We start from the raw sequence: 54276 nt of genomic DNA, 5'->3' as shown, positions 1-54276 counted from the left end.
GTGACCGGGTCACCGAAGACGACGGTCTGGCGCGCACGGCGGACGGCTCCGACGGTCTCGGCGATGGTCACGGCGCCGGCGTCGACCAGGATCACGGTGTCGAACGGCATCGTGTCGGCGATCTGGGAGACCTCGTACGGGCTCGCGAGCCACACGGGCGCGATCGACCGGGACAGGTGCGGTGCGGAGTCCTGGAGCAGCCGCGAGGTGATCGCACCCTCGCGCAGCTGGGTCTTCAGCGCCGTGGCCTCTTCCGGCCAGTCGACGAGTCCGACCTTCCAGTTCTCGGCGAGCTGCCACGCCAGGCCCTGGGAGACGCCGGCCGCGTGGGCGTCGTCGACGAGGCGGAAGTCGGCCTCGACCCGGTCGAGCATGTCGGTGTTCGCGCCGAGCAGGGCCCGGTCGGACTCGAGCATCGTCTCGAGGGCGGACTGCCACCAGGCCAGCTCGAGCTCGGCCGGCACCTGCAGGTCCGGCACGTGCCGGTTCGCCAGGTCGGTGATGAGCGGCTCGAGCTGCAGGTCGCGCAGGGTCTGCATGAGCTCGGTGCGCTCCTGCAGGTTGTGCAGGACGTCGGACTCGGCCGCGAGCTCGGCGATGGTGGGGACGAGCTGGTCGACCGGGGTGTTCGCGAGCTGACGGTCGCGCTCGGTCCGGCCGAGCGGCTCGTCGAGGCGCGCGAGGTCCTCGGCGACGTTCGAGAACAGCACCTGCACGTCCGCGATGCCCGTGGGCACCTCGGGGTTCACGCCGGCGGCGACGTAGCGCTGCCAGAGCACGCGCTGCTGCTGCACCCGGGTCAGGGCCTCGTGCAGGTCGGAGACGTGCACGCCGGGGCGGACGTACTCACGAGCGAGCTTCTTCAGGCGACGACGGTTCGTCGACGACATCGGAGCGCCCTCGCCTCGCGGGGCGGTGGCGGCGACGAGCTCGGACACCGACCGGTCGAAGACCACCGGCAGGAAGCGGTCGAGGGTGTCACGGATCTCGGTCAGCAGGCGCAGGTAGATGCCGAGCTCGTTGATCGTCGTGAACTGGCGCATGTGCGTCGAGCTCACCAGGTCGTGCGCGCGGCGGAGCAACGTCGGCAGCCCGTCGGAGTCGAGGTCCTTCGCGATGCGGTGGGCGCGCTGGGCGCCGTCGCTGGTGGAGAACTTCGCGCCGTACCAGGGCGAGTCGTCGGGGCCGTAGCGGAACTCACCGAGGTTGGCCGCGCTGACCATCGTCTCGGCGACGCGCGAGCGCCCCTCGACCATGGACGCCACGGACTGCTTCGACAGCCGCGCGGTCGTCGACGGCGGGACCGGCAGGAGCGACAGGCGCGAGAGCTCGACCAGGCAGTCGAGCACCGAGACGCCGAAGTCGGCGTCCTTGCGCGTGAGCGAACCGCGGTAGTCCTTCAGCACCTTGCGGAGCCGGACCAGGGCGTCGTCGACCTCGCGCAGGTTCGGACGGGCCGCCTTCTCGTTCCGGGCGATGGCACGGACGACGTCACGGCGCAGGGTCGACGGTGTGACCGCGACGCCGGGCAGCTGGACCTCGCCGAAGCGCGCCGCGATGCCCCGCAGGGTCGCACGGCGCGGGCTCACCACGAGGACGCGCTTGTTCGCGGCGACCAGGCCGCCCAGGGCGTTCACGATCGTCTGGGTGCCGCCGGTGCCGGGCAGGGTCTTGACGACGATGGAGTTGCCGGCCGCGATCTGCGCGATCACGTTCTCCTGCTCGTCGTCGGCGTCGAGCAGCAGCGTGTCGGTCTCCGGGCTGCGCTCGTCCGACGGGGTCTGCTCGACCGGGTGGTACGACTGCTCGACCTGCCACTTGGCGCTCGGGTTGCCGGCCAGGGCGTCGAGCACAGGGTGGGACAGGTCGCCGGTGTCCTCGACCAGACCGGTCGCGACCTCGGCGAACGTGGAGACCACGAGCCGGGCGTGCACGGAGAAGCCGGGGATGTGCGCGGTCAGGCCACGCAGGCGGTCGATGACGGGGTTCGGGGTGAACGAGCCGTCCTGCTGCGCGAGCGCCACGAAGGACTGCGCGTCGAGGATGACGCCGAACTGCTCGTGCAGGGCGTCGGCGAGACCCGGGTTGAGCACGGGTTCGCCGAGGAGCCGGACCTCGAAGTCACGGCCGTGGCGGCGGATCGCCAGCGGGCGCAGGAGCACCGGGCCGCGGAACTGCTCGTCGCCGTGCTTCCAGTCGGCCATGCCGATGCCGAGCTTCACGGCGTCGATCCCGCGCACGGTGGCGAGCTCGGTGCCCTTCGCCTCGACCTGGCCGGCGGCGACGCGGGCCGCACGGAGCGCCACCTCGTCGCGGATCAGGCTGGACAGCAGGGTGGTCTTGCCGGTGATGAACTGCGCGAGGCCGCCCGGGTGCGTCGTCGACAGTTCGATGCGCGCGCGGGGGTGGTCGCTGAAGTGGGTCAGCGGGCTCGTTCCGCCGACGCCGGTGAGCTGGCCACGCCAGCCGTCCCACGTCGGTTCGGCCGCGTTGCCCGCCTGCAGCCGGGGATCGCCGAGGCTGATCGCCTGCGGGCTGGTCAGCTGCAGTTCCGGGCGGAGCGTGCGGTCCGGCTCGTCGTCGGTCCGGTCCTCGTCCACGTCCTGCTGCTCGTCTCGGTCGTCTCGCTCGTCGCGGTGGTCTCGCTGACCGCGGTCGTCTCGCTCGTCATCGGGGCGCTCGTGGGCACCCTCGACGGGGACGTCGTCGTTCACGTCGTCCTCACCGTCGGTCACCCTGTCCGCTCGCCACACATCCGACACTGTAGGCGGGAACGAGCGCCCTCTCTGGCAATGAACCGAGGTTTCGGGGTTTCCGGTGCACGGTGAAGCGCTCAGGGTCCGCGCCCGACCCGCCCGATGTGGTACCAACGGGGCATGGCCATCGACGACCGCACCACCCCGTCCGCCCCCACGCCGAACCGGCGTCGATCGGTCCCTGCCGAGATCTCCCGCTCGTGGCTGCTCGTCTCCGGCACCGCGACCGACCGGTTCGAGAAGTCCCAGCGGTCCCGCGCCGACCAGATCATCCTGGACATCGAGGACGCCGTCGACCCCGCCGCCAAGCCCTCGGCACGGCAGGGCGTCGCCGCGTGGCTGGCCGGAGGCGGCGAGGCCTGGGTCCGGATCAACGACGTCACGACCGACTTCTGGGCCGACGACGTCGAAGAACTCCGCGGCCTGCCCGGACTGCAGGGCGTGATGCTCGCGAAGACCGAGTCCCCGGCCCAGGTCACCGACACGTGGCACCGGCTCGGCGGCCAGACCCCGGTGATCGCCCTGGTCGAGTCGGCGCTCGGCATCGAGGAGTCCGTCTCGATCGCGCGGGCCCAGGGCGCGTTCCGGCTGGCGTTCGGCTCCGGCGACTACCGCCGCGACACCGGCACGAGCGCCGACACCCTGGCGATGGCGTACCCGCGGTCGAAGCTCGTCGTCGCCTCGCGCGTCGGCGACCTGCCCGGCCCGATCGACGGCCCGACGGTGGGGTCGTCGCACCCGATCTTGCGCGAGCAGTCCCAGGTCGCGGTGTCACTCGGCCTGACCGGCAAGCTCTGCCTGGACACCGAGCAGCTGCCCGTCATCAACGAGGTCATCTCCCCCACGCCGACCGACGTCGCCTGGGCGCAGGACTTCCTCGACGACTTCGAGGCCCGCGGCAAGGTCATCCGCGACGGTTCCGACCTGCCCCGCCTGGGTCGGGCGCAGAAGATCCAGCGGCTCGCACAGGCGTTCGGCGTGGAAGCGCGGTAGGACTGCTCCCATGACCTGGTCCAACGTCCCCGGCGGTCCGCCGCAGTCCTCGCCCGGCCCCCAGGACCCGCAGCGCGCGGCCTGGGAGCGCAGCGGCACCACGTTGTTCCCGCCGGCGAAGCTCGCCGACCGGATCTCCACCGTGCTGCTGCTGGCCTTCGGCGCCGTGATGACCATCGTCACCGCCGTCGTCGGCATCATCGCGGTCATCTCGGCGACCGCGACCTGCGATGCCTCCGCCGGGTGCTCACCCGGCGGGTACATCGGCGGCACGGCCATCGCCGTCGGCGGCGCGTTCGTGATCGGCGTCGCCACGATCGTGCTCGCGATCGGCGCGTGGATCCGTCGGAAGTCGTCGTGGTGGATCGCCGCGGTCGGCTTCGTGCTCGCGATCGCCGTCATCACGTGGGGCGGGGTCGTCTTCGCGAACGCCGCCGACGACGAGACCGCGTCGTCCTCGGTGTCCGCGAGCGCCTAGCGCCGTCGCGCACCACTTCTCCGACAGGACACGAGGTGATCACCTCGTGTCCTGTCGCGTCGTGCGTGCGCACAGTGCGCGGGTCCGACAGGGCGTAGCGTCCACGGCATGGTGACGGTGTCGCGGACGACGGTCGCGGTGGTCGGTGGTGGCCCCGCCGGGGTCGTCCTCGGTCTGCTGCTCGCCCGGGCCGGCATCGCGGTGCGCGTCATCGAGCAGCACGACGACTTCAACCGGGACTTCCGCGGCGACACCGTGCACGCCTCGACGATCCGGCTGCTCGACGAGCTCGGCCTCGGCGAGCGCTTCCGGGCCCTGCCGCAGTCACGGCTCGACGACTTCTCCCTGCCCATGCCCGACGGGTCACGGCTGCTGCTCGGCGACTTCTCGCGGCTCGCTCCTCCGTACGACCACGTGGCGATGGTGCCGCAGTGGGACCTGCTCGACCTGCTCGTGACCGCTGCCCGGCAGGAACCGTCGTTCGACATCGCGATGGGCCGCGCGGCGACCGGGCTCATCGAGGAGAACGGTGCGGTCACCGGGGTCCACCTCCGCCGGCGCGACGGCAGCGGCGAACCCGAGGAGCTCCGCGCCGACGTCGTGATCGCGTGCGACGGACGGAACTCGGTCCTGCGCCGGGCAGCAGGGCTCGTGCCACGGGCGTTCCCGGTGCCGTTCGACACCTGGTGGTTCCGGCTCCCCCGTCGGTCGGGCGACGCGGCGAGCGCCCTGACCCCCGCGTTCTCGGGCAACGACGTGCTGCTGAGCTTCCCGCGGCCCGACTACCACCAGGTCGCGTACTTCGCTCCGAAGGGCTCGGACGCGGCGCTGCGGGCTGAGGGGATCGACGCCTTCCGGGAGCGGGTGGCGCGGCTCCGTCCGGACTTCGCCGACCGGGTCGACGCGATCGGGTCGATGGACGACGTGCACGTGCTCGACGTCCGGATGGACCGGTTGCGGCGGTGGTGGCGGCCGGGGCTGCTGTGCATCGGCGACGCGGCGCACGCGATGTCGCCCGCGGGCGGGGTGGGGATCAACCTGGCGGTGCAGGACGCCGTGGCGACCGCGGGGATCCTGGTCCCGTCGTTGCGGCACGAGCTCCGAGGTGCAGGGCTGGACGGTGCGTTGGCCGCGGTGCAACGCCGCCGGAGGCCGCCGGCAGTGATCGTCCAGTCGGCGCAGGCCGTGCTGCACCGCGTCGTGTTCGAGCGGGCCTTCGCCGGACGACTGCAGGACGGGCCACCCCTGCTGCCCGTGCTGCTCGCCCGGTACGTGCCGCCGTCGCGGGGTCTCTACGCCCGGGGCATCGCGTTCGGGCCGCTGCCGGAGCACGCGCCGAGCTGGGCGCGGCGCTGAGCTGGGGACGTGCAGTGGACGGGACCGGACGGCGGACGGGAGGCGCGGGGCGGGGCCACCACGGGCCTCCCGGTCGGCGGGCGGTCACCGCCACTGCGCGACGCACCCTGTGCGCGACCGCGCACCCCCGGCGCATGCTGGGGCCATGAAGCAACGAGTCATCGGAGACGTGTCGGTCAGCGCCATCGGTCTGGGCGGGATGCCCATGTCGATCGAAGGGCGCCCCGACGAACGACAGTCCATCGCGACCATCCACGCCGCGCTCGAGAACGGTGTCACGCTCATCGACACCGCGGACGCGTACCACCTGGCCGCCCACGACGAGGTGGGGCACAACGAGGAGCTCATCACCCGGGCGGTCCGCGAGTTCCACGGCGACACCGAGTCGATCCTCATCGCCACGAAGGGCGGACACCTGCGACCGGAGGCCGGCGCCTGGGCGCAGAACGGCCACCCGGAGTACCTGAAGCAGGCGGCGAAAGCGTCGGCGAAGCGCCTCGGCGTCGAGGCGATCGGCCTGTACCAGTTCCACCGTCCGGACCCCGCGGTGCCCTACGCCGAGTCGGTCGGCGCGCTCGGCGAGCTGCTCGACGAGGGCGTCATCCGGATGGCCGGCATCTCGAACGCAGACCCCGACCAGATCCGGACGGCGAACGAGGTCCTCGACGGACGACTCGCCTCGGTGCAGAACCAGTTCTCGCCGAAGTTCCGGTCGAGCGAGCCGGAACTCGAGCTCTGCGACGAGCTCGGGATCGCGTTCCTGCCGTGGAGCCCGCTCGGTGGCATCGCGAACGCCGCCGACCTCGGCACCGCCTACGAGGACTTCGCGTACATCGCACGCGACCGTGGCGTGACCCCGCAGGTCATCGCGCTCGCGTGGGAGCTGCAGAAGAGCGACGTGGTCGTCCCGATCCCCGGGGCGTCGCGGCCGCAGTCGATCCTCAACTCGCTGACCGCACCGACCGTGAAGCTGCGGCCGGAGGACGTCGCCCGTCTGGACGCGTCGCAGCCGGCGGCCGTCTGAGTCGCCTTCGTCCTGCCGCTCCACGACGCGCGACGACGCCCCGCAGTTCCGGTCGGAGCTGCGGGGCGTCGTGGTGTCGGGGCCGGGTGTGGCGACTAGTTGCTCGGGCAGACCGCCGAGACCTCGTTGAGCGAGGACTGCACGTCGGTCTGGGCGTCCTTCGCCTCGGCGGAGTCGCTCGAGCCGCTGGAGGTGAGCGCCGAGGCGTACGCCTTCGCGTCCTCGGTGAAGTCCTCGAAGGCGTCGTGGACGTCGTCGTTGGTGACCTTCGGCAGTGCCGCGTCGAGACGGTCGGTGAACTCGCCGACGAGCTTCGCCCGCGCAGCGGGGTCCGCCGGTGCCGAGGAAGACGTCTGCTCGGCGATGAACGACTTGAGCTCGTTCTCGACCAGGGCGCACGCCTCGGCCTTCGTCTGCGCGGGAGCGGCGGCCGAGGTCTTCGACGGGGCGGACGTCTTCGACGTCTCCGTCGAGGCGCCGTCGTCGGACGAGCCGCCGTCGCTGGACGAGCCGCCGGAGCAGCCCGCCAGCAGCGCCACGGCGACGAGCGCCGTGGTCACCGCGGTGAGGGTGCGGCGCATCAGGAGTTGCACTCCTTCTGGAAGGCATTGCCGGCGTCCTGCACCTTGGTGCTGGACTTCGTGAGCGCCGAGACGTCCGCCGACTGCGGGTCCTTCGCGATGTCCTCGATCTGGTCGACGAGGTCGCCGTAGGCGTCCTCGAACGCCTCGCCCTTGTCCTGCAGGGCGTCGTCGGACAGGTCGTCGACGCCGTCGGAGATCTTCTCGTCGAGCTCCTTGAGCTTCGTGACGGCGGCGTCCGGGTCGGACTGCAGGTTCGCGGCTTCGGACTGCACGCCCTCGGCGGCGGACTTGACCGTCTTCTCGAACTGGGTGCACTGGTCGGCCTTCGACGGCCCGGTCGAGCAACCGGCGAGCAGGGTGAGCGCGAGGCCAGCGGTGGCGAGCGCGATGAACTTGTTCTTCGGCATGGTGGAGAGTCCCCCTCGATCGGTCCGCACTCCCCCGGATGAGGTGCAGATCCGTCATCGAGCGTACATGGGGCACTCACAGGATGACCGGCCGCCCGGCGTACCGTCGAGGGCATGCGCGCCATCACGTTCGACGACACCACCATGTCCGTGACCGACCTGCCCGACCCGGTGCCCGCCGCGGGCGAGGTGCTCATCGAGGTCGCCGCCGCCGGGGTGAACAACGCCGACCTGCAGCAGCGCGCGGGGAACTACCCGCCGCCGCCCGGAGCCTCGGAGATCCTCGGGCTCGAGGTCTCCGGCACCGTCCGGGCACTCGGCGACGGCGTGACCTCGGTGGCCGTCGGCGACCGCGTGTGCGCCCTGCTGTCCGGCGGCGGCTACGCCTCGCTCGTCGTGGCTCCCGCGACGCAGGTGCTGCCGGTCCCCGACGCGGTCGACCTGGTCGAGGCTGCCGGCCTGCCCGAAGCCGCCTGCACCGTGTACTCGAACATCGGCACGCTCGCCGGACTCCGCCCCGGGCAGACCCTGCTCGTGCACGGTGGCACCGGCGGCATGGGCTCGCACGCCGTCCTGTGGGCGAAGGCCCTCGGTGCCACGGTGATCGCGACGAGCGGCGGTGACCGCAAGGTCCAGGCGTCGCGTGACCTGGGTGCCGATCTGGTGGTCGACCACCGCACCGAGGACTTCGTCGAGCGCGTCCTCGCGTTCACGGACGGCGTCGGGGTCGACGTGGTGCTCGACGTCGTCGGACCGTCGTACCTGGCGCGGAACCTGCAGGCCCTCGCACCCAACGGGCACATCGCCGTCATCGCCTCGGGCAGCGGCAGCACCGCCGAGCTCGACCTCGGTGCGCTGATGCGGAAGCGGGCGTCGATCAGCGGGACGACCCTGCGCGCCCGGCCGCTCGCCGAGAAGGCCGCGATCGTCGCCGCCGTCCGTGAGCACGTCTGGCCCTTCGTCGCCGACGGCAGCGTCCGCCCGGTCATCGACACTGTCCTTCCGCTCGCCGAGGTCGAAGAGGCGCACCGGAAGGTCCGCGACGGCGAGGTCGTCGGGAAGGTGCTGCTGACGCTCTAGGCGCGTGGGCGGGCTGCGCCCGGGTGCCCTGCGCCCGGGTGCGCTGCGCCCGGGTCTGCCGCGCTCGGCCGCACCAGGTCGAGTACCTGCCCGCACTTCGCGCCGAACGTCGCACGGAGCAGGTCCGCCGCGTCGCGGTCCTCGTCGAACCGTGCGGGCATGTCGATCGCGAGCATGATCGCGAAGATCATCCCGCTGCCGAGGAAGCCCTGCACCTGGTCGTCCGGGATCCCCGCCTCGTCCCGCAGGAACCGGTAGATCTCGAGGAAGCCGTCGCGTGCGGCCGCACCGATCGCGGGCTCGGCACCGGAGACGAACCCCTGCAGCAGCACGGTGTGCAGGCCCTGCTCGGCAGCGAGGTCGACGAACTGCTCACCGATGACGTGCGCCGGCACGTCGTCCGGGCCGAGGGTCGTCAGGGTCTCGCGCCAGGCGTCGAGCAGGATGCCGAGGGTGTCGCGGAAGACCTCGAGGAACAGCGCTTCCTTCGACCCGAACATCCGGACGACGTACGGCTGGCTGATGCCCGCCGCCGAGGCGATCTGGTCGGTGGTGGTGCCGTGGTAGCCCTGGCGGCCGAACACCCCGCGTGCGGCTTCGAGGATCATCGCGCGACGCTGCGCTGCCGGCATCCGGACCGCTGTCTCCGTGCTCATGGTTGACAGGTTATCAGTCGATTACTACAGTCCGTCGAGACAAGTAATCATCGGATTACCAACGACTGGAGACACCATGTCCCGACGCATCCCCGTGTGGCTCGCGATCGCCGCCGCGTCCCTCCCGATGTTCATGGCGACGCTCGACAACCTCGTCGTCACCAGCGCACTCCCCGCCGTGCACGCCGACCTCGGCGCCTCGGTCGAGGAGCTGCAGTGGATCACCAACGCCTACACGCTCGCCTTCGCCGCCCTGATGCTGCTGGCCGTCGGCCTCGGCGACCGCATCGGCCGCCGCCACCTGTTCATCGCCGGCATCGGCGTCTTCACCGTCTCATCGGCCTTCGCCGCGATGAGCACCGACCCGACCGCCCTCATCGTCTGGCGCGCGGTCGAGGGGGCCGGCGCCGCGGCGATCATGCCCCTGTCGCTGACCCTGCTCGTCGGCAGCGTCCCGGACCGCCTGCGGACCGTGGGCATCGGCGTCTGGGGCGGCATCTCCGGCCTCGGCGTCGCGCTCGGCCCGCTCATCGGCGGAGCCGTCGTCGAGAGCTGGAGCTGGGAGGCGATCTTCTGGCTCAACGTTCCCGTCGGCGTGATCGCGATCCCGCTCGCCCTCTTCGCCCTGCCGAACACCCGTGGCGCCCGGGTCCGGACCGACGTCCTCGGCGTCGTGTTCGCGGGTCTCGGGGTGCTCGGCGTCGTGTTCGGCATCGTCCGCGGCAACGACGCGGGCTGGACGAGCACCGAGGTGCTGGTCGGCCTCATCGGTGGCGGCGCACTGCTCGTCGCGTTCGTCGTCCGCCAGGCCACGACGGCCGCACCGCTCCTGCCACTCCGGTTCTTCCGCGACCGCAGCTTCACCCTCGCCAACCTCGTCGCCATGACGTTCTCGTTCGGCGCGTTCGGGTCGGTCTTCATCCTGATCCAGTTCCTGCAGGTGGTGCAGGGCCGGTCACCGCTCGAGGCCGGCGTCTGGACGATGCCGTGGACGCTCGCGCCGATGGTCGTCGCGCCGCTCGCCGGGATCATCGCACCACGGGTCGGCACCCGGGTGCTCATCGCCGGCGGCATGGCGTTCCTGTCCGCCGGACTGTTCTGGATCGCCGCCACGATGTCCGCCGACGTCACCTTCACCGGCCTCCTGCCCGGCTTCCTGCTCGCCGGCATCGGTATGGGCGCCGTGTTCGGGCCGATCTCGACCGCCGTGCTCGCGCGGATGCCGCAGGACGACCACGCGAAGGCCTCCGGCGCGAACTCCACCCTGCGCGAGATCGGCGTCGCACTCGGCATCGCGGTGCTCACCGCCGTGTTCACCGGTGCCGGCGGCCAGCTCACGCCCACCGGCTACGTCGACGCGGCACAGCCCGCCGTGCTGGTCGGAGCGGCCGTCGTCGCGGCCTCGGCACTCGTCGCCGTGTTCCTGCCGGCAGGTCGCGGATCCCACGTCCCCGACGTGGTCGCCGATGACGACCTGGGCCCACGCCGCCGGTTCCGGGTCGACGCGCCAGCGGCGAGCCGGCCGTGACGGTGGGGAGAGGCCCGGCCCACGCCCGCCGTCCCGGCTCCCGTCGCGTAGTCGCCCGGTCTGGTCCTAGGCGTGGACGCGGGAGAGGAACTCGACCAGCGCCGGGTGCTGCGGGGCGTCGAGGACCTCGGCGGGGACGCCCTGCTCGACGACCTCGCCCCGGTGCAGGAACACGATCCGGTCGGCCACGTTCCGCGCGAAGTGCATCTCGTGCGTGGTCATCAGGATCGTCGACCCCTGCCGCTTCAGCTCGGTGACCAGGTCGAGCACCTCGCCGACGAGCTGGGGGTCGAGGGCGCTCGTGACCTCGTCGAGCAGCAGGAGCTCGGGGTCGGACGCGATCGCCCGGACGATGGCCACACGCTGCTGCTGGCCGCCGGAGAGCCGGTCCGGGTAGGCGTCGGCGAACTCCGCGAGCCCGATCCGTTCGAGCAGCCGACGCGCGGTCGCCTCGGCCTCGGCCCGGCCGACGCCGTGCACCTGCCGCGAAGCGAGTGTCACGTTGTCGAGCACGCGCATGTGCGGGAACAGGTTGAACTGCTGGAAGACCACGCCGATCCGCGCCCGGACGCCGTCGACCGCGACGCGGGGATCGGCGATGTCGGTACCCTGCAGCAGGATCTCGCCGTCGTCGATGCCCTCGAGCAGGTTCACCGTCTTGAGCAGGGTCGACTTGCCCGAGCCGGACGCCCCGATGACGCAGATGACCTCGTGGCGGTGCAGCGTCAGGTCGATGCCGCGCAGGACCTCGTGCTCGCCGAAGGCCTTGCGCAACCCGCGCAGCTCGAGGACCGCAGCGTCCGCACCCGACGCACCACGGGCCTCCTGGCCGACCTCGCTCATACGGTCCCTCCGATCTGCTCGCGCCGCTGCTGGCGGCGCGCGATCGCGTCCGTGACGCGGATCAGCGGCAGGCTGATCACCACGAACAGCAGCCCCGCGACGAAGTACGGCGTGAAGTTGTAGGTCTCCGCCTGCGCGATCTGCGCCGAACGGACCGCGTCGACCGCGCCGAGGATCGACACCAGGCCGACGTCCTTCTGCATCGAGACGAAGTCGTTCATCAGTGCCGGCGTGACCTTGCGGATCGCCTGCGGCAGCACCACGAGCCGCAGGGTCTTGGCGTGCGAGAGCCCGAGCGACCGGGCGGCCAGACGTTGCGAGGGGTGCACGGCCTCCATGCCGGCGCGCAGGACCTCGGCGATGTACGACGAGTACGTCAGGACGATCGCGATGGTGCCCCAGACCTCGGCGGGCAACCGCGGGAACACCCCGAGACCGGGGATCCCGTAGCCGACCAGGTAGAGCACGATGATGAGCGGCAGGCCGCGGAACAGGTCCGTGTAGCCGGTCGCGAGCATCCGCAGCGGGAAGAAGACCGGGTTCCGCAGCCCCCGCACCACTGCGAGCAGGGTGCCGAACACGGCGACGCCGATGGCGCTGAAGAACAGGATCCGGACGTTCAGCCAGAGGCCCAGCAGGATGTCCGGGAACGTGTCGATCGCTGTCTGCGGGTCGAAGAACGACTGCTGGACCGCTGCCCAGCCGGGGGTGTTCACGACGCCGAAGTAGGCGATCGCGATCACCACGAGCGTCGACACCACCGACACCACGATCGACCGGCGTCCGCGCTGCCGGCGGTAGAGCCGACGTTCGAGCTCGACCTGGCTCGGCGCGGCTGCGGCGACCGGGGTCCCGGCGCCTGCTGGCACGGTCATGCGGTTACTTCAGGACCGGGGTGTTGGTCTCCGAGGAGAGCCACTTGGTCTGCAGGTCCTCGAGCGTGCCGTCGTCCGTCAGCGACTTGAGTGCCTTGTCCACCTTGCTCGTGAGCTCCGAGCCCTTCGGCAGGACGAAACCGAACTGGTCGCCCTTGCCGTCCGACGGGAACTGCGCCGACACCGTGCCGTCGTCGAGCTGCGCTGCCGCCATGTAGAACGCCGTCGGCAGGTCGGTGACGATCGCGTCGATCTGGCCCGACTTCAGTGCGAGGACGGCGTCGTCGTTCGAGTTGAAGACCTGCGGGGTGATCCCGAGCACGCTCTTCACGCTCGCGATCGACGTGGACCCGGTGGCGACGCCGATGGCGTCCTTCTTGAGCGCGGCGATGCTCGTGTCGTCGACGGCCTTCGAGGTGCTGGTCGTCACCACGGCCTGCGTGGTCGTGTAGTACGCGCTCGACATGTCGACGGCCTTCTTGCGCTTCGCGTCGATCGAGAACTGCTGGACGTTGAGGTCCCAGTCCTTCGGGCCCGGTGCGATCGCGCTGTCGAAGGTGCTGCGCTTCCACACGACGTCGGACTTGGCGTAGCCCATCTCCTTCGCGACCGCGTAGGCGACGGCGGACTCGAAGCCCTTGCCGGACTCCGGCTTGTTGTCCTCGATCCACGGCGAGTACGCCGGCTCACCGGTGGCGACCGTCAGCTTGCCGTCGGTGACGGTGCCGTCTTCGTTGCTGCCGCTGCCGGCGGCGCACGACGTCAGGGCGAGGGCGGCGACCGCGGCTGTTGCGACGGCGAGGGTGAGGCGGAGGGATCGGGTCACGGTCGGGCCTTCGTGCGAGGGGGGTGGGGGCAGGTCGAAGTGTACTTCGCGGTGGGATACCAACGCGACTCCGGGCGCTCCTCGTGACCCGGTCTCGTGTCACACACCAGTCGACGGGTCGACGTCTGGCTGGTAATCTGGCGACGCGGGCTGAACCGAGCGCATGCTCGGCTGAGGTCTGAGATCAAGGGGCGTCCCAGCACGGGGCGCCCCCTTTCTGCGCTCTGGACCTCCTCCGCTCTGTCCCGCAGAACGACGGCGTCGTGCCGAGCGCACCAGGCGATCAGCCGAGATCTGCAGTCACAGCCGGTCGCGCATCAGCCTCCGATGCCAACCCAACGTCGACGACGCGGGAGGTCACGGCAACGACTTCCCGTCCGGCCAAGAGACGGGTTGCCTAGATCGCTGTCGCCGTGCAGTATGTGTGCATCCGGTAACACTTCACCGGCTACTCAAGGGTGAGAGATGACCAAGAAGAACACATTTTGTGCTGTACTCGTGTCGACCGCGGTCGCGGCTTCAGTGCTGGCACCCGCCGTCCCGGCACATGCAAGCGATGAACTCCTACGGGCCGCGATCCCGCCGCACGTCGTGGTCGATGGGAGCTTTGATCCCGACAGTGAGGTCGTAATGGTCGGCGACGGCCCCACGACCCAGTCCGGTAACTGTAAGGACCGCGCCTTCACGGTGCTACCGGTCATGGGCCAGTCCGTCAACGGCTGCAACGTGATCGGCTGGAACGCCGCAGCGCGGGCCCCGTACAAGTGGTACAAGCACATGGGTACCACCAACCCCTGCATCTGGGGCAAGGGGTTCAACTCCAAGCACGCACCCACCTGGACGGCGATCGGCTGTGGCTCGGGGCAGACGAAGACCGTTCCGTGGGGCAATGTTGCCGGCACCAAGAAGATGAAGGGGCTCACCGCGGTCGGCTGGGCCGGCGTGCAGTGGCAGTGACACGGCACAGCATGCGGCGACGCGGGCTCGGGGTCATCGCCTCGAGCTGCGTCGCCGCAGCTCTTCTGTCGGGTTGCGCATCCGGCGAACTTCGAGCGGCTCCTTCCGGCCCGGCGCCCCGGCCCGACGAGCCTGCGCTCGACGTGGCTTCGATGCAGTCGATCGCTGATCAGCTCCGCGATTCCGTGCCGTGCGACGACGCCGACGCGTTGCTCGATGACCTTGCCTTCTGGGACGCGATGCGGGGATTCGATTGCTTCAACGGTGGTGATGCAACGTTCGTCCGCGCCTACGCTCACACCGCGTCCGTTCCGCAGACGCTTGAGGACTGGGCCGACACGTTCAACGGGGAACGTGCCGTCGCTCGCGGTGAGAACTGGTACGTGATCGGACCACCTGCCATCGTCGCGGCGTTGGACGCTCCTCCAGACGCGCCGAAGATCGCCGGGGATGCCGGGTCCCCCACGAAGCTGACAGCGGAGCAGGACTACCTCACCACCTGCACGCAGTTCGTCGCGAGCGAGGGAGAGCGGTACGTGAACCATCCGAGTGGGCGCAACGAGACAGCGGCCCAGTACGACAGGTTGTTCCCGGCCGTCACTGCCGAAGTGCACGCAGCAGTCGACAGCCTCGGCAGGGACCGCATCCGCAAGGTCCCGGACACGGAGCGATGGGTAGCAGCGCTCTCACCGATCGGTCCTCGCCTCAAGGCGAAGTGCGCGACCGCGTACGAGAAGGTGGCCGCCACCGTGAGTCCAGTCGAGGGAAGCCCATGACGAGCACGTCCAGGCCTGCTTCGGAGCGCACCGCGGTCGCGACCACCGGAACGATCGCATCACTCAGCAGCACCGTCCTGTCCGTCGACAACCTGCTCGGCTTCGGTGGCTCCCACCTGTTCGGCTTCGGCGCGGCGGCGTTCTTCGTCGCGTTGGCCGTGCTCGGTGGATCGGCCTGCATGGTGTTCGCAGTGCGTGGACGTGATCTCGCACCCGGCGTCGCCGCCGCATCCGTGGCGGGGTTCGTCGTGACACAGTCGCCAGCTCTCGGCACCGATCTGTGGCTCCCGCTGTCGACCGCGTTGCACGCGCTCGTGCCGCTGGCGTTCGCGGCCTCCGCGCTCGTCACATGGAGCAGATCTCCGATGAAGGTGCTGCGCGTGGGGTCGTCGCTCACGGCGATCCTGGCGGTGTCGTGGGCGGTGGGCGGGTTCGTGCCGCTGTGGCTCGAGTTGTTCCTGGCCCTGCAGGCGGCAACGCTGCTCGCAACCACGGCCCTCATGGCCGGCCCGTTGCTTCCACGTGTTGCTGGCTTCGTGCGCAACATCTGGGACAACGCAGCAATCCGCTGACCAACCTTCACCACTCGACGCCGCGGTCACGCAAGTGATAGGTCAGTCGGCCATCGTGAAGTCCTCGAACGAGAAGCCCGGCGACACCAGGCAGCTCAGCAGCACCTCGCCGTCGTTCGGGATCGTCCGCTGCCACACGCCGCCGCGCACGAACGCCTGTGCGTCGTTCACCCGGTCACGTCCGGCGTCGGGCCCGAGGGTGATCCGCGCGCCGGGCTCGGGAGCATCGCCGGAGCCGCCGAGTTCGAGCTCCACGGTGTCCGGACCGTGCCACATCCAGATCTCGTCGCTCGTCACCCGGTGCCAGGCCGAGGCCTCGCCCGGGGGCAGCAGGAAGTGGATCAGGGTCGCGGCGGGGCGGTCCCCCGCGGGCGTCGTCACCGTGGCCGGCGAGGTCCAGGTGCGGACGTACCAACCGCCCTCGGGGTGCGGTTCCATGCCGAGGGCGATGGCGCGCTTCGGCACGTCGAGCCACTCGATCAGTTCGCCGTCGACGGTGCGACGGGCGGCCATGCCGGGGCGGGGTGCGGTCTCGGTCATGATTCCTCCACAGGGATGACAGGGCGAGCGGGGCGGTCGGGCGACGACGTGGGCACGCCGGTCAGTGCTCCGTCGACGGCGCGGACGACCCCACGGATGACGGTCGCGGACGCACGCCCGGCCCCGTCCTCGACGAGCTCGGCGAGTGCGTCGGGCACGGTGCGGGCATCGACGTCGAAGGCGGCCAGGTCGGCGCGGGCCCCCACGGCGAGGTGGCCGATGCGGTCCGGCCCGACGGCGAGTCCCATGGCGTGCGCACCACCGAGCGTCGCCGCCGACAGGAGCCGCTCGTGCAGGTCGCGGTGGCCGTACCCCTGAGCACGGGCGATCCGGTGCAACGCCGTGACGTCGGCCATCAGGTCGAGGGACGGTGACGACGACAGCGAGTCGGTGCCGATGGCGATCGGGCTGCCCTCGCGCAGGTAGTCGGCGACCGGTGGCGGATCGAGGCCGATGACGGCGTTCGAACGCGGGCACAGTGCGACTGCGGTGCCGCGAGCGCGCAGGAGCGCCCGGTCGGCAGCGGTCATGTAGACGCCGTGCGCGATGTGGCAGTCCGGGCCGAGCACCCCGAGCCGGTCGACGAACGCGGTGGCGCTCGCCCCGAACCCGAGTGCCCGGAGCGCCCGGAACGAGGGCACGTTCGCCAGGTGCCAGTCGTTGCCGTGGCCGACGCCGTCGACGCCGTCGAGTCCGGGGACCGGTCCGAGGGCGATGCGCTCACCTTCGAAGGCGGCCTCGCCGAGGTGCAGGTGCAGGCGGAGCCCACGCTGCCGGACGATGTCGGGGAGTTCGAGGAGGGGCGCGACCTCGAGCGAGTACGGCGCATGCGGCGACAGACCGGCGCCGGGGTTCGTCGGGATCCGGGCGAGTTCGTCGAGCACCTGGTCGCGGCCGTGCGACTGCCAGGCGTCGTTCTCCCAGTCCATCACCTCCCAGTAGGCGATGCCGCCGAGCCCGGCATCCTCGAGCGCGGTGGAGGCCTCGATGTCGGTGACGATGTCCGCCATGCTCGTGACGCCCCCGCGGATCGAGGCGGCGGCACCAGCGGCTGCTTCGGCCCGCCAGTCGTGCGGTTCGGCGTAGTCCTGGTTGAACGCGGACGCCCAGTCCTCGAAACCGTTGTACTGGCCTCGGCCGACACTGGCCATGCCGGTGTACTGCAGGTGCGAGTGCGCGTTGACGAGGCCCGGCAGGAGGGCTCCGCGCCACTGCCGTTCGGTGAACGTCGCACCCGAGCCGGCGAGCTGGTCGACGACCCAGGACCGGTCGCCGACGTGCAGGATGCGGCCGTCCTGCACGGCGACGGCACCGTCGGCGATCGGGGGCGCGGTCATCGGCACGACGACGCGCGCCGAGTGCACGACGACGGAGTGGTCGGCACGCGGGTGCGTGGCGCTCGGGGGCGCGGTGCTCGGGCGCGACTCGCTCATGCGGGGTCTCCGAAACGGCGCGTCCGGACGTCCGGCTCGCGGTCCGCAGGGTGTTCGGCTGGAAGGCCGGGAGGAACGGGGCGCGCTCCGAACGCGGCGAGCGCCGTGCGGGCGGTCGCGTCGTCGACCGCGGGATCGATGGGCACGACGGCTCGCTCCAGTTCGTCGCCGCGCTCCAGCAGCATGCGGACGGCCCCGAGCTGCGCGGCGAAGGACAGGTCCATGATCTCGATCGGGTTGCCCTCGGCCGCCGTGATGTTGATGCAGCCGCCGCGGTCGAGCACGATGGGTCCGCCCTCGGCGTCGGGGAACACGAGGCGCTCGGCCTTCGGACCCACCGGCCGCAGTTCGGCACCGGCGGCGCGGGCGTCGTCGAGCGCGACCTCGTGGTCGACCCCGCCCGCGACGGCGACGACGGCCCCGTCCGCGCACGAGCGCAGCACGCGCAGGTCGATGGTGTCGGCGACCCCGGTGGCGCTCACCACGAGGTCGGCGTCCTGCACCGCCTCGGCGAGCGGTGCGACGGTGTGGCCGGCGAACAGCGCCTGCAGGGCGCGCACCGGGTCGGTCTCGGCGACCGTGACCCGGAACCCGAGGGCGGAGAGCACCAACGCGACCCCCTCGCCGACGTGCCCGAACCCGGCGACGACCGCCGCGCCTCCCGAGATCGCTCGGTGCGTACCGGACGGGAGCCCGTCGACCAGGTCGAGCATCGCGAACACCGTCGACTGCCCGGTGCCGTACCGGTTGTCGAAGAACGTCTTGGTGCGGGCGTCGTTGACGGCGACCACGGGGATGCCGAGCTCGCCCCGCGACGCCATCACGCGCAGGGGTCGGAGGCCGCTCGTGGTCTCCTCGGCCGCGCCGAGCATCGTCGGCAGCAGGTCCGGACGCTCCTGGTGGGCGAGCCGGATGACGTGGGAACCGTCGTCGAGCAGGATGTGCGGCCGGGTGTCGAGCATCGCGAGGGCGAGCGCCTTCTGCTCCGGCAGCGAGGCCGTGCTGCTCGCGTGCACCGTGAGCCCCGCTGCCCGGAGCGACGCGGCCACGGCGTCGTCGGTCTCGTCGGCGTGCGCGTAGACGACGACCTCGGCACCGGCGTCGCGGAGGAGCAGGCTCAGCACCGCCGTCTTCGGCTCGAGGAACATCGCGACGCCGATGCGGGTGCCGCGCAGGAGTCCGCCGTCGCGGAGTTCGGCGGCGACCGCGCGCGAGACGGGCATCGAGCGCCGTGCCCAGCGCAGCCGGGCGTCGGCGGCCGGGTCGTCCTCGGGGTCGCGGCCGGTGGAGACCAGGAAGACGTCGTCGGAGAGCATGGGGACGCCGAGCACGCCGGGGCGGGCGGTGACGACGGGGCCGAAGGCGTCCTCGTCGACCGCGGGCAGGTGCCGGCCGGCGTCGATCACGATGAGCGTGGCGCCGCGGGGGCGGTCCGCCTCGCGCTCGATGACGGGGGTGGAGTCCTCGGGGGAACCGAGGCACCAGAGCTGGTCGATCGGTTCGTGCTCCGCGGCCGGGCGCGCACCGAGGCCGGTCAGCAGGCCGTCCAGCGCCGACGCGTCGCGGGGGTCGCCACCGACGATGCGGAACCGACGGGCTGCGACGAGCAGGTTCGTGACCGCGGCGAAGCGCCGGACGTCCGCCGACGCCCAGGATCGCGTCTCGGGGTCGGGTCCTGGCGGCATGCCCCAATCGTAGGGAATGCGCGGGGGTCCGCCGACGTACTCTCTGGGCATGAGCGATGCATCCACGACCGAAGTGTTCGACAAGGTGACGATGTTCGGCGCGGACTGGTGCCGCGACTGCCGCCGGTCCAAGGCGCTGCTCGACACCCTCGGCGTCGACTACGAGTACGTCGACGTCGAGCAGGACCTGTCGGCGGCCGACCGTGCCGAGGCGATCAGCGGGCGGAAGAACATCCCCGTCGTGGTGCTGCCGAACGGCAAGCACTTCGTCGAGCCGTCCGACGCCGAGCTGCGCGCCGAGCTCGAGGCCTCCGGCGCCGTCTGAGCCGCGGGCGGCTCGGCCGGCCGGCCGCTTCCGCGAAAGCGACAGTCTGTCGCCGAACATCGGCGGCAGCCTGTCGCGCTGGCGGCACCGACCGTGCGACGGGACGAGATCTGTCGCCTTCGCGGGATGCTCTGGGATCAACCCGGCCGGGAGGCGCGGTGCGCGCCCGACGCGCACCGTGCCTCCCGGCCGTGGTCGTGTCCAGAGCCCACCTGTCGCCGTCGGGCGCGGGTGACGCTTTCGCGAAAGCGACAGTGTGCCGCCGAACATCGGCGGCACACTGTCGCTCTGGCGGACCGGACCGGCAGGTGCGGCGACTTCTGTCGCTTTCGCACCAAGCACATCGAGCACCGGGCGGACATCGGATGAATCGGGCATCATGAGGGCGTGATCATCGACGCTCACCACCACCTCTGGGACCCCGCCGACCGGCCGTACCCCTGGATGGACGACTCCGTCGCCCCGATCCGCCGCCGGTTCGACGTGGACGACCTCCGCGCAGCGACGCAGGACACCGGCGTGACGCGGACCATCGTCGTGCAGGCCGTGCACGATTCCGACGAGACGGCCTGGCTCCTCGAGCAGCCCCGACCGGTCGCGGGCGTCGTCGGCTGGGTGGACCTGACCGCGCCGGACGTGGCGGACCGGATCGCCGCCGTCCGTGCGCTCCCCGGCGGTGATCGCCTCGTCGGCATCCGGCACCTGGCACAGGACGAACCGGACCCCGGCTGGCTCGGCCGCCCCGACGTCGCCCGCGGGGTACGAGCCCTCGCCGGTTCAGGCCTGGTGTTCGACTTGCTCGTCCGCGCCCGAGAGCACTCGGCCGCACTGGCCCTGGTCGACGCCGTCCCCGACGCATCGTTCGTGCTGGACCACGCCGGCAAACCATCGATCGACACGGGTGACCCGGCCTGGCTCGGACGGATGGCCGAGTTCGCCGCACGCCCGAACGTCACGTGCAAGGTCTCCGGCCTGCTCACCGAGGCCGGATCGGACTGGCGCGACCGCCCGGTCGACCGGTACGCCCGCGAGGTCGTGGAGCAGTTCGGCCCCGAGCGGTCGTTGTTCGGCTCGGACTGGCCGGTGTCGACCCTGGCAACCGAGTACGCGGCGGTCGTGCAGCGGACGACGGACGCACTCGCCGACCTGTCGACGACCGAGCACGACGCCGTCTTCGGCGGCACCGCGGAGCGCATCTACCTTGTCCCGAGGACCACGCAGACATAGGATGTTTCTGGCTGCACTGGCGCAGCCGGAGAGCGAGGAACGATGCAGTTCGCACGACTCGGCCCGGCGGGGAGCGAGATCCCCGTGGCCATCGACACCGACGGCGAGGTCTTCGACCTCCGCTCGATCACCAGTGACATCAGCGGGTCCTTCCTGGCCTCGGACCCGGTCGGCCGCGTCGACCACGCCCGCAGCGCCGGCGACCTGACGATCATCGGCCGGGACCGGGCCGACGGCATGCGGCGCGGGGCACCGATCGCCCGCCCCGGCAAGGTCGTCTGCATCGGCCTGAACTACCGCGACCACGCCGCCGAGACCGGCGCCGACATCCCCACCGAACCGATCGTGTTCATGAAGGACCCGATGACGGTGATCGGCCCCGACGACGAGGTCCTGATCCCCCGGAACAGCAGGAAGACCGACTGGGAGATCGAGCTCGCGATCGTCATCGGCCGCACGGCCCGGTACTGCGAGACCGATGCGGAGGCCGAGGCGTCCATCGCGGGCTACGCCATCGCGAACGACGTGTCCGAGCGGGAGTTCCAGCTCGAACGCGGCGGGCAGTGGGACAAGGGGAAGTCCTGCGAGACCTTCAACCCGCTCGGACCGTGGCTGGTGACGCCCGGGTCGCTCGCCGCCGGCGGCCTCGACCCCGCGGCACTCGCGCTCCGGCTGACCGTCAACGGCGAGGTCCGGCAGGACGGCACCACCGCCGACATGATCTTCCGTCCTGTGGAGATCGTCCGGTACCTGTCGCAGTTCATGGTGCTGTACCCCGGCGACGTCATCAGCACGGGGACCCCGGCGGGCGTCGCGCTGGCCGGACACGCGCCCTACCTGCAGCCCGGCGACGTCGTCGAGCTCACCGCCGACGGGCTCGGCTCGCAGCGCCAGACGGTCGGAGCAGCCTGATGGCGGACGCAACCGGCAGCGCCGGCGGCGCTCGCAGCGCCGGCAGCCACGACGGCGTCCGGGCCATCGTCACCGGGGGCGCGTCCGGCATCGGCGCGGCGATCGCCGCCGCCCTGCGGGACCGCGGTGCCACGGTCGCCGTGCTCGACCTCCAGCCGTCGACCGCCGAGGGGTTCCTCTCGGTCACGTGCGACGTCAGCGACGACGCCTCGGTCCGCACCGCCGTCGCCACCGCCGTCGAGCAGCTCGGCGGCCTCGACGTCCTGGTCAACAACGCCGGCATCGGCGCCCAGGGCACGGTCGAGGGCAACGACGACGACGAGTGGCGCCGCGTGTACGAGGTCAACGTCCTCGGCGCCGTCCGGCTGTCGCGCGCTGCGCTCCCCCACCTGCGGGCGTCGGGCAACGCGAGCATCGTGAACACCTGCTCGATCGCCGCCACCGCAGGGCTGCCCCAGCGGGCGCTCTACTCGGCGACCAAGGGTGCGATCGCCGCCCTGACCCGCGCGATGGCCGCCGATCACATCCGCGAGGGCGTCCGCGTCAACGCCGTCAACCCCGGTACGGCTGACACCCCGTGGGTCGCGCGGTTGCTGTCCACCGCGGGCGACCCGGCCGCCGAACGCGCTGCCCTCGAGGCCCGGCAGCCGCACGGTCGGCTCGTGCAGGCCGAGGAGGTCGCCGAGGCGGTCGCCTACCTGACGAGCCCGCTCGCCCGGTCCACGACGGGCGTCGACCTGGCCGTCGACGGCGGGATGCAGGCCCTCCGGCTGCGGCCCGCCTGATGGTCCGGCCGTGACGACCGGGAGGCCCGGCTATCGTCGACCTGTCGGCTCGCGTCCGCGAGCGGGCCGGGATCAGGAGGTGGTGACGTGGCGTCACTGACCGACGATGCGATCGCACGCATCCAGCAGATGATCGTGAGCGGTGAGCTCCAACCCGGGCAGCGCCTCCCGCCCGAGAAGGAACTGAGCGAGTCGCTCGGCCTGTCCCGGAACAGCCTGCGCGAAGCGGTGAAGGCCCTCGAACTCATCCGCGTGCTCGACGTCCGCCGCGGCGACGGCACCTACGTGACGTCGCTGGAACCCGGCGTGCTGCTCGAGGCGGTGTCGTTCGTCGTCGACATGCACCACGACCGGTCCCTCGTCGACCTGCTCGAGGTCCGCCGCATCCTCGAGCCCGCGTCCGCCGTCCTGGCGACCGCGCGGGCCTCGGAGCAGCAGATCGACGAGCTCGCCACGCTGATGCAGTCCGTCGGCGAGGACACCGGCGTCGAGGACCTCGTCGCGCACGACCTGCTGTTCCACTCGACCATCGCGGGCATCGGCGGCAACCAGTACCTGTCCGGACTGCTCGACGCCCTGTCGAGCAAGACCGTGCGGGTGCGGGTCTGGCGGGGACTGACGCAGAACGGCTCGGTGCAGCGCACCCTCGACGAGCACGCCGCCATCGTGGACGCCATCCGACGCCGGGATCCGCAGCTCGTGCAGGCGCTCGTGGTGTCGCACGTCGAGGGCGTCGAGCGCTGGTTGCGGCGCTCACTCGACTGAAACCGAGAACGCGTGCAGCCGGGTGGGTGTTGTGTCGGTCGTCGGCCCTGACTCCGGCAACCATGCCGCGGCAACCGCACCCACGAGGAGGAAACCGTGCTCGGTCTCATCATCAGCTTGATCATCGTCGGACTCATCGCCGGCGCCATCGCCCGGCTCGTCGTCCCCGGCAAGCAGCACATCTCGATCCCCATGACCATCCTGCTGGGCATCATCGGCTCGTTCGTGGGCGGGTTCCTCGGGTTCCTGATCTTCCAGCACGACCCGATGGACGGCTTCTTCCAGCCGGCCGGCATCATCGGTTCGATCATCGGCGCCATCATCGTGCTGATCATCTACATCCGCTTCTCGGGTCGCAGCGCCAAGACCCGCTAGGCAGGTCTCGGCGGGTACGACTCGCTGCACAACCAAAGTCACCCCGAACCGCGCATCCGTGCGGTTCGGGGTGATTTTGGTTGTGCGGGGCTCAGGCGGTGAGCAGGCCCGCGGCGCGGAGGTCGTCCCACAGGGTCTCCGGAACGACGGCCGCAGCCCGCTCGACGTTCGAGCGCACCTGCTCGGCGGACTGCACGCCGAGGGCGATCGCGGCGACCGCAGCAGCACGACGCGGGAACGCCAGCGCCGCCTCGGGCAGCGTGACCCCGTGCCGCTCGCAGACGTCGGCGATCGCGTTCGCCCGCGCGACGAGTGCCGCCGGTGCCGTGGCGTAGTCGTAGGTCGCCGTGGCGTCCGGCCGGTCCCGCCCGAGCAGTCCCGAGTTGTAGACCCCGACCGCGACGACCGCGACGCCGAGCGAGGCGCACCGGGCGACGAGCTCCGCCGCCGGCTGCTCCAGGAGCGTGTACCGGCCCGCGAGCATGACCACGTCGCACAGCCCGGTGGACACCGCGGCGTCGAGGGCCTCGACCGAGTTCGACCCGACGCCGACGGCCCGGACCACGCCGTCGTCCCGCAGCTCGGCGAGCGTCGGCAGCGCCTGCGTCAGGCCGTCCTCGAGCGAGTAGACGTCGGGGTCGTGCAGGTACGCGACGTCGACGTGGTCGAGCCCGAGCCGTCCGAGCGACTCGTCCAGTGACCGCCGCACGCCCGACGGCGACGGGTCCCACTGCCGCACGGTGTCGTTCGGCACCGCGAACCCGCCGGAGGCCAGGTCGTCCCCGTCGCCACGCCCGGGGACGAGCAGCCGCCCGACCTTCGTCGACACCAGGAACGAGTCGCGCGGACGGTCGGCGAGCGCCGCCCCGAGTCTCCGCTCCGACAGCCCGAGGCCGTAGTGCGGCGCGGTGTCGAACCCGCGCACGCCGGCGTCCCACGCCGCGTCGACGGTGGCACGGGCGTCGTCGTCGGACACCGGGCGCAGCAGGTTGCCGATGCCGGCGCCGCCGAACCAGAACGGGCCGCGGTCGAGGTCGAGGTCGAGGTCCGTCATGCGTCCACCTGGTCCGCCAGGGACCAGACCCGCGGCACGCCGTCGTCGTTCCCCGAGTAGTCGTCGTCGGCCTCGAGCAGCGGGTTGATGGTCTCCTGCCATTCCGCGTTGACGGGGTCGTCGGCGAGCGCCCGGCGCATCGCGCGGTAGTCCTCGACCTCGATGAGGTGGACCAGGTCCTGCCCGTCGCGCCACACCGTCCAGTCGTGCACCCCGGCATCACGCAGCCGGGCCGCGAGCGCGGGCGGGATCGACGCGTGCACGGCGTCGTACGCGGCCTCGTTCCCCGCCCGCAGTCGGGTCCTCGACAGGATGCGCTGCATCAGTCGCGCAGGAACAGCTCGACGACCGGCACGGCGACGTCGGGTCGCACGATCGGCAGCGTGAGCGTCAGCGTCCCCGCCGGCTGCCCGCCGAGCCCGGTGTTCTGCGCACGGGTCCCGGGCGGGATCTCGCGGAAGTGCAGCTCCGACGCATCGTTGAGCAGCTGGGCGTAGGCGACTCGGCCGGCCAGGTCGGGAAGGTGCACGTGCTCGAACGGCCACGCGAACAGGTGCAGGTACAGGCGGTTGCCGTTCTGCGTGTACACGCTGTTGCGCGGTGCGACGAACGACGACGGCCCGGCGCCGTAGACGGAACGGGCGTGCTGGTGCATCCACGTCCCGATGCCGTCGAGGGTCTGGCGCGAGACCCCGTCGAACTCGCCACGACCGGTGGGGCCGATGTTGAGCAGCATGTTCCCGTTGTTCGAGACGCCGTCGACGAGCATGCGGACGAGCAGGTCGACGGGCTTGAGGTTCACGTTGTCGCGGTCGTAGCCCCACGATCCGTTGAGCGTCTGGCAGGCCTCCCACGGCACCTGGGCGCCGTCGACCTCCATCGGCTTGTCGGGCTGGTACTGCTCCGGGGTGACGATGTCGCCCGGCAGGTCGAGCCGGTCGTTGACGATGATGCCGGGCTGGAGCCGTCTGGTCAGTTCGAGCAGCTCCGAGGATCCCCAGTCGTTGCGACCCTTGCCGCCCCAGATGTCCTCGTGGTCGTTGTCGCGGTACGAGAAGTCGTAGAACAGGTAGTCGACCTGCCCGTAGTCGGTGAGCAGCTCCTCGACCTGCCCGTGCAGGTACTCCCGGTAGCGCGACATGTCGCGGCCCTGGTTGAACGCCTCGATCTCCTCGGGCGAGTCGTCGCGCCGGGGGTGCACGCCGTCGACGGTGAAGTCCGGGTGGTGCCAGTCGATGAGCGAGTGGTAGAAGCCGACCCGCAGTCCCTCGGCCCGGACGGCGTCGACGAACTCGCGCACGATGTCGCGGCCGAACGGGGTGTTCGTGGACTTGTAGTCGGTGAGCTTGCTGTCCCAGAGGCAGAAGCCCTCGTGGTGCTTCGTGGTGAGCACGACGTACTTCATGCCGGCTTCGCGAGCACGGCGGGCCCAGTCGGCGGCGTCGAACAGGTCGGGGTCGAAGTGGTCGAAGTACTTCTGGTAGTCGGCGTCGGTGATCCGTTCGCGGTTCTTCACCCACTCGTGCCGTGCCGGCAGGGCGTACAGCCCCCAGTGGATGAACATGCCGAACCGGTCGTGGGTGAACCAGGCGGGCAGGCCGCTCGCGTCGGTCGCGGTCTGCGGCTCTGCAGGTGCGGTGATGGTCATGAGGCCAGTGTTCCTTTCAGAGGGGGGAGGGGTGTCACCGGCCGCCGAGGCCGCTGGTGACGATGCCCTTGACGAGGTGCTTCTGCAGCAGGACGAGCAGGATCACGGTGGGCAGCATCGAGATCACCGAGGCCGCCATCACGAGGTTCCACTCGGAGCCCTGCTGGCCGAAGAACTGCTGCAGGCCGAGTGGGATGGTGCCCCGGGCCTCGACGTCGTTGACGATGACGAGGGGCCAGAGGAACGAGTTCCAGTACGAGATGAACGAGAACACCGCGAGGACGGCCATGGTCGGTCGGGCGAGCGGCATCATCACCGAGAAGAAGGTCCGGATCGCGCCGGCTCCGTCGACCCGGGCGGCGTCGTCGAGTTCCTGCGGCACGGTCAGGAAGAACTGCCGGACCAGGAACGCGCCGAGGGCCGTGAACGCCCACGGGATGATGAGTGCCTGGAACGTGTCGACCCAGCCGAAGCCCTGCATCATCACGTACATCGGGATGACGAGGACGTCCTGCGGGATCATCAGTGTGACGAGGAACAGCAGGAACACCGTGTTCCGGCCGCGCCAGCGCAACCGTGAGAACGCGTACCCGGAGAGCACGGCCACGGCGACGTTGATCGCCGTCCCGACCGCCGCAACGAAGACGCCGTTGAGGATGAAGCGGGCGAACGGCAGGTAGGTGAACGCCTGCACGTAGTTGTCCCACTCGAGCGAGCGACCCCAGAGCGTCGGCGGGGTGGTGAACACCTGGTCGGCGGGCTTGAGGCTCGTCGCGACCATGTAGATGAGCGGCGAGACGAACAGGAGCGTGACGAGGCAGAGCAGGGCGTACCCGATCGCGTGCCGGACCCGCCCCGGTCGTGGCGCGGACTTCGTCCTGGCGACGGCACGGGGGTTGACCGTCCGGTTCGACGTGGTGGCACCGACGTGCCCGCGGACCGCTTCACTCATAGTGCACCCACCGCTTCTGCCCGAGGAACTGGACGGCCGTGATCCCGAGGATGATGACGAACAGCACCCAGGCGCCGGCCGAGGCCAGACCGAGCTGCTGGTTCTGGAAGCCGGTGTTGTAGATGTACTGCACGAGGGTCTCCGTCGCGGTGCCCGGCCCGCCCTTGGTGAGGACGAACGGCTGCACGAACACCTGGAACGAGGTGATCAGCGTCATCATCGTCGCGAAGAACACGGACGGCGAGATGAGCGGGAACTTGATGGCCCAGAAGGTCTGCCAGGCGTTCGCGCCGTCGAGCTGCGAGGCCTCGATCTGGTTCTCCGGCACGGCGTCGAGCGCCGCCGAGAAGATCAGCATGTTGTAGCCGAAGCCTTGCCAGACGCTCATCGCGACGATGGCGAGCATCGCCCAGTGCTCGTCGGCGAGGAAGTTCGGCGCGTGCACGCCCACGGTGGACTGCAGTGACGCGTCGATCGCCCCACCGGGCTGGTACAGCATCCGCCACACCACGACGTTCGCGACGATCGGCGTGATGGTCGGGATGAAGAACAGGACGCGGAAGACGTGCCGGCCGGCGATCCGCGGCGTCAGCCAAGCGGCGAGCCCGAGCGACACGACGAGGTTGAGGGGCACGTAGAGCACCACGAACAGCGCCGTGTTGAGGGCGACGGTGCGGAAGACCGGGTCGGCGAAGAGCCGGGCGTAGTTCTCGATGCCGGCCCAACTGCGCTCGCCGAGCATCGGCCAGTTCATGAAGCTGACGACGAGTGAGGCGACGATCGGGAACGCCGTGAAGACGACGAGTCCGATCGAGTGCGGTGCCGCGAACGCGGCGCCCCACCAGGAGCGGCGCCCGAGTGCGCTCGTGTCCTCGCCGTCCTTCCGCCGCGGGGTGGCGGCTCCGACCGCGATCGCGGTCGCGACCGCGGGGACGGCCGCTTCGGCCGGTGGGTCCTGGATGGTGGTCATGCGACGACCTCCTCGTCGTTCGCGCGGTCCTGAACAGGGGATGGATCGGACGGGAGGCCCGTGGCGGGGCCGCAACGGGCCTCCCGTCCGATCACTGGTTCAGCTGGTCACTGCGTGCCGAGCTGGCCGGCGATGGAGGACATCGTCTCCTTGCCGGAGGTCTGCCCGTTCACCGCCTGCAGCGCGTACTGCGTGAACAGCTGGGAGAGCTGGTCGCTCTGCTTGTTCCCGAGGAGCGGCGAGGACTTCGCGAGCCCTGCCTTGAGCGCGGCCTCGGCGCCGTCGATGCCGGCGCTGGAGTACCACGCCGACTGGGCCGCGGTGCGGCCGGGGAAGGCTCGTCCCGCTTCGGCGAGCGAGGTCAGGACCTTCTCGCTGGTCATCGTCTGGACGGCCTTGAACGCCTGCTCCGGGTACTTGCACTGCTTCGAGACACCGAAGCCGGAGCCGGCGGCGAAGGTCGACGGACCGGACGTCCCCGCGGGGAGCGTCGTGACCCCGAGGTCGAACTTCACCTTGGCCTTCTGGCTGATGAGCGACCACGGACCGTCGGTGTACATCGCGACCTTGCCGGCGGCGAAGTCGTTGCCCGGCGTCGACGCGTCCGACGACGCCTGCGTCGCGTAGCCCTTCTCCACCAGTGTCGAGAGCCAGTCGAGGCCGTCCGCGAACTTCGCGTTCGACGCGTCGAGCTCGCCGTCGGACGTGATCACCCGGCCACCGTTGTAGCCGTAGACCATCGACTCGAGGTTGAGGTCGCCCACCGTCGAACCGAACATGGTGACGCCCTTCGCCTTGAGCGCGGCGCCCGCCGCCTCGAAGTCGTCGACGGTCCATCCCGGCTTCGGCTCGGCCACGCCGGCCTTCGTGAAGACGTCCTTGTTGTAGAACATCATGATGGGGCCGGTGTCGTAGGGCAGGCCGTAGAGCTTCCCGTCGACCTTCATGCCGTCGAGCGCGGTGCTGTCGAACGCGGACAGGTCGGTGCCGTCCTGCTTCGCGAGGTCGTCGAGCGGCAGCAGCGACGACGTGTAGTTCGCGGTGCGGAGCGACTGCATGCTCACGACGCACTGGGCGCCGCCTGCACTCAACTGCGTGCTGAGCTTCGTGAAGTAGTTCTCGAACGGCGCGCCCTGGATCGTCAGGGTGATGTCGTCCTCGCTCTTCACGGTGTCGGCGACCTTCTGCCAGGCGGCCTTGTCCTCCTTCCCGGCGATCCACATGGACCAGGTCAGGGCGTCCTTCGACTGGCTTCCACCGGCACTGCTGCCGGAGGAACAGCCGGTGAGCACGAGGGCCGCGGCAGCTGCTGCCGCGAGCCCGGTGATGATGCGTCGTCGTTGCATCGGAGTCTCCACTTCGTCGTGGTGATGGGGTGTGTGGGGTGGTGGGATCAGGCGACGCGGACCGCGTCGGGGACCGTCTCCGTGTCGACCACGGCCCAGGCCGGGCCGTCCGGGAACGCGTAGGCGTCGAGGGAGTCGGCGAGCATCTCGGTGCCGGCTCCCGGAGCGGTCGGCGGCCAGTAGCGGCCGTCGTGGACGTCCACCGGGGTCACGAAGTGCTCGTGCAGGTGGTCGACGAACTCGATGCAGCGGGTGTCGAGGTCGCCGGTCAGCGCGACGGCGTCGAACATCGACAGGTGCTGCACCGCCTCGCACAGGCCGACCCCGCCGGCGTGCGGGCACACCCGGACGCCGTGCTTCGCGGCGAGCAGCAGGATCGCGAGGTTCTCGTTGACCCCAGCGACCCGGGTGGCATCGATCTGCAGCACGCTCATCGACCCGGCCTGGATGAGCTGCTTCGCGATCACCCGGTTGGCCATGTGCTCGCCGGTCGCGACCGGGATCGGGGCGATGCGCCGGGCGATCTCGGCGTGCCCGAGGACGTCGTCGGGGCTCGTGGGTTCCTCGACCCAGGCAAGGTCGAACGGGCTCAGCCGTTCGATCCAGGTGACGGCCTCGTCGACGTCCCACCGCTGGTTGGCGTCGACCGCGATGCGGATGTCGGGGCCGACCGTGGCGCGGGCGATGCCCATTCGGCGGACGTCCTCGTCGAGGTCGCCGCCGACCTTGAGCTTGATCTGCTCGAAGCCCTCGTCGACGGCCTCGCGGCAGAGCCGGGCGAGCTTCTCGTCGTCGTAGCCGAGCCAGCCCGGGGTCGTCGTGTACGCCTGGTAGCCCTGCGCTTCGAGCCGGGCCCGACGGGTCGCGCGGTGCGGTTCGGCAGCCCGGAACAGCTCGAGCGCCTCGTCCGGGGTGATCGCGTCGGTGAGGTACCGGAAGTCCACCAGGTCGACGAGTTCCTCGGGGCTCAGGTCCGCCAGCAGCGCCCACAGCGGCTGTCCCGCGCGCTTGGCTCGGAGGTCCCAGAGCGCGTTCACCACGGCGCCGATCGCCATGTGCATGACGCCTTTCTCCGGGCCGAGCCAGCGCAGCTGCGAGTCGTGGACCATCGCGCGCCAGGTGCCGCCCATGTCGGCGAGGACCGCTTCGGCGTCGACGCCGACCACGTGCCCGCGCAGGGCGGCGATCGCGGCTTCCTGCACCTCGTTGCCGCGGCCGATCGTGAACACGAAGCCCGTGCCGACGTGTCCGTCCAGGGCGTCGGTCGTGATCTCGACGTACGCGGCGGAGTAGTCGGGCGCGGGGTTCATGGCGTCGGATCCGTCGTGCTCCCGAGAGGTCGGGAAACGGATGTCGCGCACGTGCAGACCGGTGATGCGGCTCATTCGTGTCTCCTGCCGTCCGGTCTCCGTCGACCGAACGAGGCAATCAAAACATCGGATGTCTCGCGCGTCAAGAGAACTCTTCGTCACGTTCTGGTCTCGAACGGGGCCGAGTCGTCGGATGGCTGCGCGGCTTGCGCTTGCGTGGCCGATCCGCCAAAGCGACAGATCCCCGCCAACTGTTCGCGGAGATCTGTCGCTTTCGCGAAACCGTCGACAGCGGAGCACGCGCATCTGTCGCTTCGGCGGGGGCGACCGGTCGCGCCTCAGGCGGAGGCGAGCCGGCCCATCTCGGCCACCACGCCGCGGAGGCGGTCCGCCAGCTCGTCGCGCGAGCCGTCGGCGAAGCGGTGTGCCGACTCGATGAGCGCCGCCATGACGAGCGTCACCGCGGTCCGTGCGGAGTCCACGTCGGTGCGCTCGGCGGCGACCGTGAACACGGCGAGCCGGGCACGCGCCATCCACTGCAGCATCGCGGGCACCATCTCGGGTCGCGCCTGCAGGAGTTCCTTCATGCGACGGCGGTCCGCCGGCAGTGTCACCGTCCGGGCGACGAGGTCACAGAGGTCCGACACGAGCGGGCCCTCCGCGGTCAGGAACGCCTGCCGTGCCGCCTCGGGCACCGAGCTCTCGGGGAGCCCGAGTGCCGCGTCGCCCTTCGACGGGAAGTAGTTGAAGAAGGTGCGGGGCGAGACGCCGGCGTCGGCACAGATCTCCTCGACCGTGACGCCGGCCAGGCCCCGGTCGGAGACCAGCGCCAGCGCGGCCTGGTGGATCGCGTGCCGGGTCTGCTGCTTCTTGCGTTCCCGCAGGCCACTGTCGCCTGACGGGTGCGATTCGATCGTGCTCACTGCTGCTCCTGGTGCGGGTCGGGGCCTCCCGTCTGGCGACGAGAGGCCCCGGTGGCCGGTCCTACGCGCGGTCCCGCTGCACGGGGATCGATCCGGTGACGGGCGCCGTGGGCGACCCCATCGTGTCGGCCGCCTTGACGGCCTGCACCTCGAGGTCATCAGCGGTGCCGGCCTGGTCGGCCTGCTCCTGCAGGGCCGAGCTCTTGCGGAGCGGCGGCGCCTTGAAGAACCAGCTGAGGATGAACGCCAGCAGGATCACGGCGAAGCCGACCCAGTAGACGGTCACGGCCGACGCGTTGAAGCCGGTCATGAACGGCTTGGTCAGCGCCGGGGTCGCACCGTTGAGGTAGGACGTGTCGCTCGTCTCGCTGCTCGAGCTGCTGCCGTCGCCAGCCCCCTTGTCGATCTGCTTCGACAGTTCGGGGGCGAGCTCACCGACCCAGTACGAGCGCTGCGAGGCGTCCGACCAGTCGACCACGAGCTTGCCGTCCTGGACGCTGGCGTGTGCCTTGTCGGCTGCGGCGGTGAGGGCCTGCTGCTGCACGGCCTCCGGGGCGCCGGTCGTCGCAGCGGTGACCTGCGCGGTGGCCTGGTCGAGGCCGGACTGCACCTGCGACTTCACCGGGGTGACGATCGGGTTCCAGATCTGCTCCATGACGCCCGCGTTCGCCTTCGCCGTGGCGACGGTCGGGTTCAGGGCGGCGTCGAGCGCACCGGACAGGTTCTTCTGGTCCGCGGTGGCGTGCAGGATGTTCGCCGGCATGATCGAGAACAGGATGCTGAGCAGCACCGCCGTCCCGAGCGTTCCGCCGATCTGGCGGAAGAACGTGGCGGACGACGTCGCCACACCCATGTCCCGCGGCTGCACGGAGTTCTGGGAGGCGAGGGTGATGCTCTGCATGAGCTGGCCGAGGCCGAGGCCGATCAGGAACATGCCGATCATCAGGAACCAGAGCGGCTTGTCGATCGTCATGAACGTCAGGACGACGTAGCCGACCGAGACCAGGGCCGTGCCGATCACCGGGAGGATCCGGTAGCGACCGGTGCGGGCGACGATCTGCCCCGAGGCGATCGAGGCGATCATCAGACCACCGATCATCGGCAGGGTCGCGAAGCCGGACTCCGTCGGGGTCAGCCCCGTGACGATCTGCAGGTACAGCGGGATGGTCAGCATGGCGCCGAACATCGCGAAGCCGACCAGGAACCCGAGGATCGTGGCCATCGAGAAGGTGCCCGAGCGGAACAGCTTGAGCGGGATGATCGCGTCGTCCTTCATCAGGGTCTCGATCACCAGGAAGGCGACGAGCCCGAGCGCACCGATCACGTAGCAGGCGATGGCGCCGGCCGAACCCCACCCCCAGGTGCGGCCCTGTTCGGCCACGAGCAGGAGCGGGACGAGCGTCGCGATCACCGAGGTGGCACCCCACCAGTCGATGCGCGGCTTCGCCTTGGCGTCACCGAACTTCGGCAGGTGCAGGAAGGCGATGACCATCAGGAGCGCCGCGACGCCGATCGGCACGTTGATCAGGAAGACCCAGCGCCAGCCGGTGACACCGAGGATCGTGCTCGCGCCGGCGAACAGGCCACCGATGAGCGGCCCGATGACGGACGAGATGCCGAAGACCGCGAGGAAGTAGCCCTGGTACTTGGCACGCTCACGCGGGGCGAGGATGTCACCCATGATCGCGAGCGGCAGCGACATCAGCGCACCGGCACCGATGCCCTGGAAGGCACGGAACGCGGCGAGCATGATCATCGAGGTCGACATCGTCGAGAGCAGCGAGCCGAGGATGAAGACCGCGATGCCGAAGATGTAGAGCGGGCGGCGCCCGAAGACGTCGGAGAGCTTGCCGTAGATCGGCGTCGTGATGGTCGACGCGATGAGGTACGCGGTCGTGACCCACGCCTGCTGGTCGAGGCCGTGCAGGTCGTCGCCGATGGTGCGGATCGCGGTGCCGACGATCGTCTGGTCGAGCGACGACAGGAACATGCCGGCCATGAGGCCGTAGATGACGAGCAGGATCTGACGGTGCGACATGATCGGCTTGCCCGGCGTGCTGGCCGGGGAGTCGTGTCGTCCGCGCGACACCTCGACGGGTGCGGTGGCAGTAGACATGGGGGTCCTTCAGGGGTGCGTGGTGGTCGTCGTGCGGGCAAGGGACGCCGGAGCGTGTGTGGCGGGCCGTCGAACGGCGGGTCAACCTTGCAGACGCTGCAACTTTACATCATCAGCACGTTTGCTGCCAACGCAAACTTGCCGTCCGTGCACGTTCGTGAACGGCTTCTCAGGTAGCGTCGTCGGCCATGGGGCGAACTGCGTGGACGGACGTGCCGGTGATCCTGCGCGACCGGGTGGAACAGATCCTCGGCGGAGCGGTGACGACCACCGAGTCCCAGACCGCCGGGTGGTCGCCGGGGAGTGCCGACCGTGTGGTCACGGCGACGGGGCGACGGGCGTTCGTCAAGACGGTCTCGCGATCGCGGAACGCCGATGCCTTCGCCCTGCACCGCCGGGAAGCCCGCGTGGTGGCGCAGCTGCCGTCGACCGTGCAGGCACCACCCCTGCTGGACGCCTTCGACGCCACCGTGGACGGCGACGAGTGGGTCGTCCTGGTCCTCGACGACATCGAGGGCAAGCACCCCGGGGCAGCACTCGACGGCAGCGACACCGCGGCGGTGCTCGATGCGCTGGACACCCTGCCGCCGGCGACCGGCGACCTCGGCACGCTCCCCCGGATCGCCGACGACCTGCGCCACGAGTTCGGCGCCTGGGACCGGATTCTCGGCGACCCGACCCTGGCCGACCGGGTGGCCGAGGTCGTGCCGGCACACGTCCTCACCGCCGGACCCGCGATCGCCCGAGCCGCCGACCGAGCAGCGGCACTCGTCGACGGCGACCACCTCGTGCACGCCGACTGCCGCGCCGACAACCTGCTCGTCGACGGTTCCGGGGTCGTCTGGGTCGTGGACTGGCCGTGGGCGAGCATCGGCGCGCACTGGCTCGACCCGCTGACCTACCTGATCGACACACTCGTCCGCGGCGAGGACACCGACGTCGAGCACCACCTCGCCACCCATCCGGTGTTCGCCGGCGTGCCTACCGCTACGGTCGACGCCGTGCTCGCCGGTCTCGCCGGACTGTTCTTCGAGCACGCACTGCCCCCGGCACCGCCGAACATGCCGACCATCCGTGACTTCCAACGGCGCGAGGGTCTCGCCGCGGCGGAGTGGTTGCTCCGCCGGTGGGACACGACACCGCACTGACGACGGGCGACAGGCGTCGGGTACCCCGTCTGTCCAGCAAGCGCGGCGCCCCGGAGCGTACGGTCCCCCGCATGACTGATGAGCACCGCACTCCGCGTCCCGAAGACGACGCAGCGCGCCTCGGTCTCGTCGTCGTCGGAGAAGCAGCAGCGCTGCACTCCGGTGACGAGGCGGCACTGGACGCGAGCGAACAGAACATCCGCGACACCATCGACGAGATGATCGACGAGCCCCTGACCCCACGCCAGGAGCAGGTGATCGAACGTCTGGCGTCCGCCGGCGGGACCCTCACCGCCGGACTCAGCGGTGCGCTCGCGGCGCAGACCGGACGGAGCGTCGACGACATCCTCGAGGGTGCGGCCCGCAGCGTCGTGTGGCAGCAGCGGCTCGCTGACCAGCGCGAGGACGCCGGTGGCCAGCAGCGCGAGCGCCGGGACGAGAACGGGCGCGACGAGGACTGATCCTCGCCACGCCCGCCCAGGGTACCGCTGAGGACTACTCGGTCGGCTCCGCGACAGCGGTGGACTGCTCACGCACGACGGCCCGAGCGGCAGCCTGCCCCGTCGTCGAACTCTTGACGATGTCACTCAGGGTGAACCCGGCGGTCGTCCCGAGCAGGGCGTCGACCTCGCTGAACTGGCTCACGATGCTCTTCGACAGGGCGCCGGCGCCGTCGGAGGACACCACGGTCAGCTTGTCGATGTTGCCCATCGGCGCCGCGAGCTCGCGGGCGATGCTCGGCAGGGTCTCGATGGCCTTGACGCGCAGGACGGCCTCGGAGTGCTGTGCGAGCGCGTCGGCCTGGGCCTTCGTGGCGTCCGCCTCGGCCTGACCCTTGGCGCGGATCGCGTCGGCCGCTGCCTCACCTTCGGCACGGGAGGCGTCGGCGGCGAGCTTGCGCGCCTCGGACTCGGCCTTCGCCTCGGCGGCGATCGCTTCGGCGGAGATCCGACGGGCCTCGGCCTGGGCGCGGGCCGTCTCGACCTGGGCACCGGCGGCCGCCTCGGCCTCGACGCGGGTCTTGCGCGCCTGCGCCTCGGCGACGGCGGAGACCTCGGACTCGAGCTCGGCACGGCGCAGCTCGGCACGCTTCTGCGCGGTGATCTGCTCCTGCTCGACGACGCCCTGCGCCGCACGGGCCTGGGCGAGCGGACCAGCGGCTGCGGCCTCGGCCGATGCCCGGTCGGCGTCGAGCTGCAGTGCGGCGCGGCGGATCGCCAGGGTGTTCTCGGCTTCGGCGATGGCCTGGTCGGCGGTGGCACGGGCTTCTCGCGCTTCGCGGTCGGCCTGCGCCTCGGCGTTCTCCGCCTCGAGCCGGACGCGGGCGCGCTCGGCACGACCGAGGTCGCTGATGTACTCGTTGCGGTCCGAGATGCCCTTGATCTCGAAGGAGTCGACGTCGAGCCCCTGGCTGTGCAGGGCCTCCTTCGCCACGTCGAGCACCGCGACGGTGAGCTGGTCGCGGTTGCGGATGATCGTGGACACGTCGGTCGCACCGATCGACGCACGGAGCGATCCCGACAGGACCTCGCGCGCGAAGTCGTCGATCTTCTTCTCCTGCCCGAGGAACCGCTGCGCGGCCGCCCGGATCGAGGCGTCGGTCTCGCCGACCTTGACCAGCGCGACCGCTTCGACGTCGATCGTCACGCCGCGGGAGTCCTGCGCGTTGACGTTGATGTCGATCGCCCGGGAGCTGAGCGAGAGCTTCGCGACCTTCTCGAAGAACGGTCGGACGAGGACGCCGGCGCCGAGCACGACCTTGATGCCGGACTCGACGGTCTCGGTGCCGTCGTCGTTCTTGACCTTGCGCGAGCGCTTGCCGGTGATGATGAGCGCTTCGTCGGCGCCGGCGTTGCGGTACACGACCTTCGCGTAGATCAGTGCGATCACGGCGAGGACGATGATCCCCACGATGATCAGCGGGATGGCTCCGAGTGCGAACAGGACTTCCATGACTCCCCCTCCGGACCAGGCGCCAGCCTGGATTCCGCATCTGTTGTTCCGTCGGCTCCCATCCTAGGAGATCGCGCGGACGGACAGGAGGCGCGGTGCAGGATCACCTGCAGCGCGCCTCCTGTCGATGGTCGCGTCTGCGCCTACGCGCCCGCACGCCACCAGTCGTCGAACGGCGTCGCCGGCACCTGGCGCTTGTGCTCGGTCGCGCGGTACCGCGACTCGATCGCCTCGGCGACCTCGAACGGCACGTCGTGCCCCTGCAGGTAGGCGTCGATCTCGGCGTAGGACAGCCCGAGGTTCGCTTCGTCGGTCTGGCCGGGCGTCTCGTCGAGCAGGTCCGCGGTGGGGGCCTTCTCGTACAGGCGGGCGGGCGCTCCGAGGTGCTCGAGCAGCTGCCGCCCCTGGCTCTTCGACAGGCCGGTGAGCGGCGTCAGGTCGACCCCGCCGTCGCCGTACTTCGTGAAGAAGCCGGTGACCGCCTCGGCAGCGTGGTCGGTCCCGACGACGAGCAGTCCGCGCTGGCCGGCGACGGCGTACTGGGCGACCATGCGCATCCGGGCCTTGACGTTGCCCTTCACGAAGTCGCTCAGCTCGACGCCCGAGGCAGCGGTGTCGAGCATGACGCCGTCGACGCCGTGCTCGATGTTGACGGTGATGCCCGGGTCGGCTGCGATGAACTGCAGGGCGAGCTGGGCGTCGTCCTCGTCGGCCTGCACGCGGTACGGCATGCGGACGGTCGTGAACTCGGCGGGGTGGCCCTCGGCGCGGAGGGACTCGACCGCGAGCTGGGTCAGGCGCCCGGCGAGCGTGGAGTCCTGGCCGCCGCTGATCGCGAGCAGGAACCCCTTCGCGCCGGTCGTGAGCAGGTAGTCACGGAGGAACCCGACACGGCGGGCGATCTCCTGCTCCGGCTCGATGGTCGGCTGGACGTTGAGGTCCGCGGCGATGGCGGCTTGGAGTTCACGCACCACCCCAGTATCCCGCTGCACCCGCCGGAGTGCACAGCGTTCAGCGGACGGGTTCTGCGTGCACCGGCCGGATCGTGTTGTCGTGGTCGACGCCGATCGCGCAGGTGCAGACGACGCCGAGCGTCTCGGCGCTCTGCGTCAGTCGGAACCGCTCGACGTGCGGCGGGCCGACTCGACGGTCGAGCGGGTGGGTGTCGTGATCGTGCACGGTGGTCCTCACTGACTCGTGGTGGTGCGGATGTCCGGTGCGGTGGCGGTCCGAACCGCCACCGCACCGGAGGGCCCGAGGCGACCCGAACGCCGCGGCCCCGTGGAGACGCACGCCGGTACCCGCCGGCGCGCGTCGGAGTTCATGGACGCCGGCGGCGTCGCGCTCGGAGCGCAGTGCGAGTCATGGGTCCCTTTCCCGGGCGGAGGTCCGCCGCTGCTGATCCGTCCCCCGGCGGTTCGACGGGAGACCCGAACGGTCCGGTACCGGACCGAGGACGACGGCTGGTGAGGCCGTCTTCCTGTGCAAGCTACCAGCGCCACACCCCGAGGCCATACCCCCGTTCCGGGGCCGAGCCACGGGTCGGACCCTCGTTGACAGTTAGAGATCAAACAGTTAGAGTTCTGATCATGCAGGCACCGGATCTCACCACCCCGCTCGAACTCATGCGGTGGATCGGATGGGCACAACGCAAGGCGGCTGACGAGTGGGTCCGTGATCGGGACCTCACCCGCGAGCAGAGCTTCGTGCTCGGGTACCTGCAGCAGAACCCCGGGGCGATCCAACGCGACATCGCCGAGATCACCCGGACCAGCGCGGCCAGCGTCTCGAGCCTCCTGCAGGGCCTCGAGCGGCGCGGCCTCGTCGAACGGCGACCCGACGCCACGAACGGTCGGACGAAGACGGTGCACGCCACCCCGGCGGGCATCGACCTCATCGCCGGCTTCACCGACGCGATGGTCGCCCTCGACGACACCCTGCTCGCACCACTCGACACGGACGAACGCGCCACCCTGCGGCACCTGCTGCAGAAGGTGACCGCGGAGCTCGCACCGCCGACGCGGTAGCGCCGCCCCGGCACCGACGTCACCGGCGCGCTCGACGCGCCACGGGCCTCCCGGCCCCACCCCCCGCACGCGACGGCATCCCGTCGCGCCCTCAGCCCTGCCCACGAGGAGGCAGTCATGACCACCACCACCCCCGAGAACACCGCCGCGGCCACCAACCGCTGGTACCTCTCCGCCGCCCCGATCGCCCGGGCCCTCGTGCACCTGTGTGTGCCGATGGCCGCTGCGATGGTCGTCAGCGCCCTGTACAACGTCATCAACGCCGGCTTCATCGGCTCGCAGCACGACACGTCACTGCTCGCCGCGATCACCTTCGGCACCCCGCTGCTCGGCATCGTCATGGCCGTCGGCGGCGTGTTCGGCGTCGGCGGCAGTGCCCTGATGTCCCGTCTGCTCGGCGCCTCGGAGCACGACCCCGCCAAGGCGCAGGACATCAAGCACGTCGCCTCGTTCGCGCTGTGGGGAGCCGTCGTCACCGGTGCGGTCCTCGCCGTCGTCGGGCTCGTGCTCCTGCGCCCCCTGGTCGCCGTGCTCGGTGCCGACGCAGCAGCTGTCCCCGCCACGAGCGAGTACGTCGCCGTGATGCTCGCGTTCGTCCCGGTGCTCGCCTCGTCGTTCGCCCTCGAGCAGATCGTCCGCTCCGAGGGTGCTGCACGCCAGGCGATGATCGGCCTGGTCCTGTCGACCATCGGGAACCTGGTGTTCGACGTGCTCTTCATCCTCGTGCTGCACTGGGGCGTCGGCGGCGCAGCGCTGGCGGTCGGACTCGCGAACGTCGTGTCGATCGCCTACTGGGTGACCTGGCTGCAGCGGAACAGCGAGAACGTCAGCTTCGCGCCGAAGTGGTTCACGCTCCGTGCCGACATCCTGAAGCCCGTCTTCGGCATCGGCGTCGGCGAACTGCTGCAGTCCGCCTTCCTGATCGTCACGACGCTCGTGCTCAACAACCTCGCCGCCGCCTACGGCGACGACCCGCTCGCCGCCATGGGCGTCGCGGTCCGCATCGCGCAGGTGCCGGAGTTCCTGGTGATGGGCGTCACGATCGGCGTACTGCCCCTGCTCGCCTACGCGTTCGGCAAGGGCGACGCCGCACGTCTCCGGGCCGCCCTGCGCGGAGCCGCCTTCACGGTCGGCGCGATCGTCCTCGTGTTCTCCGGCGCGGTCTTCACCTTCCGCGAGCAGGTGTTCACGATCTTCTCCGGCGACCACTCGGTCCTCGCGATCGGCCTGACGATCCTGACGGCGCAGCTCGTCGCCGCCATCGTGAACGGGTTCACGGGGTTGCTCACCTCGCTGTTCCAGGCGACCGGCATGGTGCTGCCCGCGATGGTGCTGTCGCTGGCGCAGGGCGTGCTGTTCATCCCGATCGTCATCGTCGGCAACCTGTGGTTCGGACTCGCCGGGATCATCTGGGCGCTGACCGTCACCGAGGTCATCGTGTTCGTCGCCGCGGTGGTGCTGTGGCTGGCGTCGCGCGGGAAGATCGCGCGCGGCCTGGCCGCCGGCAGCGAGGAGCGGGCGGACGCCGCACTCGAGGAGGCGCCCGCCGCCGCGTAGCGCGGTGCGCGGTGCGGTGCGGCGCGCTCGCATGGTGAGCAGAAGAGGTCGGGTCCCGTTCCAGGACCCGACCTCTTCTGCTCACCAAGCGGGGGTGAACGTGGCCAGCGTCTGACGGGAGGCCCGTGGCGGCCGGGTGGCGGGCCTCCCGTCCGGCGCGTGGCCGGGTGGCAGGCACGGCGCATGGTGCGCAGGAATGGTCGCGTGGCGCTCGGCCACCCGACCATTCCTGCTCACGAAGTGCGTCGGGTGCGGCGCAGGAGGAGCACGACGACGGCCCCGGCTGCGAGGACCGTGCCGGCGCCGAGCGCGACCCAGACGCCCGGGGCGATGCCGGGCGCCGAGTCGGGCGCGCCGTCGGATGCCCCGGTGGCGGTCGCCGTCGACGTCGGAGTGGGGGTGACGGGGTCCGACGTGGGCACCGTCGTCGCCGGAGTCGTCGCGGATGGTGCCGCGACCGCGGCCCGGTACTCGAACCCGTACGAGCCGTCGATCGGGTGGCCGTCCGGCGACACGTACCGCCAGAGCACCGTGTACGCGCCGTTCTCGAGGTCGACGGCCTTGCCCATCGTCATGCCGGAGACGGTCACCTCGCCCGTCGACACGTCGGTGCCGTCGGCGTCGGTGACCTGGATCCGCAGTCCGGCGTCGAGACCCGCGAGCGGTGCCTCACTGAACGTCAGGTCGACCCGGTCGAGCGGTTCGGTGACGACCGCGCCGTCAGCGGGCGAGCTGCCGATGAGCGCCGAGTGCGCCGAGGCCGGTTGAACCCCGACGAGCGCCAGGAGCCCTCCGATGACGATCGCGAGGGAAGCTGCCGTCGTTCGTCCTGTCCGCATGCACAGACTCTACAAGCCGTAGAGCAGCGGACCGGGACGGATCAGATCTGCTCGCCGAGGAAGTCGGCGTAGGACGGCTCGCGCCGTGCGTCACCCGTGCTGGTGGAAGCGTGACCGGTTCCTTCGAGGCGCTCGGCCACGAGGGCTTCGAGGTCCTCCGGCGACCGGAGGCCGTGGCGGTGCCAATCGTGCTGCATCCTGGCGGTCATGACGACCAGCCCTTCGTCGAGATGATGCGCATCTCGGATTCGTCCGGATCGACCCGCTGTGCCAGACCCCACATCTGTGAGGAGCATCGTGACGACGGGTCCCTGATGACCGATCCAGTTCCTCCACGGTAGGGGTTGCGTCCGACGCCGTCGAGCGCGGTGCGCTTCTCGGCCGATCGCACGCCGCCGCCCGGATCGCCGTAGCGTCGGGGCATGGAGATCCTGTTCATCCACGGCGCCCTGGTCCGCGACGGTGCCTGGTGGTGGCAGCCCACCGCCGACCTGCTGCACAGTCGCACCGGAACCCGCGGCCGCACCGGCATCCGCAGCCGAGCGGTCTCGTTGCCGTCCTGCGGCGAGGGGCAGTCGGGACACCCCGACGGTGGGCTCGCCGAGGACGCAGCCGCCCTGCGCGCCGCCCTCGACGACAGCGACGGGGCGATCGTCGTCGGGCACTCCTACGGCGGCACCGTCATCGCCGAGGCCGGACGGCACGGCGCCGTCGCTCACCTGCTGTACGTGTCCTCGTACCTGCCCGACGTCGGCTCCGCGCAGGCCGGCATCATGGCCGACGAGCCGGTCCCCGTGTCGATCGGCCCGGCCGGTGAAGGAGTCCTCGCCGTCGCCGGGTACGACGCTGGGTCCTTCGGTGCCCGCTTCCTGCAGGACGCCGACACGAGCACCCAGCAGGCCGCCTGGGACCGGGTGACCGCCCAGTCGGCGGGGGCGTTCGTGACGCCGACGACGGCAGCAGGGTGGCAGGACGTCGACTCGACTTATCTCGTCTGTACCGAGGACCGCAGCACCACCGTGGGGCTGCAGCGCGCGCACGCGGCGCGGGCGACGCGGAGCGTCGACGTGCCGACCGGGCACCACCCGTTCATCACGCGGCCCGACCTGGTCGTCGAGCAACTGGAGCTGCTGCTCGGAGGCGCCGCGGCCTGAGCCGGGGCAAGACGACGGACGGGAGGTGCGGTGCCAGCTGGCACCGCGCCTCCCGTCCGTCGGGTCCGTGCCATCAGGGCACGTGACCAGTCGCGTGGTCTCGCTCTGGTCAGTCGGTGCCGGAGTCGAAGGCTGCGCCCTCGGAGGCGAGGTCCGTCCGGCGTCCGAGTGCGTCCTCGGCGTCCGAGGCGATGACGGCGCCACCGAGGATCTCCTCGGACTCGCCCGCCTCGAGCTCGCCGACGAGCTCGGCCGTCGCACCGCCGATGAGACCGGCGGCCGCGTACTGCTCGAGCCTTGAGCGGGAGTCCGCGATGTCGAGGTTGCGCATCGTCAGCTGACCGATGCGGTCGTCCGGACCGAAGGCGGCGTCGCCGACCCGCTCCATCGAGAGCTTGTCGGGGTGGTACGACAGCGCCGGACCCGTGGTGTCGAGGATCGTGTAGTCGTCGCCGCGGCGCAGGCGCAACGTGACCTCGCCGGTGACGGCCGAGGCGACCCAGCGCTGCAGGGACTCGCGGAGCATGAGCGACTGCGGGTCGAGCCAGCGGCCCTCGTACATCAGGCGCCCGAGGCGGCGGCCCTCGTTGTGGTACGACGCCACGGTGTCCTCGTTGTGGATCGCGTTGAGCAGCCGCTCGTACGCGATGTGCAGCAGGGCCATGCCCGGTGCCTCGTAGATGCCGCGGCTCTTCGCCTCGATGATGCGGTTCTCGATCTGGTCGGACGCGCCGAGGCCGTGTCGACCGCCGATCGCGTTCGCCTCGTAGACGAGTGCGACGGCGTCCGTGTACTCCTGGCCGTTGATCGCGACGGGGCGTCCGGCCTCGAAGCGGATGCTGACGACCTCGGTGGCGACCTCGACGTCGTCACGCCAGGCGGCGACGCCCATGATCGGCTCGACGATGTCCAGGCCGCTGGAGAGCTCTTCGAGGCTCTTCGCCTCGTGCGTGGCACCCCAGATGTTGGCGTCGGTCGAGTACGCCTTCTCGGTGGAGTCGCGGTACGGGAAGCCGCGGGCGACGAGCCACTCGCTCATCTCCTTGCGGCCGCCGAGCTCCTCGACGAACTCGGAGTCCAGCCACGGCTTGTAGACGCGCAGACGCGGGTTCGCCATCAGGCCGTAGCGGTAGAACCGCTCGATGTCGTTGCCCTTGTAGGTGGAGCCGTCGCCCCAGATGTCGACGCCGTCCTCCTTCATCGCGCGGACGAGCATCGTGCCCGTCACCGCACGACCGAGGGGCGTCGTGTTGAAGTACGTCTTGCCGCCGGAACGGATGTGGAACGCACCAGTCTGCAGGGCGACGAGGCCCTCCTCCACCAGGGCGCTCTTCGCGTCGACCAGGCGGGCGATCTCGGCACCGTACTCGTGCGCGCGGCTCGGGACGGCGTCGATGTCCGGCTCGTCGTACTGACCGATGTCAGCCGTGTACGTGCAGGGGATCGCCCCCTTCTCGCGCATCCAGGCAACGGCGCAGGAGGTGTCGAGACCCCCTGAGAACGCGATGCCGACTCGTTCGCCGACGGGGAGACTGCTCAGGACCTTGGACACGGGGTCAATCGTACGGGGAGACCGGGGCACACTACCGTCCAGCGCGACGGTTGTGGAGAACTCGTCCCGCGAACCGGGAACCGATCCGCTGCGCCCGGACAATACAGGGCATGAACCAGATCACGGGGGACCGAGCGGACTGGGCGCTGGGCATCGCCGGCGACGGCCGAGCGGTCGGACGCGTCTTCGACCGCCACGCCCCACGCCTGCGCCGGCACGCCGTCGGCCTCGTCCCCACACCGGCCGACGCCGACGACGTCGTGGCCATCGCGTTCCTCGAGGCCTGGCGGAAGCGCGAACGCGTCCGCTTCGTCGACGACTCCATGCTGCCCTGGCTGCTCGTCACGGCGACGAACACCGCGCACAACCTGACCCGCGCCACCCGCCGTCACCGGCTCTTCCTCGGGAGGTTCCCGGTCGACGACCCCGCTCCCGACCCCGCAGAGTCGTTCACCGACGCCGAAGCGGTCGCAGCATTGCGCGGGCTCCCGATCGCAGACCAGCGGGTCCTCACTCTCTGCGTGCTCGAAGGCCTCGGCGAACGCGAAGCGGCCGCAGCCCTCGGGGTCGCACCGGGCACCGTGAAGTCCCGGCTCCACCGGGCGAAGGCACGACTCCAGCAGCAGTACTCGACGTCAGCGGAACCCCTCGGAGGCACACTGTGAACGACCACATCTCCCCTCGTCTCGCCGCGATGCGCGACGCCCTCGTCGCCGACGTCGACGCAACGGCCCACCCCGCGCGTCCGCGGCGACGACGACCCACTCGCGGCACGGTCGCCGCGGTCGTGACGGCCTTCGCCGTCGGCGCCGGACTCACCGGAGGGATCACGGCTGCGGCGCTCCCCGGCGCCACCGCGGACGCCGCACGCGAGGATCTGCTCGCGACGACGACCCGCTACGGGACGGTCGAGGTCAACCACGCATCGATGCTCGGCTCCCCCGCGTTCACCGTCACCCACGGCGACGCCTCGTTCTCCCTCGGCGCTCGGCCGGAGGGAGCCGACCGGGTGACGCTCACGTGGGAGTGTCTCGACCCCGGCACCTTCACGGTCGAGGTCGGCGGGACGACCGTCGCCGACGCCGTCGCGTGCACGCCGGGTTCCATGCCGCGATGGAGCCTCTCCCCGCTGACCGGATCCGGAGCGGCCGCCGTGTCGGTCTCCGGTGGCGGCGGTGCCCGCTACGCCGTGTGGGCGTCGTGGGCCCGGTCGGCACGGATCGCGCAGCCCTCGCCCCAGCAGCAGGCTGCGATCGCCGACGGGACCATCACCCTGGCCGAGTACACCGCCGCCTTCGACCGGCTCGCGGCCTGCATGGCGCAGGCAGGGCACCCGATCGGCGACGTGGCGCCGTCGTGGTACGCCGACGGCTTGTGGTCGAGCACGGGCCCCGGCGCCGGCCCGTGGTACATCTGGTCGACGCCGACCGAAGCCGTCGACGTCCTCGACACGCAGTGCGCACCGCGCGAGTTCGAGCAGGTCGACACTATTTGGCAGGGCGAGCACCCGATCCCGGAGGACCCGCCGGCCGCGGGGTGATCCGCGGCGCCCGGCTTCGGTGCCCCTGGAGGGACTCGAACCCCCAACCGTTTCCTTAGGACGGAACTGCTCTTCCATTGAGCTACAGAGGCTGGCCCGTCCACTCTAGCGGCGGAACGGCTCCAGGAAGGTCGTCAGCTCGTCGACGTACAGCGCCGGTTGCTCGAACGGCGCGAAGTGCCCGCCGCGCGGCATCATCCGGTACGACACCAGGTTCGTCGTGCGCTCGAGCCACGCCCGCGGCGGCTCCACCAGGTCGCCGGGGAACAGCGAGAAACCGGAGGGCACCTCGACCCGTCGGGCCGACTGCTCCGGCGGGATGGCGGCGTTCGCGTGGTACATCCGCATCGCCGAGCCGATCGTGCCGGTGGCCCAGTACTCGGTCAGGAGTGCGAGCACCTCGTCCTGTGTGTACACGGACCACAGGTCACCGTCGCAGTCGCTCCACGACCGCAGTTTCTCGACGATCCACGCGGCGAGCCCGGCGGGTGAGTCGTTCAGGCCGACCGCGACGGTCTGCGGCTTGGTGCGGTGCATCATCGCGTAGGCACCCTCGGCGTCGCGCCACCGGGCGGTCGCGGCGACGAACCCGCGTTCCTCCGGCGACAACGTGTCGAGGTCGATGCCGGGCCAGGCCAGCCCGCCGTCGATGCGGTGCACGGCGACCACCCGGTCGGCGTGGTCGAGCGCGAGGTAGCGGGCGACGTGGGTCCCGATGTCCCCGCCAGCGACGGCGAACCGTCCGTAGCCGAGCTCGGTCATCAGCTCGGCCCACATGCCGGCGACCGCGCGGGCGTCGATCGGCTGCGGCGGGGCGTCGGAGAACCCGTACCCGGGCATGTCCGGCACGATCACGTCGAAGCCGGCCTCGACGAGCATCGGCAGGACCTTGCGGTACCGCCACCCGGAGTCCGGCCAGCCGTGCGCGAGCAGGAGCGGCAGCGCGTCGGGCGTGCCCGCTCGGGCGTGCAGCACGTGGATCCCGGTGCCGTCGATCGTCAGCCGTCGGCTGGGCAGTGCGGCGAGCTCCGCTCGGTGCGCGTCGAAGTCGAAGCCGTCGGCCCAGTACTCGATGAGCGACCGGAGCTCGTCGACGTCCGCCCCGAGGGACCAGCCAGCGCCGGCGGGTGCGTCCGGCCAGCGCGTGGCCCGCAGTCGCGCGCGGAGGTCCTCGATGGTCGCGTCGTCGATCTGCGGTGTCTCGCCCATGCCCGCGACGCTACTCAGCGGGACCGACACGTGGACGGCGGTCACCGCCCCCGAGCCCGCGTCAGCAGCAGTCGCAGGCGTCGGCCGCGCGCTCGCCGGTCAGGGCGGCGACCGGCTGCTTGCACGCGTCGCCGCGCCAGGCCTCGAGCCCCTCGCGCACCGCGAACACGACGACCACCAGGCCGGCCACCGGATCAGCCCACGACCACCCGAACAGTGTGTTCAGGAGCAGCCCGACCAGCACCGCGGCGGACAGGTAGCTGCACACCAGGGTCTGCTTGGAGTCCGCGATCGCCGACGCCGAACCGAGTTCCTTGCCGGTCCGCCGTTCGACCAGGCTGAGGAACGGCATCACGGCCAGGCTGACCGCCGCCAGCACGATACCGACGGTGCTGTGCTCCGGCTCGCGCACCCCGGTCAGGGTCAGCACCGCGTCGACGCTGACGTACAGCGCCAGTGCGAAGAACGACACCGCGATGACCTTGAGCGCGACGCGCTCCCGCGCCTCGGGGTCCGGCCCGGCGAACTGCCACGCGACCGCCGCGGCGGACAGGACCTCGACGACGGAGTCGAGTCCGAAGCCGATCAGGGCGGTCGACGATGCCACCGAACCGGCGGCGATCGCGATGACCGCCTCGATGACGTTGTACGTGATCGTCGCGGCGACGATCCACCGGATCCGTCGCTGCAGCACCCGTCGACGATCGGGCACGACCGGAGCCATCACCCCGGTCATGCGCCGGGTCCGCAGCAGAGCGGGACGTCGCAGTCCTCGTCGGTGCACGCCTCACCGTCGTCGCTGGCGAGCACGACCTCGAGGAGCGAGCGGATCGCAGCCCCGAGGTGCGGGTCGGCGATCTCGTAGCGGGTGGAGCGCCCCTCGGGCACCGCGACGACGATGCCGCATCCGCGCAGGCAGGCGAGGTGGTTCGAGACGTTCGAGCGGGTGAGCCCCAGGTCGGTCGCGAGCCGGCCCGGGTAGACCGGCGCTTCGAGCATCTCGAGCAGAATCCGGGAGCGCGTCCGATCCGCCATCGCCCGGCCGAGCCGGTGCATGACGTCGAGCCGCGGGGCTATGGTCAGCATGCGCTGATCATACAGCGTTCACTGACCTGTTGCGAGCGAACGGCGGACGGGAGGCCCGTGGCGGGCCCGCCACGTGCCTCCAGTCCGTCATCGAGTGAGCACAAGACGACGGGTCGCCGCCCGCGACCCGTCGCCTTCTGCTCACTGGGCGCCTGCAGCGCAGGCCGCTACGCGGCCACGAGGTACTCGTCCCACTCCGCCTGCGGACGCTCGATGCCGCGGACGACCCACGACGAACCGTGCGGGATCTTCGGACGGAAACGCAGCCGCCACCCCATCTCCTGCGGGGTTCGGTCACCCTTCTCGTTGTTGCACGCCAGGCAGCAGGCCACGAGGTTCTCCCACGAGTCCTGCCCACCGCGCGACTTCGGCTGGACGTGGTCGATGGTCGTCGCGTGCCGGTCGCAGTACGCGCACCGGTTGGCGTCGCGGCGCAGGACTCCGCGGCGCGACACCGGCACGAGTCTCGAGTGCGGGATGCGCACGTACCGGGTGAGGATGATGACGGACGGCCGATCGAAGCTCGAGGTCGACCCGGTGACCGGGTGCTCGAGGTCGGCTGCGACGACGGAGGCCTTCTGGTTCATGACCAGCACGAGGGCTCGTCGGAACGAGATCACCGCGAGGGGCTCGTAACCGGCGTTGAGGACGAGAGTGCGCATTGGTTCCCTTCCGACGTGCCTGGACGGCTTCCAGGCGCTGCGGGTGCGTCGGACCGGGGTCCTTCGCAGGTGACCGTCGCTCGCGCACACGTCCCCTGAACCACGAAGAGCACCACCCGGATGGGCAGTGCTCTGGTCATGCAGGGGCGTGCTCGTGCACGCAGGCGGTGGTCGACCGTATGTCGATGCGCGCGCGCCGACCCATGGTGCGGGTCGTGCGGAACAACGACATGGGGTCTCCCTGCTCGGGGCCTTGCGGACCGGTGCAGCGCCAGGCTACGTCAGAAACCGGCCCGGCACGAGGGTGCACGGGCCGGTTTCGGCGATGTTCACGGGTTCGATGCCCCGCGGTCGGGTCTGATGCCTCAGATGCCGAAGCGGACGATGTGGTAGTCGCTGGTCCAGATCGGACGGATCGACACGGAGCCACCGGGCTTCGGGGCGTCCATGATCATGCCGTTGCCCATGTAGAAGCCGTCGTGCGCCTCGTTGTTGAAGATGACGACGTCGCCGGGCTGCGCCTCGGACTCGGGGATCGTGGTGCCGGCCTGGTCCTGCAGCGGCACGGAGTGCGCGAGGTTGATGCCGTACTGGGCGTAGACGAACATGACATAGCCCGAGCAGTCGAAGCCGGACGGGTCGGCGCCGCCGAAGACGTACGGGGTGCCGATGTACTGCTTGGCGGTGGCGACCACGGCCGGCAGCGAGAACGGGGTGTCCGCGGCACTGGAGCTGGCCACGTAGTCGGCGGCGGACGGGCCGGTGTACGAGGCGTACTGCTCGGCGGTCTGGGCACGCGCCGCCTGCGTGGCCGATGCTGCCTGCTCGGCCTGCTCAGCGGCTGCCTCGGTCGCTTCGGCCTGGTCGGCTGCAGCCTGCTTGGCCGCTGCGCGTGCGTCGAGCGTCGCGGTCGACGTGGCGCCGTAGCCGTCACGGCTGGTGCCGGCCAGCGCGACGGCGTCGGACACCGAGAACTCCTGGCTCTCCGTCGCACGGACCTGACGCTGCGCGTTCGCCGCCTCGGTGCCGGTGGAGGTCTGCGCGGCGAAGGCCGGCGCGACCGCCACGGTGCCGAACATGCCGGCGGCGACCGTCAGGACGATGGGGGCGAGGAACTTGCGCTTGCGCGACGACGAGCTCGCCTTGGCAGCGGTCGCGGTGGCTGCGGCCTGTGCGGCACGACGGCCACCGGGGAGCGGGGCGGAGCGGACCGGGACGACCTTGCGGGTCGGGCGCGCGTCCGCCTGGCGGACGGACCGCCGGGTGAGCGGTGCGTCGGTGGCGTTCTCGGTGTTCGTCGGGTTGGCGGGCGTCTGGTCGTCCGCGGCGGAACCGGTCTGCGTCAAGGGTGTGGTCTCCGGCGTCTCGTCATCACGCTGCCGTGGGTGTCCGGCGACGTGCAACCCCATCCGTTCGTCATCGTTTCCGATCGAGGCAGGAGACGGGTTCGAGACGTCCTGCCACGGGTCTCCGGCTCAGGCGCAGCGCGGGGACTCGACGAGTGTACGGGGCCGTCGTTACCTTGTCGAGATGAAACGGGCCGTTTGTAACGAAACGGTAAAGAAGCCCTGGTCAGGGCCCTGAAATCAGTCCCGCTCGATGTACACGTGCTGCGCGACCTCGACGGGGAGCTCGATGCCCGAGTCCTCACCCTCGACGCGGACGGCGACGTAGGCCCCGGCGCGCTGCACGCTCGCCAGACGACCGGGCATGACGCCGGCCGTGCGGAGCTGGTGCAGGAGCTCGGGCTCGAACTGCACGGGCTCGCCCAGACGACGGATCACACCGGTCGCGACGGCGTCGGTGCCCTCGGTCGCGGCGACGATGTTCTGCACGCCGTCGAGGAACCCGGCGGCTGCGGGGCCGCCGATCTCGGCCAGGCCGGGGATCGGGTTGCCGTAGGGCGACTCGGTCGGGTTGCCGAGCATCTCGAGCAGGCGGACCTCGACCTGCTCGCTCATGACGTGTTCCCACCGGCAGGCCTCGTCGTGGACGAACGCCCAGTCGAGTCCGATGACGTCGGCCAGCAGGCGCTCCGCCAGACGGTGCTTGCGCATGACGTGGGTGGCCCGGGAGCGCCCTTCGTCGGTGAGCTCGAGGTGACGGTCGCCGGAGACGACGACCAGGCCGTCGCGCTCCATGCGGGCGATGGTCTGCGAGACCGTCGGGCCCGAGTGGCCGAGGCGCTCCGAGATGCGAGCGCGCAGCGGAACGATCGCCTCCTCCTCCAAGTCGAGGATGGTGCGAAGGTACATCTCCGTGGTGTCGACGAGATCGGTCACGGTCCGCCTCTCATGTCTGGGCCCAGCGGCCACCACCCTACTTGTTCGGACCGACGAACTCCGACCGACACTTGCACGGGGCAAGAAGAGGGCCGTGGCCGCAGCGCTCCAGGCCTCCCCGTCCGGCCGGTACAGGCGCACCAGCACTGGGATCGCGCTCGGTAGGATCGGTGCATGGCAGACATCGTCATCCCCGCCGAACTCCTCCCCACCGACGGCCGCTTCGGCTGCGGACCGTCCAAGATCCGCGGCGCGCAGCTCGAGTCCCTCGTGACGCGCGGGGCCACGATCCTCGGCACGTCCCACCGCCAGAAGCCCGTGAAGGACCTGGTCGGCAGCGTCCGCTCCGGGCTCGCCGACCTGTTCCAGGTCCCCGAGGGCTACGAGGTCGTCCTCGGCAACGGCGGCTCGACCGCGTTCTGGGACGCCGCCGCGTTCGGCCTCATCGAGCGTCGCGCAGAGAACCTGTCCTTCGGCGAGTTCGGGTCGAAGTTCGCCAAGGCCGCCGGCGCCCCGTGGCTCGAGGCACCGCACGTCGTCGAGGCCCCCGGCGGATCGCTCGCCGCGCTCGAGCCCGTCGACGGCGTCGACGTCTACGCCTACCCGCACAACGAGACCTCGACCGGTGTCATGGCCCCGGTCGTCCGCGCCGCCGGTGACGCCGGAGCACTGACCGTCGTCGACGCCACGAGCGCCGCCGGTGGTGCCGCGTTCGACGTGGACGCCACTGACGTCTACTACTTCGCCCCGCAGAAGAACTTCGCCTCCGACGGCGGCCTGTGGCTCGCGCTGTTCTCCCCCGCCGCGATCGAGCGCGTCGAGCGCATCGCAGCGAGCGGTCGGTACATCCCCGAGTTCCTGTCGCTCAAGAACGCCGTCGACAACTCGCGCCTGAACCAGACGCTGAACACCCCGGCGATCTCGACGCTGCTGCTGCTCGACGACCAGGTCCGCTGGATCAACGAGTCCGGCGGCCTGGCCTGGGCCGACACCCGCACGAAGACCTCGTCGTCGACGCTGTACGACTGGGCCGAGTCGGTCGACTACGCGACGCCGTTCGTGACCGACCCCGCAGCCCGCTCGCAGGTCGTCGCCACGATCGACCTCGACGACTCGATCGACGCCAAGGCCGTCGCCGCGACCCTGCGCGCGAACGGCATCGTCGACACCGAGCCGTACCGGAAGCTCGGGCGCAACCAGCTGCGCGTCGCGACGTTCACCGCGATCGACCCGGACGACGTCGCGAAGCTCGTGCAGGCGATCGACTTCACGGTCGACGCCCTGCGCTGACCCGTCCGTCGCGCGGGCCAGCGCCGGCGACGAACACCACGGAAACGACGAAGCACCACGGGATCCCGTGGTGCTTCGTCGTTGTTCGGGTGCGTGTCAGGAGCGGTGGAAGTCCGGGTCGACCTCACCGGCATCGAGCTGGGCGCCGTCGAGGTCGGCGTCCGGGTCGACGGGCTGCACGCGCTGCGCGCGACGACGGCGAGGGGGCTGCGGGGCGTCGTCGACGTCCTCGTCGTCCGCATCAGCGGTGTCGGCGAGCGCATCGACGTCCACACCATCGATGTCGTCGTCGTCCGGTTCGTCGAGGTCGTCCTCGTCCGCTTCGAACTCGGAGTCCTCGTCGTCCTCGTCGTCATCCGACTCGTCGTCGGCTTCGTCGTCGTCCGAGTCGTCGTAGTCGGCGTCCTCGTCCGACTCGTCATCGAAGTCGTCGTCCTCGTCGTCCGACTCGTCGTCGTCGCCCTCGTCGTCGTCGCCCTCGTCGTCGGACTCCTCGTCGGACTCGTGGTCCTGCGCCGCCCGGTACTCGGCCAGTCGCTCAGACCACGGCACCCACTCCGGTGCCACGAGCGAGCCGTCGCCGGGCATCAGCTCGACCTCGAGCACGGTGGGGTCCTCGTCGCCCACCTTCGCGACGCTGACGGTCCAGCGCCAGCCGGGGTAGCCCGGCATGCGGTTCGCGAACAGGACGGAGACGACGCCGTCGCCCTCGTCCACGGTGCCGACGGGCGCGCCGATGCTCGACTCGGGGGTCACCTCGAGCAGCGCGGTCCGCGCCAGGTCTGTGTAGTCAACGGGTACTGCGTCCACAGGTACTGCGTCGCTGTCTGTCATGGCGTCACGCCTCCAACTGGTCTGCGACGTGCCGCAGGATGGCGGCGAGTCGATCGCCGTTCTTCGGGTAGCGGCCGTGGCGGAGGTCTCCGCTGATCCGGTCGAGTTCCTTCACCAGGTCCTCGACGATCACGGCCATGTCGTCTGCGGAGCGACGGGTCATCCGGGACAACGACGGCTGCGGGTCGAGGAGCCGCACGGACAGTGCCTGCGACCCCTTCTTCCCCTGCACGACGCCGTACTCGAGCCGGGATCCCGCCTTCACGGTCACGACGCCTTCGGGCAGCGAGGACGCGTGCAGGAACACCTGGTCGCCGTCGTCTCCGGTGATGAAGCCGAAGCCCTTGTCGTCGTCGTAGAACTTGACCTTGCCGGTGGGCATGCGTGGACTCCTCGAGGTCGTGGTACGGCCGTGGTGCGTCGGATATCCTGGGTCGATGGCCAATCCGACCCGATCAACCGGGAACCCGCAGGATTCCGCAGAACCCCCGGTGACGTTCAATCGTACCGAACGCGCTCTGGCGTTCATGGTCGGTGGCATCTTCATCGCTGCGTTCCTCTGCATGGCGGCGATGATCGTCATGTGGCTGACGGTCCCGAGCGCGCAGGGCTCCATGCCGTGGCCGGTGATCATGGCGATCCCGCTCGTCGGTTTCCCGATCGGCATGGTCCTGGTCTTCACGCTCCTCGCCATCACTTGGACGCGCCGCGCACGAGCCAACCGGACGGCTCGCTGACGTCCGCCCCGGACGCTGGCACCGGACGATGACGACCACCGCCGACCTGGCCGCCCGACTCCGGGCGTTGCCGGACGACTCCCTCGAACGACTCGTCGCTGCGCGGAGCCTGCCCCCGGCCGCCCTCGGCGAGACCGGTCCGCAACGGATCACCGACTTCTTCGACCTGGCCGAGGCGCTCCGCACCGACGACGCGGTCGACGCCGCCGTCGAGCACCTGCCCCGCGCCACGATCCTGGCGCTCCGCGACGGCGGGGACGCCGACCGCCTCGGTCCGGCGATCACGCTCGGCCTGGCGGACGAGGACGGCGCCGTCGACGACGCGGTCG

Annotated in this window: 58 protein-coding genes and 1 tRNA gene (2 of these 59 only partly in view); 25 read left to right on the top strand and 34 right to left on the bottom strand. The window is 70.8% G+C overall.

Going from position 1 to position 54276, the window contains the following annotated elements:
* On the bottom strand, nucleotides 1–2735 hold the 5' portion of the coding sequence (locus EDF51_RS13680) for an ATP-binding protein (RefSeq protein ID WP_131846099.1). Its footprint begins 1138 nt before the window's first position; the window shows 2735 of its 3873 coding nt (coding positions 1–2735); its start codon is at nucleotides 2733–2735; its stop codon lies beyond the left edge, outside the window.
* Between the two features lie 141 nt (nucleotides 2736–2876).
* Between EDF51_RS13680 and EDF51_RS13675 the strand changes: the two genes are divergently transcribed.
* The 4 genes from EDF51_RS13675 (at nucleotide 2877) to EDF51_RS13660 (ending at nucleotide 6607) form a co-directional block, all read left to right on the top strand.
* The gene (locus EDF51_RS13675; RefSeq protein ID WP_111086303.1) at nucleotides 2877–3749 is read left to right on the top strand and encodes a CoA ester lyase; all 873 of its coding nucleotides are present in this window, start codon (nucleotides 2877–2879) and stop codon (nucleotides 3747–3749) included.
* A 10-nt stretch (nucleotides 3750–3759) separates the two neighbouring features.
* The gene (locus EDF51_RS13670; RefSeq protein ID WP_111086304.1) at nucleotides 3760–4227 is read left to right on the top strand and encodes a DUF6264 family protein; all 468 of its coding nucleotides are present in this window, start codon (nucleotides 3760–3762) and stop codon (nucleotides 4225–4227) included.
* 108 nt (nucleotides 4228–4335) lie between these two features.
* Nucleotides 4336–5583 (top strand): FAD-dependent oxidoreductase, encoded by a 1248-nt coding sequence (locus tag EDF51_RS13665; RefSeq protein ID WP_134195310.1) that lies wholly within the window; start codon nucleotides 4336–4338, stop codon nucleotides 5581–5583.
* A gap of 145 nt (nucleotides 5584–5728) precedes the next feature.
* Nucleotides 5729–6607, top strand: coding sequence for an aldo/keto reductase (locus tag EDF51_RS13660; RefSeq protein WP_134195308.1), 879 nt, complete (start codon nucleotides 5729–5731; stop codon nucleotides 6605–6607).
* Nucleotides 6608–6702: 95 nt separating this feature from the next.
* Here the strand turns inward: EDF51_RS13660 and EDF51_RS13655 are convergent, their stop codons facing one another.
* Together EDF51_RS13655 and EDF51_RS13650 are read right to left on the bottom strand one after the other, a co-directional pair.
* Nucleotides 6703–7188, bottom strand: coding sequence for a hypothetical protein (locus tag EDF51_RS13655; protein WP_134195306.1), 486 nt, complete (start codon nucleotides 7186–7188; stop codon nucleotides 6703–6705).
* Nucleotides 7188–7598: a hypothetical protein gene (locus EDF51_RS13650; protein ID WP_123936814.1), complete on the bottom strand. Its 411-nt coding sequence runs from the start codon at nucleotides 7596–7598 to the stop codon at nucleotides 7188–7190. The genes EDF51_RS13655 and EDF51_RS13650 overlap by 1 nt, the downstream gene beginning before the upstream one ends.
* A 114-nt stretch (nucleotides 7599–7712) precedes the next feature.
* Between EDF51_RS13650 and EDF51_RS13645 the strand changes: the two genes are divergently transcribed.
* A complete protein-coding gene (locus EDF51_RS13645) occupies nucleotides 7713–8678 on the top strand; it encodes an NAD(P)H-quinone oxidoreductase (RefSeq protein ID WP_131921880.1) in 966 nt (321 codons plus the stop codon).
* On the opposite strand, the gene EDF51_RS13640 is transcribed toward EDF51_RS13645, so the two are convergent.
* Complete coding sequence (locus EDF51_RS13640) at nucleotides 8675–9334, bottom strand: TetR/AcrR family transcriptional regulator (RefSeq protein WP_134195304.1); 660 nt, start codon at nucleotides 9332–9334, stop codon at nucleotides 8675–8677. The two genes, EDF51_RS13645 and EDF51_RS13640, sit on opposite strands and share 4 nt — an antisense overlap.
* A 76-nt stretch (nucleotides 9335–9410) precedes the next feature.
* On the opposite strand from EDF51_RS13640, the gene EDF51_RS13635 reads away from it, so the two are divergent.
* The gene (locus tag EDF51_RS13635) at nucleotides 9411–10862 is read left to right on the top strand and encodes a DHA2 family efflux MFS transporter permease subunit (RefSeq protein ID WP_134195302.1); all 1452 of its coding nucleotides are present in this window, start codon (nucleotides 9411–9413) and stop codon (nucleotides 10860–10862) included.
* Between the two features lie 66 nt (nucleotides 10863–10928).
* Here EDF51_RS13635 and EDF51_RS13630 read toward each other — a convergent pair whose 3' ends face one another.
* Genes EDF51_RS13630 through EDF51_RS13620 form a run of 3 tightly spaced genes read right to left on the bottom strand, consistent with a single transcriptional unit; the run spans nucleotide 10929 to nucleotide 13406 of the window.
* The gene (locus EDF51_RS13630; RefSeq protein WP_123936818.1) at nucleotides 10929–11705 is read right to left on the bottom strand and encodes an amino acid ABC transporter ATP-binding protein; all 777 of its coding nucleotides are present in this window, start codon (nucleotides 11703–11705) and stop codon (nucleotides 10929–10931) included.
* Nucleotides 11702–12580: an amino acid ABC transporter permease gene (locus tag EDF51_RS13625; protein WP_131877411.1), complete on the bottom strand. Its 879-nt coding sequence runs from the start codon at nucleotides 12578–12580 to the stop codon at nucleotides 11702–11704. Before EDF51_RS13625 ends, EDF51_RS13630 begins: the two co-directional genes overlap by 4 nt.
* A 4-nt stretch (nucleotides 12581–12584) precedes the next feature.
* Nucleotides 12585–13406 carry an ABC transporter substrate-binding protein gene (locus tag EDF51_RS13620; RefSeq protein ID WP_123293348.1) on the bottom strand — a complete coding sequence of 274 codons (822 nt, stop codon included), beginning with the start codon at nucleotides 13404–13406 and terminating at the stop codon, nucleotides 12585–12587.
* A 465-nt stretch (nucleotides 13407–13871) separates the two neighbouring features.
* Between EDF51_RS13620 and EDF51_RS13615 the strand changes: the two genes are divergently transcribed.
* The 3 genes from EDF51_RS13615 (at nucleotide 13872) to EDF51_RS13605 (ending at nucleotide 15711) form a co-directional block, all read left to right on the top strand.
* Nucleotides 13872–14363 (top strand): hypothetical protein, encoded by a 492-nt coding sequence (locus EDF51_RS13615; RefSeq protein ID WP_131877413.1) that lies wholly within the window; start codon nucleotides 13872–13874, stop codon nucleotides 14361–14363.
* A gap of 152 nt (nucleotides 14364–14515) precedes the next feature.
* Complete coding sequence (locus EDF51_RS13610) at nucleotides 14516–15139, top strand: hypothetical protein (RefSeq protein ID WP_123312092.1); 624 nt, start codon at nucleotides 14516–14518, stop codon at nucleotides 15137–15139.
* Nucleotides 15136–15711 carry a hypothetical protein gene (locus tag EDF51_RS13605; protein WP_123312089.1) on the top strand — a complete coding sequence of 192 codons (576 nt, stop codon included), beginning with the start codon at nucleotides 15136–15138 and terminating at the stop codon, nucleotides 15709–15711. The genes EDF51_RS13610 and EDF51_RS13605 overlap by 4 nt, the downstream gene beginning before the upstream one ends.
* Nucleotides 15712–15753: 42 nt before the next feature.
* Here the strand turns inward: EDF51_RS13605 and EDF51_RS13600 are convergent, their stop codons facing one another.
* Genes EDF51_RS13600 through EDF51_RS13590 form a run of 3 tightly spaced genes read right to left on the bottom strand, consistent with a single transcriptional unit; the run spans nucleotide 15754 to nucleotide 19369 of the window.
* Entirely contained in the window at nucleotides 15754–16251 is a 498-nt protein-coding gene (locus tag EDF51_RS13600) for a cupin domain-containing protein (protein WP_235035774.1), read from the bottom strand.
* Entirely contained in the window at nucleotides 16248–17684 is a 1437-nt protein-coding gene (locus EDF51_RS13595; protein WP_347876523.1) for an amidohydrolase family protein, read from the bottom strand. The genes EDF51_RS13600 and EDF51_RS13595 overlap by 4 nt, the downstream gene beginning before the upstream one ends.
* A complete protein-coding gene (locus EDF51_RS13590; protein WP_166673556.1) occupies nucleotides 17681–19369 on the bottom strand; it encodes an adenosylhomocysteinase in 1689 nt (562 codons plus the stop codon). Before EDF51_RS13590 ends, EDF51_RS13595 begins: the two co-directional genes overlap by 4 nt.
* Before the next feature lie 49 nt (nucleotides 19370–19418).
* On the opposite strand from EDF51_RS13590, the gene EDF51_RS13585 reads away from it, so the two are divergent.
* From EDF51_RS13585 to EDF51_RS13560, 6 genes are all read left to right on the top strand, one after another.
* Nucleotides 19419–19694 (top strand): glutaredoxin domain-containing protein, encoded by a 276-nt coding sequence (locus EDF51_RS13585; protein WP_123340820.1) that lies wholly within the window; start codon nucleotides 19419–19421, stop codon nucleotides 19692–19694.
* A 387-nt stretch (nucleotides 19695–20081) separates the two neighbouring features.
* Entirely contained in the window at nucleotides 20082–20921 is an 840-nt protein-coding gene (locus EDF51_RS13580; protein ID WP_134195298.1) for an amidohydrolase family protein, read from the top strand.
* 42 nt (nucleotides 20922–20963) lie between these two features.
* Nucleotides 20964–21833, top strand: a complete 870-nt coding sequence (locus tag EDF51_RS13575) for a fumarylacetoacetate hydrolase family protein (protein WP_134195296.1) — start codon at nucleotides 20964–20966, stop codon at nucleotides 21831–21833.
* Nucleotides 21833–22618, top strand: a complete 786-nt coding sequence (locus EDF51_RS13570; RefSeq protein ID WP_134195295.1) for an SDR family oxidoreductase — start codon at nucleotides 21833–21835, stop codon at nucleotides 22616–22618. The genes EDF51_RS13575 and EDF51_RS13570 overlap by 1 nt, the downstream gene beginning before the upstream one ends.
* 87 nt (nucleotides 22619–22705) lie before the next feature.
* Nucleotides 22706–23383: a FadR/GntR family transcriptional regulator gene (locus EDF51_RS13565; RefSeq protein ID WP_111086323.1), complete on the top strand. Its 678-nt coding sequence runs from the start codon at nucleotides 22706–22708 to the stop codon at nucleotides 23381–23383.
* Between the two features lie 96 nt (nucleotides 23384–23479).
* Nucleotides 23480–23758, top strand: coding sequence for a GlsB/YeaQ/YmgE family stress response membrane protein (locus tag EDF51_RS13560; RefSeq protein WP_123936825.1), 279 nt, complete (start codon nucleotides 23480–23482; stop codon nucleotides 23756–23758).
* Between the two features lie 91 nt (nucleotides 23759–23849).
* On the opposite strand, the gene EDF51_RS13555 is transcribed toward EDF51_RS13560, so the two are convergent.
* The 9 genes from EDF51_RS13555 to EDF51_RS13515 all read right to left on the bottom strand — a co-directional run bounded on the left by EDF51_RS13555 (nucleotide 23850) and on the right by EDF51_RS13515 (nucleotide 34077).
* A complete protein-coding gene (locus EDF51_RS13555; RefSeq protein WP_131877425.1) occupies nucleotides 23850–24812 on the bottom strand; it encodes an aldo/keto reductase in 963 nt (320 codons plus the stop codon).
* Complete coding sequence (locus EDF51_RS13550; RefSeq protein ID WP_111086326.1) at nucleotides 24809–25135, bottom strand: L-rhamnose mutarotase; 327 nt, start codon at nucleotides 25133–25135, stop codon at nucleotides 24809–24811. Before EDF51_RS13550 ends, EDF51_RS13555 begins: the two co-directional genes overlap by 4 nt.
* A complete protein-coding gene (locus tag EDF51_RS13545; protein WP_131877427.1) occupies nucleotides 25135–26460 on the bottom strand; it encodes an alpha-L-fucosidase in 1326 nt (441 codons plus the stop codon). Before EDF51_RS13545 ends, EDF51_RS13550 begins: the two co-directional genes overlap by 1 nt.
* 34 nt (nucleotides 26461–26494) lie before the next feature.
* On the bottom strand, nucleotides 26495–27412 hold the full coding sequence (locus EDF51_RS13540; RefSeq protein ID WP_123936827.1) for a carbohydrate ABC transporter permease: 918 nt from the start codon (nucleotides 27410–27412) through the stop codon (nucleotides 26495–26497).
* The gene (locus EDF51_RS13535) at nucleotides 27405–28382 is read right to left on the bottom strand and encodes a sugar ABC transporter permease (RefSeq protein WP_123936828.1); all 978 of its coding nucleotides are present in this window, start codon (nucleotides 28380–28382) and stop codon (nucleotides 27405–27407) included. The genes EDF51_RS13540 and EDF51_RS13535 overlap by 8 nt, the downstream gene beginning before the upstream one ends.
* A gap of 107 nt (nucleotides 28383–28489) precedes the next feature.
* Complete coding sequence (locus EDF51_RS13530; protein ID WP_235035775.1) at nucleotides 28490–29728, bottom strand: sugar ABC transporter substrate-binding protein; 1239 nt, start codon at nucleotides 29726–29728, stop codon at nucleotides 28490–28492.
* Between the two features lie 47 nt (nucleotides 29729–29775).
* Nucleotides 29776–31113: an enolase C-terminal domain-like protein gene (locus EDF51_RS13525; RefSeq protein WP_131877429.1), complete on the bottom strand. Its 1338-nt coding sequence runs from the start codon at nucleotides 31111–31113 to the stop codon at nucleotides 29776–29778.
* A gap of 263 nt (nucleotides 31114–31376) precedes the next feature.
* On the bottom strand, nucleotides 31377–31961 hold the full coding sequence (locus EDF51_RS13520) for a TetR family transcriptional regulator (protein ID WP_134195293.1): 585 nt from the start codon (nucleotides 31959–31961) through the stop codon (nucleotides 31377–31379).
* A 61-nt stretch (nucleotides 31962–32022) separates the two neighbouring features.
* The gene (locus EDF51_RS13515) at nucleotides 32023–34077 is read right to left on the bottom strand and encodes an MDR family MFS transporter (protein WP_134195291.1); all 2055 of its coding nucleotides are present in this window, start codon (nucleotides 34075–34077) and stop codon (nucleotides 32023–32025) included.
* 188 nt (nucleotides 34078–34265) lie between these two features.
* On the opposite strand from EDF51_RS13515, the gene EDF51_RS13510 reads away from it, so the two are divergent.
* Both EDF51_RS13510 and EDF51_RS13505 read left to right on the top strand, forming a co-directional pair.
* Nucleotides 34266–35225 carry a phosphotransferase gene (locus EDF51_RS13510; protein ID WP_131877435.1) on the top strand — a complete coding sequence of 320 codons (960 nt, stop codon included), beginning with the start codon at nucleotides 34266–34268 and terminating at the stop codon, nucleotides 35223–35225.
* A gap of 71 nt (nucleotides 35226–35296) precedes the next feature.
* On the top strand, nucleotides 35297–35686 hold the full coding sequence (locus EDF51_RS13505; protein WP_123293330.1) for a hypothetical protein: 390 nt from the start codon (nucleotides 35297–35299) through the stop codon (nucleotides 35684–35686).
* A gap of 34 nt (nucleotides 35687–35720) precedes the next feature.
* Here the strand turns inward: EDF51_RS13505 and EDF51_RS13500 are convergent, their stop codons facing one another.
* The 3 genes from EDF51_RS13500 to EDF51_RS19960 all read right to left on the bottom strand — a co-directional run bounded on the left by EDF51_RS13500 (nucleotide 35721) and on the right by EDF51_RS19960 (nucleotide 38357).
* Entirely contained in the window at nucleotides 35721–37178 is a 1458-nt protein-coding gene (locus EDF51_RS13500) for an SPFH domain-containing protein (protein WP_123936833.1), read from the bottom strand.
* Between the two features lie 143 nt (nucleotides 37179–37321).
* A complete protein-coding gene (nadE, locus tag EDF51_RS13495) occupies nucleotides 37322–38149 on the bottom strand; it encodes an ammonia-dependent NAD(+) synthetase (protein WP_131877437.1) in 828 nt (275 codons plus the stop codon).
* 40 nt (nucleotides 38150–38189) lie between these two features.
* The gene (locus EDF51_RS19960; RefSeq protein WP_159570252.1) at nucleotides 38190–38357 is read right to left on the bottom strand and encodes a hypothetical protein; all 168 of its coding nucleotides are present in this window, start codon (nucleotides 38355–38357) and stop codon (nucleotides 38190–38192) included.
* Between the two features lie 410 nt (nucleotides 38358–38767).
* Here EDF51_RS19960 and EDF51_RS13490 point away from each other — a divergent pair, with 410 nt between their 5' ends.
* Together EDF51_RS13490 and EDF51_RS13485 are read left to right on the top strand one after the other, a co-directional pair.
* On the top strand, nucleotides 38768–39205 hold the full coding sequence (locus EDF51_RS13490; RefSeq protein WP_123340836.1) for a MarR family transcriptional regulator: 438 nt from the start codon (nucleotides 38768–38770) through the stop codon (nucleotides 39203–39205).
* Nucleotides 39206–39322: 117 nt separating this feature from the next.
* On the top strand, nucleotides 39323–40762 hold the full coding sequence (locus tag EDF51_RS13485) for an MATE family efflux transporter (protein ID WP_123936834.1): 1440 nt from the start codon (nucleotides 39323–39325) through the stop codon (nucleotides 40760–40762).
* A 233-nt stretch (nucleotides 40763–40995) separates the two neighbouring features.
* Here EDF51_RS13485 and EDF51_RS13480 read toward each other — a convergent pair whose 3' ends face one another.
* Nucleotides 40996–41601, bottom strand: a complete 606-nt coding sequence (locus EDF51_RS13480; protein ID WP_131877439.1) for a copper resistance CopC family protein — start codon at nucleotides 41599–41601, stop codon at nucleotides 40996–40998.
* Nucleotides 41602–41642: 41 nt separating this feature from the next.
* A complete protein-coding gene (locus EDF51_RS19955) occupies nucleotides 41643–41810 on the bottom strand; it encodes a hypothetical protein (RefSeq protein WP_159570266.1) in 168 nt (55 codons plus the stop codon).
* Between the two features lie 213 nt (nucleotides 41811–42023).
* Between EDF51_RS19955 and EDF51_RS13475 the strand changes: the two genes are divergently transcribed.
* Entirely contained in the window at nucleotides 42024–42755 is a 732-nt protein-coding gene (locus tag EDF51_RS13475; protein ID WP_131877441.1) for an alpha/beta hydrolase, read from the top strand.
* A gap of 109 nt (nucleotides 42756–42864) precedes the next feature.
* Here the strand turns inward: EDF51_RS13475 and argG are convergent, their stop codons facing one another.
* Nucleotides 42865–44307: an argininosuccinate synthase gene (argG, locus tag EDF51_RS13470; RefSeq protein WP_131877443.1), complete on the bottom strand. Its 1443-nt coding sequence runs from the start codon at nucleotides 44305–44307 to the stop codon at nucleotides 42865–42867.
* 110 nt (nucleotides 44308–44417) lie between these two features.
* Here argG and EDF51_RS13465 point away from each other — a divergent pair, with 110 nt between their 5' ends.
* On the top strand, nucleotides 44418–44972 hold the full coding sequence (locus EDF51_RS13465; protein WP_123293323.1) for an RNA polymerase sigma factor: 555 nt from the start codon (nucleotides 44418–44420) through the stop codon (nucleotides 44970–44972).
* Complete coding sequence (locus tag EDF51_RS13460; RefSeq protein ID WP_131877445.1) at nucleotides 44969–45847, top strand: hypothetical protein; 879 nt, start codon at nucleotides 44969–44971, stop codon at nucleotides 45845–45847. Before EDF51_RS13465 ends, EDF51_RS13460 begins: the two co-directional genes overlap by 4 nt.
* Nucleotides 45848–45867: 20 nt before the next feature.
* On the opposite strand, the gene EDF51_RS13455 is transcribed toward EDF51_RS13460, so the two are convergent.
* The 7 genes from EDF51_RS13455 to EDF51_RS13425 all read right to left on the bottom strand — a co-directional run bounded on the left by EDF51_RS13455 (nucleotide 45868) and on the right by EDF51_RS13425 (nucleotide 51086).
* Nucleotides 45868–45939 (bottom strand) — tRNA-Arg (locus tag EDF51_RS13455).
* A gap of 13 nt (nucleotides 45940–45952) precedes the next feature.
* Nucleotides 45953–47056: an epoxide hydrolase family protein gene (locus tag EDF51_RS13450; protein ID WP_131877447.1), complete on the bottom strand. Its 1104-nt coding sequence runs from the start codon at nucleotides 47054–47056 to the stop codon at nucleotides 45953–45955.
* A gap of 61 nt (nucleotides 47057–47117) precedes the next feature.
* Complete coding sequence (locus EDF51_RS13445; RefSeq protein WP_131877449.1) at nucleotides 47118–47792, bottom strand: cation transporter; 675 nt, start codon at nucleotides 47790–47792, stop codon at nucleotides 47118–47120.
* Nucleotides 47789–48142, bottom strand: a complete 354-nt coding sequence (locus EDF51_RS13440; RefSeq protein ID WP_131877451.1) for a metalloregulator ArsR/SmtB family transcription factor — start codon at nucleotides 48140–48142, stop codon at nucleotides 47789–47791. The genes EDF51_RS13445 and EDF51_RS13440 overlap by 4 nt, the downstream gene beginning before the upstream one ends.
* A gap of 167 nt (nucleotides 48143–48309) precedes the next feature.
* Entirely contained in the window at nucleotides 48310–48804 is a 495-nt protein-coding gene (locus EDF51_RS13435) for an HNH endonuclease (RefSeq protein WP_111085210.1), read from the bottom strand.
* 365 nt (nucleotides 48805–49169) lie between these two features.
* Nucleotides 49170–50213 carry a C40 family peptidase gene (locus EDF51_RS20450; RefSeq protein ID WP_123293317.1) on the bottom strand — a complete coding sequence of 348 codons (1044 nt, stop codon included), beginning with the start codon at nucleotides 50211–50213 and terminating at the stop codon, nucleotides 49170–49172.
* 177 nt (nucleotides 50214–50390) lie between these two features.
* Nucleotides 50391–51086: a metal-dependent transcriptional regulator gene (locus EDF51_RS13425; RefSeq protein ID WP_111085212.1), complete on the bottom strand. Its 696-nt coding sequence runs from the start codon at nucleotides 51084–51086 to the stop codon at nucleotides 50391–50393.
* Between the two features lie 174 nt (nucleotides 51087–51260).
* Between EDF51_RS13425 and serC the strand changes: the two genes are divergently transcribed.
* Nucleotides 51261–52376 carry a phosphoserine transaminase gene (gene serC / locus EDF51_RS13420; RefSeq protein ID WP_123340884.1) on the top strand — a complete coding sequence of 372 codons (1116 nt, stop codon included), beginning with the start codon at nucleotides 51261–51263 and terminating at the stop codon, nucleotides 52374–52376.
* 96 nt (nucleotides 52377–52472) lie between these two features.
* Here serC and EDF51_RS13415 read toward each other — a convergent pair whose 3' ends face one another.
* The gene (locus EDF51_RS13415) at nucleotides 52473–53210 is read right to left on the bottom strand and encodes a DUF3027 domain-containing protein (RefSeq protein WP_131877453.1); all 738 of its coding nucleotides are present in this window, start codon (nucleotides 53208–53210) and stop codon (nucleotides 52473–52475) included.
* A 4-nt stretch (nucleotides 53211–53214) separates the two neighbouring features.
* The gene (locus tag EDF51_RS13410) at nucleotides 53215–53592 is read right to left on the bottom strand and encodes a cold shock domain-containing protein (protein WP_131846066.1); all 378 of its coding nucleotides are present in this window, start codon (nucleotides 53590–53592) and stop codon (nucleotides 53215–53217) included.
* A 109-nt stretch (nucleotides 53593–53701) separates the two neighbouring features.
* Between EDF51_RS13410 and EDF51_RS13405 the strand changes: the two genes are divergently transcribed.
* Nucleotides 53702–53947, top strand: a complete 246-nt coding sequence (locus EDF51_RS13405) for a hypothetical protein (RefSeq protein WP_123340886.1) — start codon at nucleotides 53702–53704, stop codon at nucleotides 53945–53947.
* Nucleotides 53948–53975: 28 nt separating this feature from the next.
* On the top strand, nucleotides 53976–54276 hold the beginning of the coding sequence (locus EDF51_RS13400) for a helicase-associated domain-containing protein (protein ID WP_131877455.1). It continues 1463 nt past the right edge of the window; 301 of the gene's 1764 nt are visible here — the first part of the coding sequence; it begins with the start codon at nucleotides 53976–53978; its stop codon lies beyond the right edge, outside the window.

This window comes from Curtobacterium sp. PhB25 (assembly GCF_004365375.1).
Taxonomy (GTDB): domain Bacteria; phylum Actinomycetota; class Actinomycetes; order Actinomycetales; family Microbacteriaceae; genus Curtobacterium.
Note: the sequence above shows the minus strand (reverse complement) of the source record. Positions and strands in the feature narration are given on the sequence as shown.

What these genes read in the sequence shown, in the direction of transcription:
- EDF51_RS13595 (WP_347876523.1), bottom strand. Translation starts at nt 17,684, where the DNA reads ATGAGCGAGTCGCGCCCGAGCACCGCGCCCCCGAGCGCCACGCACCCG.
- EDF51_RS13655 (WP_134195306.1), bottom strand. Translation starts at nt 7,188, where the DNA reads ATGCGCCGCACCCTCACCGCGGTGACCACGGCGCTCGTCGCCGTGGCG.
- EDF51_RS13500 (WP_123936833.1), bottom strand. Translation starts at nt 37,178, where the DNA reads ATGGAAGTCCTGTTCGCACTCGGAGCCATCCCGCTGATCATCGTGGGG.
- EDF51_RS13670 (WP_111086304.1), top strand. Translation starts at nt 3,760, where the DNA reads ATGACCTGGTCCAACGTCCCCGGCGGTCCGCCGCAGTCCTCGCCCGGC.
- EDF51_RS13540 (WP_123936827.1), bottom strand. Translation starts at nt 27,412, where the DNA reads ATGAGTGAAGCGGTCCGCGGGCACGTCGGTGCCACCACGTCGAACCGG.
- EDF51_RS13490 (WP_123340836.1), top strand. Translation starts at nt 38,768, where the DNA reads ATGCAGGCACCGGATCTCACCACCCCGCTCGAACTCATGCGGTGGATC.
- EDF51_RS13675 (WP_111086303.1), top strand. Translation starts at nt 2,877, where the DNA reads ATGGCCATCGACGACCGCACCACCCCGTCCGCCCCCACGCCGAACCGG.
- EDF51_RS13545 (WP_131877427.1), bottom strand. Translation starts at nt 26,460, where the DNA reads ATGACCATCACCGCACCTGCAGAGCCGCAGACCGCGACCGACGCGAGC.
- EDF51_RS13435 (WP_111085210.1), bottom strand. Translation starts at nt 48,804, where the DNA reads ATGCGCACTCTCGTCCTCAACGCCGGTTACGAGCCCCTCGCGGTGATC.
- EDF51_RS13525 (WP_131877429.1), bottom strand. Translation starts at nt 31,113, where the DNA reads ATGAGCCGCATCACCGGTCTGCACGTGCGCGACATCCGTTTCCCGACC.
- EDF51_RS13600 (WP_235035774.1), bottom strand. Translation starts at nt 16,251, where the DNA reads ATGACCGAGACCGCACCCCGCCCCGGCATGGCCGCCCGTCGCACCGTC.
- EDF51_RS13665 (WP_134195310.1), top strand. Translation starts at nt 4,336, where the DNA reads ATGGTGACGGTGTCGCGGACGACGGTCGCGGTGGTCGGTGGTGGCCCC.
- EDF51_RS13515 (WP_134195291.1), bottom strand. Translation starts at nt 34,077, where the DNA reads ATGTCTACTGCCACCGCACCCGTCGAGGTGTCGCGCGGACGACACGAC.
- EDF51_RS13630 (WP_123936818.1), bottom strand. Translation starts at nt 11,705, where the DNA reads ATGAGCGAGGTCGGCCAGGAGGCCCGTGGTGCGTCGGGTGCGGACGCT.
- EDF51_RS13415 (WP_131877453.1), bottom strand. Translation starts at nt 53,210, where the DNA reads ATGACAGACAGCGACGCAGTACCTGTGGACGCAGTACCCGTTGACTAC.
- EDF51_RS13590 (WP_166673556.1), bottom strand. Translation starts at nt 19,369, where the DNA reads ATGCCGCCAGGACCCGACCCCGAGACGCGATCCTGGGCGTCGGCGGAC.
- EDF51_RS13625 (WP_131877411.1), bottom strand. Translation starts at nt 12,580, where the DNA reads ATGACCGTGCCAGCAGGCGCCGGGACCCCGGTCGCCGCAGCCGCGCCG.
- EDF51_RS13645 (WP_131921880.1), top strand. Translation starts at nt 7,713, where the DNA reads ATGCGCGCCATCACGTTCGACGACACCACCATGTCCGTGACCGACCTG.
- EDF51_RS13510 (WP_131877435.1), top strand. Translation starts at nt 34,266, where the DNA reads ATGGGGCGAACTGCGTGGACGGACGTGCCGGTGATCCTGCGCGACCGG.
- EDF51_RS13505 (WP_123293330.1), top strand. Translation starts at nt 35,297, where the DNA reads ATGACTGATGAGCACCGCACTCCGCGTCCCGAAGACGACGCAGCGCGC.
- EDF51_RS13650 (WP_123936814.1), bottom strand. Translation starts at nt 7,598, where the DNA reads ATGCCGAAGAACAAGTTCATCGCGCTCGCCACCGCTGGCCTCGCGCTC.
- EDF51_RS13465 (WP_123293323.1), top strand. Translation starts at nt 44,418, where the DNA reads ATGAACCAGATCACGGGGGACCGAGCGGACTGGGCGCTGGGCATCGCC.
- EDF51_RS13635 (WP_134195302.1), top strand. Translation starts at nt 9,411, where the DNA reads ATGTCCCGACGCATCCCCGTGTGGCTCGCGATCGCCGCCGCGTCCCTC.
- EDF51_RS13660 (WP_134195308.1), top strand. Translation starts at nt 5,729, where the DNA reads ATGAAGCAACGAGTCATCGGAGACGTGTCGGTCAGCGCCATCGGTCTG.
- EDF51_RS13575 (WP_134195296.1), top strand. Translation starts at nt 20,964, where the DNA reads ATGCAGTTCGCACGACTCGGCCCGGCGGGGAGCGAGATCCCCGTGGCC.
- EDF51_RS13410 (WP_131846066.1), bottom strand. Translation starts at nt 53,592, where the DNA reads ATGCCCACCGGCAAGGTCAAGTTCTACGACGACGACAAGGGCTTCGGC.
- EDF51_RS13585 (WP_123340820.1), top strand. Translation starts at nt 19,419, where the DNA reads ATGAGCGATGCATCCACGACCGAAGTGTTCGACAAGGTGACGATGTTC.
- EDF51_RS13550 (WP_111086326.1), bottom strand. Translation starts at nt 25,135, where the DNA reads ATGCAGCGCATCCTGTCGAGGACCCGACTGCGGGCGGGGAACGAGGCC.
- EDF51_RS13530 (WP_235035775.1), bottom strand. Translation starts at nt 29,728, where the DNA reads ATGCAACGACGACGCATCATCACCGGGCTCGCGGCAGCAGCTGCCGCG.
- EDF51_RS13450 (WP_131877447.1), bottom strand. Translation starts at nt 47,056, where the DNA reads ATGGGCGAGACACCGCAGATCGACGACGCGACCATCGAGGACCTCCGC.
- EDF51_RS19955 (WP_159570266.1), bottom strand. Translation starts at nt 41,810, where the DNA reads ATGACCGCCAGGATGCAGCACGATTGGCACCGCCACGGCCTCCGGTCG.
- EDF51_RS13535 (WP_123936828.1), bottom strand. Translation starts at nt 28,382, where the DNA reads ATGACCACCATCCAGGACCCACCGGCCGAAGCGGCCGTCCCCGCGGTC.
- EDF51_RS20450 (WP_123293317.1), bottom strand. Translation starts at nt 50,213, where the DNA reads ATGGGGTTGCACGTCGCCGGACACCCACGGCAGCGTGATGACGAGACG.
- EDF51_RS13640 (WP_134195304.1), bottom strand. Translation starts at nt 9,334, where the DNA reads ATGAGCACGGAGACAGCGGTCCGGATGCCGGCAGCGCAGCGTCGCGCG.
- EDF51_RS13480 (WP_131877439.1), bottom strand. Translation starts at nt 41,601, where the DNA reads ATGCGGACAGGACGAACGACGGCAGCTTCCCTCGCGATCGTCATCGGA.
- EDF51_RS13610 (WP_123312092.1), top strand. Translation starts at nt 14,516, where the DNA reads ATGCAGTCGATCGCTGATCAGCTCCGCGATTCCGTGCCGTGCGACGAC.
- EDF51_RS13475 (WP_131877441.1), top strand. Translation starts at nt 42,024, where the DNA reads ATGGAGATCCTGTTCATCCACGGCGCCCTGGTCCGCGACGGTGCCTGG.
- EDF51_RS13605 (WP_123312089.1), top strand. Translation starts at nt 15,136, where the DNA reads ATGACGAGCACGTCCAGGCCTGCTTCGGAGCGCACCGCGGTCGCGACC.
- EDF51_RS13555 (WP_131877425.1), bottom strand. Translation starts at nt 24,812, where the DNA reads ATGACGGACCTCGACCTCGACCTCGACCGCGGCCCGTTCTGGTTCGGC.
- serC (WP_123340884.1), top strand. Translation starts at nt 51,261, where the DNA reads ATGGCAGACATCGTCATCCCCGCCGAACTCCTCCCCACCGACGGCCGC.
- EDF51_RS13570 (WP_134195295.1), top strand. Translation starts at nt 21,833, where the DNA reads ATGGCGGACGCAACCGGCAGCGCCGGCGGCGCTCGCAGCGCCGGCAGC.
- EDF51_RS13615 (WP_131877413.1), top strand. Translation starts at nt 13,872, where the DNA reads ATGACCAAGAAGAACACATTTTGTGCTGTACTCGTGTCGACCGCGGTC.
- EDF51_RS13445 (WP_131877449.1), bottom strand. Translation starts at nt 47,792, where the DNA reads ATGACCGGGGTGATGGCTCCGGTCGTGCCCGATCGTCGACGGGTGCTG.
- EDF51_RS13485 (WP_123936834.1), top strand. Translation starts at nt 39,323, where the DNA reads ATGACCACCACCACCCCCGAGAACACCGCCGCGGCCACCAACCGCTGG.
- EDF51_RS13440 (WP_131877451.1), bottom strand. Translation starts at nt 48,142, where the DNA reads ATGCTGACCATAGCCCCGCGGCTCGACGTCATGCACCGGCTCGGCCGG.